General features: G+C 68.2%; 52 protein-coding genes. 28 read left to right on the forward strand and 24 right to left on the reverse strand.

Features of this window, described 5'->3' with window-relative positions; translation table 11 throughout:
• Positions 1-755: thiamine pyrophosphate-dependent enzyme (locus AADI75_RS07910; protein ID WP_341208492.1), on the reverse strand; the 755-nt coding region annotated here is incomplete at its 3' end.
• 196 nt (positions 756-951) lie between these two features.
• Between AADI75_RS07910 and AADI75_RS07915 the strand changes: the two genes are divergently transcribed.
• The 5 genes from AADI75_RS07915 to AADI75_RS07935 all read left to right on the forward strand — a co-directional run bounded on the left by AADI75_RS07915 (position 952) and on the right by AADI75_RS07935 (position 8,838).
• Positions 952-1,710: a protein ImuA gene (locus AADI75_RS07915; protein ID WP_341208493.1), complete on the forward strand. Its 759-nt coding sequence runs from the start codon at positions 952-954 to the stop codon at positions 1,708-1,710.
• Positions 1,711-1,958: 248 nt separating this feature from the next.
• Positions 1,959-2,666, forward strand: coding sequence for a protein ImuA (locus tag AADI75_RS07920; protein WP_341208494.1), 708 nt, complete (start codon positions 1,959-1,961; stop codon positions 2,664-2,666).
• Positions 2,581-4,884 carry a DNA polymerase Y family protein gene (locus AADI75_RS07925; protein ID WP_341208495.1) on the forward strand — a complete coding sequence of 768 codons (2,304 nt, stop codon included), beginning with the start codon at positions 2,581-2,583 and terminating at the stop codon, positions 4,882-4,884. The genes AADI75_RS07920 and AADI75_RS07925 overlap by 86 nt, the downstream gene beginning before the upstream one ends.
• A gap of 100 nt (positions 4,885-4,984) precedes the next feature.
• Positions 4,985-8,290 (forward strand): error-prone DNA polymerase, encoded by a 3,306-nt coding sequence (locus tag AADI75_RS07930; RefSeq protein ID WP_341208496.1) that lies wholly within the window; start codon positions 4,985-4,987, stop codon positions 8,288-8,290.
• A gap of 98 nt (positions 8,291-8,388) precedes the next feature.
• Positions 8,389-8,838: a BLUF domain-containing protein gene (locus AADI75_RS07935; protein ID WP_341208497.1), complete on the forward strand. Its 450-nt coding sequence runs from the start codon at positions 8,389-8,391 to the stop codon at positions 8,836-8,838.
• A gap of 5 nt (positions 8,839-8,843) precedes the next feature.
• Here AADI75_RS07935 and AADI75_RS07940 read toward each other — a convergent pair whose 3' ends face one another.
• Entirely contained in the window at positions 8,844-9,845 is a 1,002-nt protein-coding gene (locus AADI75_RS07940; protein ID WP_341208498.1) for a fumarylacetoacetate hydrolase family protein, read from the reverse strand.
• 51 nt (positions 9,846-9,896) lie between these two features.
• Complete coding sequence (locus AADI75_RS07945; RefSeq protein WP_341208499.1) at positions 9,897-10,514, reverse strand: S24 family peptidase; 618 nt, start codon at positions 10,512-10,514, stop codon at positions 9,897-9,899.
• 84 nt (positions 10,515-10,598) lie between these two features.
• On the opposite strand from AADI75_RS07945, the gene AADI75_RS07950 reads away from it, so the two are divergent.
• Positions 10,599-10,775: a hypothetical protein gene (locus tag AADI75_RS07950; RefSeq protein ID WP_341208500.1), complete on the forward strand. Its 177-nt coding sequence runs from the start codon at positions 10,599-10,601 to the stop codon at positions 10,773-10,775.
• Positions 10,772-11,146, forward strand: coding sequence for a hypothetical protein (locus tag AADI75_RS07955; RefSeq protein ID WP_341208501.1), 375 nt, complete (start codon positions 10,772-10,774; stop codon positions 11,144-11,146). The genes AADI75_RS07950 and AADI75_RS07955 overlap by 4 nt, the downstream gene beginning before the upstream one ends.
• On the opposite strand, the gene AADI75_RS07960 is transcribed toward AADI75_RS07955, so the two are convergent.
• Positions 11,070-11,378: a hypothetical protein gene (locus tag AADI75_RS07960; protein ID WP_341208502.1), complete on the reverse strand. Its 309-nt coding sequence runs from the start codon at positions 11,376-11,378 to the stop codon at positions 11,070-11,072. The genes AADI75_RS07955 and AADI75_RS07960 overlap by 77 nt on opposite strands.
• A gap of 112 nt (positions 11,379-11,490) precedes the next feature.
• On the reverse strand, positions 11,491-12,048 hold the full coding sequence (locus AADI75_RS07965; protein ID WP_341208503.1) for a type 1 glutamine amidotransferase domain-containing protein: 558 nt from the start codon (positions 12,046-12,048) through the stop codon (positions 11,491-11,493).
• A 127-nt stretch (positions 12,049-12,175) separates the two neighbouring features.
• On the opposite strand from AADI75_RS07965, the gene AADI75_RS07970 reads away from it, so the two are divergent.
• From AADI75_RS07970 to AADI75_RS08000, 7 genes are all read left to right on the forward strand, one after another.
• Entirely contained in the window at positions 12,176-13,189 is a 1,014-nt protein-coding gene (locus tag AADI75_RS07970; RefSeq protein WP_341208504.1) for a DNA topoisomerase IB, read from the forward strand.
• Position 13,190: 1 nt separating this feature from the next.
• Positions 13,191-14,357: a mechanosensitive ion channel family protein gene (locus tag AADI75_RS07975; RefSeq protein ID WP_341208505.1), complete on the forward strand. Its 1,167-nt coding sequence runs from the start codon at positions 13,191-13,193 to the stop codon at positions 14,355-14,357.
• 356 nt (positions 14,358-14,713) lie between these two features.
• A complete protein-coding gene (locus tag AADI75_RS07980; RefSeq protein WP_341208506.1) occupies positions 14,714-15,985 on the forward strand; it encodes a dicarboxylate/amino acid:cation symporter in 1,272 nt (423 codons plus the stop codon).
• A gap of 52 nt (positions 15,986-16,037) precedes the next feature.
• Positions 16,038-16,424, forward strand: coding sequence for a glycine zipper 2TM domain-containing protein (locus AADI75_RS07985; protein WP_341208541.1), 387 nt, complete (start codon positions 16,038-16,040; stop codon positions 16,422-16,424).
• Between the two features lie 171 nt (positions 16,425-16,595).
• Positions 16,596-17,045: a MaoC family dehydratase gene (locus AADI75_RS07990; protein WP_341208507.1), complete on the forward strand. Its 450-nt coding sequence runs from the start codon at positions 16,596-16,598 to the stop codon at positions 17,043-17,045.
• A 23-nt stretch (positions 17,046-17,068) separates the two neighbouring features.
• The gene (locus AADI75_RS07995; protein ID WP_341208508.1) at positions 17,069-18,247 is read left to right on the forward strand and encodes an acetyl-CoA C-acyltransferase; all 1,179 of its coding nucleotides are present in this window, start codon (positions 17,069-17,071) and stop codon (positions 18,245-18,247) included.
• A gap of 344 nt (positions 18,248-18,591) precedes the next feature.
• Entirely contained in the window at positions 18,592-19,095 is a 504-nt protein-coding gene (locus AADI75_RS08000) for a pyridoxamine 5'-phosphate oxidase family protein (RefSeq protein ID WP_341208509.1), read from the forward strand.
• Between the two features lie 179 nt (positions 19,096-19,274).
• On the opposite strand, the gene phaZ is transcribed toward AADI75_RS08000, so the two are convergent.
• Positions 19,275-20,522: a polyhydroxyalkanoate depolymerase gene (gene phaZ / locus AADI75_RS08005; protein WP_341208510.1), complete on the reverse strand. Its 1,248-nt coding sequence runs from the start codon at positions 20,520-20,522 to the stop codon at positions 19,275-19,277.
• Between the two features lie 156 nt (positions 20,523-20,678).
• Between phaZ and AADI75_RS08010 the strand changes: the two genes are divergently transcribed.
• Complete coding sequence (locus AADI75_RS08010; RefSeq protein ID WP_341208511.1) at positions 20,679-22,454, forward strand: ABC transporter transmembrane domain-containing protein; 1,776 nt, start codon at positions 20,679-20,681, stop codon at positions 22,452-22,454.
• Positions 22,455-22,523: 69 nt separating this feature from the next.
• Positions 22,524-24,065, forward strand: a complete 1,542-nt coding sequence (locus AADI75_RS08015; protein ID WP_341208512.1) for a hypothetical protein — start codon at positions 22,524-22,526, stop codon at positions 24,063-24,065.
• A 101-nt stretch (positions 24,066-24,166) separates the two neighbouring features.
• On the opposite strand, the gene AADI75_RS08020 is transcribed toward AADI75_RS08015, so the two are convergent.
• The 6 genes from AADI75_RS08020 to AADI75_RS08045 all read right to left on the reverse strand — a co-directional run bounded on the left by AADI75_RS08020 (position 24,167) and on the right by AADI75_RS08045 (position 29,502).
• Complete coding sequence (locus tag AADI75_RS08020) at positions 24,167-24,421, reverse strand: ATP synthase F1 subunit epsilon (protein WP_341208542.1); 255 nt, start codon at positions 24,419-24,421, stop codon at positions 24,167-24,169.
• 146 nt (positions 24,422-24,567) lie between these two features.
• On the reverse strand, positions 24,568-26,046 hold the full coding sequence (gene atpD, locus AADI75_RS08025) for a F0F1 ATP synthase subunit beta (protein ID WP_341208513.1): 1,479 nt from the start codon (positions 26,044-26,046) through the stop codon (positions 24,568-24,570).
• A gap of 90 nt (positions 26,047-26,136) precedes the next feature.
• Positions 26,137-27,018 (reverse strand): F0F1 ATP synthase subunit gamma, encoded by an 882-nt coding sequence (locus AADI75_RS08030; protein ID WP_341208514.1) that lies wholly within the window; start codon positions 27,016-27,018, stop codon positions 26,137-26,139.
• Between the two features lie 3 nt (positions 27,019-27,021).
• A complete protein-coding gene (locus AADI75_RS08035; RefSeq protein ID WP_341208515.1) occupies positions 27,022-27,381 on the reverse strand; it encodes a hypothetical protein in 360 nt (119 codons plus the stop codon).
• On the reverse strand, positions 27,378-28,907 hold the full coding sequence (gene atpA, locus AADI75_RS08040) for a F0F1 ATP synthase subunit alpha (RefSeq protein ID WP_341208516.1): 1,530 nt from the start codon (positions 28,905-28,907) through the stop codon (positions 27,378-27,380). The genes AADI75_RS08035 and atpA overlap by 4 nt, the downstream gene beginning before the upstream one ends.
• A 4-nt stretch (positions 28,908-28,911) precedes the next feature.
• The gene (locus tag AADI75_RS08045; protein WP_341208517.1) at positions 28,912-29,502 is read right to left on the reverse strand and encodes a F0F1 ATP synthase subunit delta; all 591 of its coding nucleotides are present in this window, start codon (positions 29,500-29,502) and stop codon (positions 28,912-28,914) included.
• Positions 29,503-29,683: 181 nt separating this feature from the next.
• On the opposite strand from AADI75_RS08045, the gene AADI75_RS08050 reads away from it, so the two are divergent.
• From AADI75_RS08050 to AADI75_RS08065, 4 genes are all read left to right on the forward strand, one after another.
• Positions 29,684-30,505 (forward strand): Ada metal-binding domain-containing protein, encoded by an 822-nt coding sequence (locus tag AADI75_RS08050; protein WP_341208518.1) that lies wholly within the window; start codon positions 29,684-29,686, stop codon positions 30,503-30,505.
• A 63-nt stretch (positions 30,506-30,568) separates the two neighbouring features.
• Positions 30,569-32,092: a CpaF family protein gene (locus AADI75_RS08055; RefSeq protein ID WP_341208519.1), complete on the forward strand. Its 1,524-nt coding sequence runs from the start codon at positions 30,569-30,571 to the stop codon at positions 32,090-32,092.
• 185 nt (positions 32,093-32,277) lie between these two features.
• A complete protein-coding gene (locus AADI75_RS08060; protein WP_341208520.1) occupies positions 32,278-33,459 on the forward strand; it encodes an aspartyl protease family protein in 1,182 nt (393 codons plus the stop codon).
• Between the two features lie 75 nt (positions 33,460-33,534).
• Positions 33,535-33,774, forward strand: coding sequence for a hypothetical protein (locus AADI75_RS08065; RefSeq protein ID WP_341208521.1), 240 nt, complete (start codon positions 33,535-33,537; stop codon positions 33,772-33,774).
• 14 nt (positions 33,775-33,788) lie between these two features.
• Here AADI75_RS08065 and AADI75_RS08070 read toward each other — a convergent pair whose 3' ends face one another.
• Both AADI75_RS08070 and AADI75_RS08075 read right to left on the reverse strand, forming a co-directional pair.
• Positions 33,789-33,989 (reverse strand): hypothetical protein, encoded by a 201-nt coding sequence (locus tag AADI75_RS08070; RefSeq protein ID WP_341208522.1) that lies wholly within the window; start codon positions 33,987-33,989, stop codon positions 33,789-33,791.
• A gap of 153 nt (positions 33,990-34,142) precedes the next feature.
• Entirely contained in the window at positions 34,143-34,337 is a 195-nt protein-coding gene (locus tag AADI75_RS08075; protein WP_341208523.1) for a hypothetical protein, read from the reverse strand.
• Between the two features lie 47 nt (positions 34,338-34,384).
• On the opposite strand from AADI75_RS08075, the gene AADI75_RS08080 reads away from it, so the two are divergent.
• Complete coding sequence (locus AADI75_RS08080; RefSeq protein ID WP_341208524.1) at positions 34,385-35,173, forward strand: methyltransferase domain-containing protein; 789 nt, start codon at positions 34,385-34,387, stop codon at positions 35,171-35,173.
• A gap of 102 nt (positions 35,174-35,275) precedes the next feature.
• On the opposite strand, the gene phaR is transcribed toward AADI75_RS08080, so the two are convergent.
• Positions 35,276-35,827 carry a polyhydroxyalkanoate synthesis repressor PhaR gene (phaR, locus tag AADI75_RS08085; RefSeq protein ID WP_341208525.1) on the reverse strand — a complete coding sequence of 184 codons (552 nt, stop codon included), beginning with the start codon at positions 35,825-35,827 and terminating at the stop codon, positions 35,276-35,278.
• Between the two features lie 47 nt (positions 35,828-35,874).
• On the opposite strand from phaR, the gene AADI75_RS08090 reads away from it, so the two are divergent.
• Positions 35,875-36,921 (forward strand): alpha/beta hydrolase, encoded by a 1,047-nt coding sequence (locus AADI75_RS08090; protein ID WP_341208526.1) that lies wholly within the window; start codon positions 35,875-35,877, stop codon positions 36,919-36,921.
• Here the strand turns inward: AADI75_RS08090 and alr are convergent, their stop codons facing one another.
• The gene (gene alr / locus AADI75_RS08095; protein WP_341208527.1) at positions 36,922-37,968 is read right to left on the reverse strand and encodes an alanine racemase; all 1,047 of its coding nucleotides are present in this window, start codon (positions 37,966-37,968) and stop codon (positions 36,922-36,924) included. It abuts the gene before it with no gap.
• A 227-nt stretch (positions 37,969-38,195) separates the two neighbouring features.
• Here alr and AADI75_RS08100 point away from each other — a divergent pair, with 227 nt between their 5' ends.
• From AADI75_RS08100 to AADI75_RS08110, 3 genes are read left to right on the forward strand one after another with little or no spacing between them, the layout of a single operon-like run.
• Positions 38,196-39,323 (forward strand): bifunctional 2-C-methyl-D-erythritol 4-phosphate cytidylyltransferase/2-C-methyl-D-erythritol 2,4-cyclodiphosphate synthase, encoded by a 1,128-nt coding sequence (locus AADI75_RS08100; RefSeq protein ID WP_341208528.1) that lies wholly within the window; start codon positions 38,196-38,198, stop codon positions 39,321-39,323.
• The gene (locus AADI75_RS08105) at positions 39,320-39,850 is read left to right on the forward strand and encodes a hypothetical protein (RefSeq protein ID WP_341208529.1); all 531 of its coding nucleotides are present in this window, start codon (positions 39,320-39,322) and stop codon (positions 39,848-39,850) included. Before AADI75_RS08100 ends, AADI75_RS08105 begins: the two co-directional genes overlap by 4 nt.
• The gene (locus tag AADI75_RS08110) at positions 39,847-40,359 is read left to right on the forward strand and encodes a CinA family protein (RefSeq protein ID WP_341208530.1); all 513 of its coding nucleotides are present in this window, start codon (positions 39,847-39,849) and stop codon (positions 40,357-40,359) included. Before AADI75_RS08105 ends, AADI75_RS08110 begins: the two co-directional genes overlap by 4 nt.
• On the opposite strand, the gene AADI75_RS08115 is transcribed toward AADI75_RS08110, so the two are convergent.
• Both AADI75_RS08115 and lipA read right to left on the reverse strand, forming a co-directional pair.
• Positions 40,311-40,781 carry a type II toxin-antitoxin system RatA family toxin gene (locus AADI75_RS08115; RefSeq protein WP_341208531.1) on the reverse strand — a complete coding sequence of 157 codons (471 nt, stop codon included), beginning with the start codon at positions 40,779-40,781 and terminating at the stop codon, positions 40,311-40,313. The genes AADI75_RS08110 and AADI75_RS08115 overlap by 49 nt on opposite strands.
• A gap of 5 nt (positions 40,782-40,786) precedes the next feature.
• The gene (lipA, locus tag AADI75_RS08120; RefSeq protein ID WP_341208532.1) at positions 40,787-41,716 is read right to left on the reverse strand and encodes a lipoyl synthase; all 930 of its coding nucleotides are present in this window, start codon (positions 41,714-41,716) and stop codon (positions 40,787-40,789) included.
• A 53-nt stretch (positions 41,717-41,769) separates the two neighbouring features.
• On the opposite strand from lipA, the gene AADI75_RS08125 reads away from it, so the two are divergent.
• On the forward strand, positions 41,770-42,399 hold the full coding sequence (locus AADI75_RS08125) for a carbonic anhydrase (protein WP_341208533.1): 630 nt from the start codon (positions 41,770-41,772) through the stop codon (positions 42,397-42,399).
• A 250-nt stretch (positions 42,400-42,649) separates the two neighbouring features.
• Here the strand turns inward: AADI75_RS08125 and aspS are convergent, their stop codons facing one another.
• Entirely contained in the window at positions 42,650-44,467 is a 1,818-nt protein-coding gene (aspS, locus tag AADI75_RS08130; RefSeq protein ID WP_341208534.1) for an aspartate--tRNA ligase, read from the reverse strand.
• Positions 44,468-44,588: 121 nt separating this feature from the next.
• Here aspS and rnd point away from each other — a divergent pair, with 121 nt between their 5' ends.
• Together rnd and AADI75_RS08140 are read left to right on the forward strand one after the other, a co-directional pair.
• Positions 44,589-45,764 carry a ribonuclease D gene (rnd, locus tag AADI75_RS08135; protein WP_341208535.1) on the forward strand — a complete coding sequence of 392 codons (1,176 nt, stop codon included), beginning with the start codon at positions 44,589-44,591 and terminating at the stop codon, positions 45,762-45,764.
• Positions 45,761-46,051 carry an I78 family peptidase inhibitor gene (locus AADI75_RS08140; protein WP_341208536.1) on the forward strand — a complete coding sequence of 97 codons (291 nt, stop codon included), beginning with the start codon at positions 45,761-45,763 and terminating at the stop codon, positions 46,049-46,051. Before rnd ends, AADI75_RS08140 begins: the two co-directional genes overlap by 4 nt.
• Before the next feature lie 69 nt (positions 46,052-46,120).
• On the opposite strand, the gene AADI75_RS08145 is transcribed toward AADI75_RS08140, so the two are convergent.
• From AADI75_RS08145 to AADI75_RS08165, 5 genes are all read right to left on the reverse strand, one after another.
• Positions 46,121-47,797, reverse strand: coding sequence for a hypothetical protein (locus AADI75_RS08145; RefSeq protein ID WP_341208537.1), 1,677 nt, complete (start codon positions 47,795-47,797; stop codon positions 46,121-46,123).
• 16 nt (positions 47,798-47,813) lie between these two features.
• Positions 47,814-48,887, reverse strand: coding sequence for a chemotaxis response regulator protein-glutamate methylesterase (locus AADI75_RS08150; protein WP_028967092.1), 1,074 nt, complete (start codon positions 48,885-48,887; stop codon positions 47,814-47,816).
• 5 nt (positions 48,888-48,892) lie between these two features.
• Entirely contained in the window at positions 48,893-49,744 is an 852-nt protein-coding gene (locus tag AADI75_RS08155) for a protein-glutamate O-methyltransferase (protein ID WP_341208538.1), read from the reverse strand.
• Positions 49,745-49,763: 19 nt separating this feature from the next.
• Entirely contained in the window at positions 49,764-50,264 is a 501-nt protein-coding gene (locus AADI75_RS08160) for a chemotaxis protein CheW (protein ID WP_341208539.1), read from the reverse strand.
• The coding region (locus tag AADI75_RS08165; RefSeq protein ID WP_341208540.1) for a methyl-accepting chemotaxis protein at positions 50,261-51,120 on the reverse strand (860 nt) is incomplete at its 5' end. The genes AADI75_RS08160 and AADI75_RS08165, both read right to left, overlap by 4 nt.

Here is a 51,120-nt window from a genome sequence, read left to right on the forward strand (position 1 = left end):
TTGTTGACGACGTTGAAGATCACCGGCGCGCGATAGACGGTCGCGAAGGTCAGCGCGGAGTGGAAGTCGCCCTCGGCGGTTGAGCCCTCCCCGCACCACGTCGCGGCGATCCGCGTGTCGCCCTTCGACGCCGATGCCATCGCCCAGCCGACCGCCTGCGGATATTGCGTCGTCAGATTGCCCGAGATCGAGAAGAAGCCGAAGCGCTTCTCCGAATACATGATCGGCAATTGCTTGCCCTGCAGCTTGTCGCCGGTGTTCGAATAGATCTGGTTCATCATGTCGACCATCGGGCACCCGCGCGCGATCAACAGCCCCTGCTGGCGATAGGAGGGGAAGCACATGTCCTCGGCATCCAGCGCGTGCGCCGCGGCGACCGCCACCGCCTCCTCGCCGAGCGATTTCATGTAGAAGCTGGTCTTGCCCTGCCGCTGCGCGCGGAACATCCGCTCGTCGAAGGCGCGGACGGTCGCCATATGGCGTAGCATCCGCCGCAGCGTGTCGGGCGACAGTCGCGGGTTCCACGCGCCGACCGCCTGGTTATTTTCGTCGAGGACGCGGACCATCGCATAAGCGAGGTCGGTGAAGTCGCGCGCCGCGTCGGCGGTATCGGGTCGGCGTGCCGCGCCGGCGGGCGGGATCGCGACATCGGTGAAATCCACTGCATCGCCGGGCCGGAATTTGGGTTCGGGGACATGCAGCGACAACGGCGGCAGGTTGCCGCGCGGGTGCTTGATGCCGGGTTCTTCGCCCACGTTTCACTCTCCGTCATGCGCTGCTTGGCACGCAGCACGATTTCAGCCGCTTGTAATATTGTTTCAACGCCAGTCAAAGCCCTTTTGGATGCTCAGCGATGCGACCAGCTAGTCTCGCATCGTGACAGACCATTGACTTGCACCCTCGTTATGGAACAAATTGCGAACGACAATCTGCTGCGGAGTCGTCTTTGTCGTGCCCGAGTCGAGCGTCTGTACCTCCCTGCGCGAGACGCTGCGCTCCCTGTCGGGCGACGGGCACAGCCGTCGGCGCGTGATGCCGTTCGGGGTGCCGGACATCGATTCGCAACTGACCGACGGCGGGCTGCGGCTCGATGCGTTGCACGAGGTCGCGGCGACGACTCCATCGCTGCGCGACGATGCCGCGGCGACGCTGTTCGTCGCAGGTGTCGCGGCGCGGGCGTGGGGGCCGATCCTGTGGGTGGTGCGGCGGCGCGACCTGTTCGCGCCCGCGCTGGCGCAATCCGGTTTGCTGTCGAAGCGCGTGATCCATGCCGAGGCGGACAACGATGCCGGCGTGCTCGCGCTCATGGAGGAAGGATTGCGCCATCCGGCTTTGGGCGCGGTGATCGGCGAAGTCCGCCGCGCCTCCCCCGCCGCGACAAAGCGCGTTCAACTGGCGGCGTCGCGCGGACGGACGGTCGCGCTGCTGCTGAAACGTCCGGCGCGCGAAAGCGGCGATCCGTTCGCGGTGTCGTCACTCGCGGTCACGCGCTGGCGGATCGGAACCGTGCCGATGGTCGGCACCGCACGCCCGCGCTGGGAACTGACGCTCGCGCGGCAGACCGAAGGCGCGCCGTTCACGGCGACCGCGATCGCCTGCGACGACACCGGACGCCTCACGCCCGTGGTCACGCGCCGCGAGCACCGGCGCGCGGTGAACGAGATTTTGCGGGTGATGCCGTCGGCAGAGGAACAGGCGGAGGCGGCTTAATCGCCACCGGCTTCTTCCGTCATCCCGGACTAGATCCGGGATCCCGCTTCTTCTTACGTCGCTAGGAAGCAGCGGGGCCTTGGATCAAGTCCCGGGGCGACGATCCGCGGGGCAGCCGGGCGCCCTCACATTCCTAGTCTCCGCAAAGCCTTGACGCCGGAACACTGATAGGAACAAATAGCGAACACATTGATTGCGAGTCGCCCGTGTCGAGTCCCGTTCCCACCATAGCCGCGCTCCGCGAGAGCTTGCAGGCCATCACGGGCGAGGCGCGCGACCGGCCCATTCTACCGTTCGGCATCGCCGCGCTCGACGATCGGCTCGCCGACCACGGGCTGCGCCGCGATGCGCTCCATGAAGTCGCCTCGCGCGGCGCCGGCTGGGGCGACGATGCCGCCGCGGTGCTGTTCGCCGCCGGGATCGCCGCGCGCACGCACGGCGAGGTTTTGTGGGTCGTGCGCTCGCGCGACCTGTTCGCGCCGGGGCTGTTCCAGGCCGGGCTCGCGCCGTCGCGCGTCGTTTATGCCGAGGCGCGCGACGATGCCGAATTGCTCGCGCTGGTCGAGGAAGGGCTGCGCCATCGCGGGCTCGGTGCGGTGGTCGGCGAGGCGAAGCGTGTCCAGATGGCGCAGGCGCGGCGGCTGCAACTCGCCGCCGAGGCAGGCGGCACCCCCGCGTTGCTGCTGCGCCGCCCCAGTCGCGACGGGACCGATCCGATCACCGCGCCGTCCGCGGCGGTAACGCGCTGGCGGGTGGCGCACGCGCCCTCGTCCGCGGTGCCGTGGGGCGGGATGGGCCGCGCGTGCTGGCACGTCGAATGCGTGCGGCAACGCGGCGGCGATCCGTTCGAACTCTTGGTGGAGGGCTCCGATGAAACGGGTCGCCTCGCTCTACCTGCCCAGCTGGTCGATCGACCGGCTGCGGCGGATCGAGCGCCGCGCCGCGCGGTCGGCTGAGGCCGACGGCCGCGCCGCCTTCGACGCACTGGGCGGCGACGCCGCCGCCGAGCGCGCACAGCATTGTTCGGTGCCGCGCGGCGGCGGCTGGCGCCCCGGCGCGCGCTGGGCACGCACCGATCCCGGCAGCGGGCTCGCCGACACGCGCGATCAGGTCGAGCATGCGGTCGCCAGCCTGCCCACACACCGCCGCCCCGCGCAGCGCGAACTCGGCCGCACCAGTGAGGCCGCCGCCACCCCGTTTCGCGAACTGTCGCGCCGCACCGAGGCCGCCGAGCCGCTGTTCCGCCCCGGCACGCGCGGCTGGCAGGGGGAGGATCTGCAGGCGGCGGTCGAGGCGCTCCCAGCGCATCGCCGCCCGTCGTTGCAGCAATTGTCGCGCAAGACCGAGCTGGTCGACCATCCCTTCCGCCCGATGCCGTCCGACGAATCCGGCCCGGTGCGAACGCGTCGTCCTCATGCGCGCGACGGGCATGGCGGCGAGGCCGGGTATGTCGCCCCACCCAATCTTGCCCAGAGTCTCAAACAGCTGGCCGCGATGCCTGCAGTGCAATTCCCCGGCGAAGGCCCGCACCCCGACAATCACGGCAAGAGCGCGCCGACCGCGCCCGGCTACGGCCACGGCCGCTTCTTCCAGACCGGGCGCACGCTGGCGACGATGGTCGCGCGCGTCTGCGACGACGACGAAGCGGTCCCCATGCTCCCGGCCGCCGACGACCCACCGCTGGTGACGGTGCAGCGCAGCGGCCCGCGTGTCGAGATCGCCGCCGCCAACGCCGCGGCGCGCGCGCTCGGCATCGGCCCCGGCACCGCGCTGACTCTGGCGCGCGCGCAGGTGCCCGGGCTCGACGTGCGCGAGGCCGAGCCCGAGCGCGACGCCGCCGATCTCGCCGCGCTCGCCACATTGCTCGCGCGCCGCTGGGCACCGACCATCGCGGTGTCGGACGCCGATGGCTTGTTCGTCGACCTGACAGGGGTCGCGCATCTCCACGGCGGCGAGACGCGCTTCTGCCGCCGCCTGCTGCGGCTGCTCGCCCGCTACAGCATCGCCGCGCGCGTCGCGGTCGCCGATACGCCGGGCGCGGCCTGGGCGCTGGCGCGGTTCGGCGCGCGCGACGCCGTGCAGATCGTGGCGCCGGGCGGACAAGGCGCGGCGCTGGCACAGCTCCCGGTCGCGGCACTACGCCTCGACACGCCCGCGCTGGAATTGCTCGCGCGGCTCGGCATCGAAGCGATCGGACAGCTCACCGCCCTCCCCCGCGCGCCGCTCGTCCGCCGCTTCGGCCGCGCGATCGCCGACCGCATCGACCAGGCGCTCGGCCACCTGCCCGAACCGTTCGAGCCGATCGTCCCCCCGACCCGCGTCGCGGTCGAGCAGCGTTTCGTCGAGCCGATCGCCACGCCCGAGGCAATCGAACACTGGCTGCGCGAGTTGCTGCAGCGGCTCGCGGTCGCGCTGGCGAAAGCCGGTCAGGGTGCGCGCGCGGTCGAGATGATCGCCGCGCGCGTCGATGGCGTGCCGCAAATCCTGCGACTCGGTTTCGCGCGCCCGACCCGCGACGCGGCCCATATGCTGCGGCTCACGCTGCGCCGCATCGAGGAAATCGAGCCCGGCTATGGCATCGATGGCATCGCACTGATCGTGCGCCGCGCCGATCCGCTCGGCGCCGAGACATTGGCCCCCGCGCTCGCCGACGACGCCGCGCCCGATCTCGCCCCGCTGATCGACGCGCTCATCAACCGCATCGGCGCGAACCGGCTGTGGCGCGTCGCCCCGGTCGAGAGCGACGTCCCCGAACGCTCGTGGACACGCACTGCCCCGCTCGACCTGCCCTCGCGCGAGAAGCGCGCACTCCGCGACGACGACGTCCGCCACCTCGACGCGCGCACCCCCGACCACCCGTGGCACCCGCGCTGGCCGCGCCCGGTGTTGCTGCTGGATCGCCCGGAGCGGATCGACCACGTCCTCGCCGAACTCCCCGACCAGCCGCCGAAGCGTTTCACTTGGCGCGGCGCCACGCACCGCATTGTCCACGCCGAGGGACCGGAGCGCGTCGTGGGCGAATGGTGGCGGCGCGCGCCCGAGCGGATGGCGGTCCGCGACTATTATCGCGTCGAGGACGACACCGGGCAACGCTTCTGGCTGTTCCGCCGCGGCGACGGGATGCGCAGCGAAACCGGCGACTTGAGCTGGTTCCTGCATGGACTGGGCAATTGAGCAGCCAATCCGTCATTGCGAGCGCAGCGACGCAATCCAGGGCGTCCTGGTCCGGCTCTGGATTGCTTCGCTCCGCTCGCAATGACGAACGGAAGCGGCCATGACCTATGCCGAACTTCAGGTCGCGACGCACTTCTGCTTCCTGCGCGGCGTGTCGTCGTGCGAGGAACTGTTCACCACAGCCTCGGAAATGCGCCTCCCCGCGCTTGGCATCACCGATCGCAATTCGGTCGCCGGGATCGTCCGCGCGATGGTCGCCGCCGAACAGACCTCGGCGCAGGGCCATCCGGTGCGGATGGTCGCCGGCTGCCGGCTCGATCTCGTCACCGGCGCATCGCTGCTCGTCTGGCCGCAGGACCTCGCCGCCTGGAGTGGCCTCACCCGGCTGCTGACGATCGGCAAGGCGCGCGCCCGCCCGCAACATGGCGAGAAAGGCCGCTGCTTCCTGCACTGGGAAGATGTCGCCGCGCACGCCGCCGGACTGGTCGCCGCGCTCGTCCCCGGCGGGGATGGCGCGGACGAAGGCGAATTGCGCTGGATGGCCGACCTGTTCAGTGCCGCTACCGGCGACCCGCGCGGGCACGTCTGCCTGACGCAGCGCCGCCGCCCCGATGACGCGCGCCGGCTGTACGAGGCCGCCGCCGCCGCGCGCCGCTACGGGCTGGCGCCGCTCGCGACCGGCGACGTACTTTACCACCATCCCGACAAGCGCATGATCCAGGACGTCGTCACCGCGATCCGCGAAAAGACCACGATCGACGCGCTCGGGCTGCGCCGCGAACGCTCCGCCGACCGCTGCCTCCACCCCCCGCACGAAATGGAACGCCGCTTCGCGCGCTTCCCCGACGCGCTCGCCGCGGTCGCGGCGGTAGTTGAGCGCTGCACCTTCTCGCCGCGGGACCTGCGCGACCAATATCTCTACCCCGAAGAGAAAGTGATGGCCGGGCAGACCCCGCAACAGGCGCTGGAAAAGCTCGCCACCCGCGCCCTCGACCGGCGCTTCGACGGCGCGGTGCCGCAGGAATATCGCGTGCTGCTCGCCAAGGAACTCGCGCTGGTCGCGCGGCTCAACTACGCCGCCTATTTCCTCACCGTCCATTCGATCGTCGAGTTCGCGCGCAGCCAGGACATATTGTGTCAGGGGCGCGGGTCGGCGGCCAATTCGGTGATCTGTTTCGTGCTCGGCATCACCTCGATCGACCCGATCGTCCACCAATTATTGTTCGAGCGCTTCCTGTCCGAAAGCCGCGCCGAGCCGCCCGATATCGACATCGATTTCGAACATGAGCGGCGCGAGGAAGTGATCCAGTGGATCTACGAAACCTACGGCCACGACCATGCCGCGCTGACCGCGGTGGTCAGCCGCTTTCGCGCGCGCGGCGCGGTGCGCGAGGTCGGCAAGGTGCTCGGCCTGCCCGAGGACATGACCGCCGCGCTCGCCGGACAGGTGTGGGGCTGGTCGGAAGAAGGCGTCGCCGACCGGCATGTCGATGCGCTCAACCTCGATCGCGGCGACCCGCGGCTCGCGCTCACGCTGGAACTGGCGCGCGAATTGATCGGCACACCGCGGCATCTGTCGCAGCATCCCGGCGGCTTCGTGCTGACCCGCGACCGGCTCGATGCGCTCGTCCCGATCGAGCCCGCCGCGATGGCCGATCGCCGCGTGATCGAATGGGAAAAGGAGGATGTCGAGGAAGCGGGGATGATGAAGGTCGACATCCTCGGGCTCGGGATGCTCGGCTGCATGCGCCGCGCCTTCGACCTGCTCGCGCGCCACAAGAATTTGCACCTGACGCTCGACCATCCCGATTTGCAGACCGACGATCCGGCGACCTTCGCGATGATCCAGAAGGCCGATACGCTCGGCGTCTTCCAGATCGAAAGCCGCGCGCAGATGGCGATGCTGCCGCGGATGCTGCCGGTCAATTTCTACGACATCGCGATCCAGGTCGCGATCGTCCGCCCCGGCCCGATCCAGGGCGACATGGTCCACCCCTATCTCAAGCGCCGCGAACAGAAGCGCCGCAACCCCGCGATCGAGTTCGACTATCCGTCGCCCGAGCTGAAGGCGGTGCTCGGCAAGACGTTCGGCGTGCCGCTGTTTCAGGAACAGGCGATGAAGGTCGCGATTGAGGGTGCGGGCTTCACCCCGGCGCGCGCCGACGAATTGCGCAAGGCGATGGCGACCTTCAAATACACGCAGGGCGTCGGGCAGTTCAAAGCCGAGCTGATCGAGGGCATGGCGAAGAAAGGCATTGGCCCCGACTTCGCCGAACGGCTGGTCAAGCAGATCGAGGGGTTCGGCTCGTACGGCTTTCCCGAAAGCCACGCCGCGTCCTTCGCCAAGATCGCCTATGCGTCGAGCTGGATGAAATGCCACCACCCCGACGTGTTCTGCTGCGCCTTGCTCAACGCACAGCCGATGGGCTTCTACGCGCCGGCGCAGATCGTCCGCGACGCGCGCGAGCATGGCGTCGTGATCCGCCCGGTCTGCGTCGTCGACAGCGACTGGGACACGCGACTGGTCGATGAGGGCGACGCCGCGCGGCTGCCGCTGCGGCTGGGCCTGAAGATCGTCCACGGCGTGTCGATGATCCATGTCGCGCGGATCATCGCCGCGCGCGCCGAAGCGCCGTTCCGCTCGGTCGAGGATCTGTGGCGCCGCTCGGGCGTGCCGCTCGCGACGCTGGAGAAACTCGCCAAGGCCGACGGCTTCCACGCGCTCGGGCTCGACCGGCGACAGGCGTTATGGGCGATCCGCGGGCTGGGCGAGACGCCGCTGCCCTTGCTGGAGGCGGCCGAGCGCCGCGAACCGCCGGTCAGCCTCGTCCCGCTGACCGCCGGGCGCGAAGTGGTCGAGGATTATCGCGCGACGCAGCTCACGCTGCGTGAACATCCGCTGTTCTTCCTGCGCGACCGGCTCGCTGACCAGCGCGTGATCCCGTGCGCGCAGCTCAAGGAAACGCGCGACGGCCGCCGCGTCGAGGTCGCGGGGATCATCCTCGTCCGCCAGAAACCGGGCTCGGCGAAGGGCGTTCTGTTCATCACCATCGAGGATGAAACCGGGGTCGCCAATATCATCCTGTGGCCCGACCGGTTCGAGGCGCAGCGCACCGTCGTCATGTCCTCGGCAATGATCGGCGTCACCGGTGTCGTCCAGCGCGAGGGCGAGGTGATCCACGTCATCGCCGATCGCATCCACGATCGCACCGCGATGCTGCGCGACGTCGGCGACATCGACCTGCCGCGCCTCACCAGTCGCGGCGACGGCGCGACCCACCCCGGCGCGCCCGACCGCGGCGATCCCGGCTGGAAGACGCGCGTGCGCAGCGACTATCACCCGCCGTTTCGAAACGGCTGCGATCCCGAGGACGTCATCCCGATCCGAAGCCATGATTTCCATTAGGTTGGTTCTGACGTGGGGGCGAGGACGCCCGGCTGCGACGGGACGGATTGTAATGAATTGCGCTAACATTTGTGTGGAAGTTCATCCATCCCAGCCACATGCCGACGTCTGTTTATCAACTGGTATACATCAGCCGCGCCACCCGGCCGCTCGACGACGCAGAGCTTGGCCGGCTGGCGACCGACGCGAAGCGCTTCAACGACGGGCATGCCATCACCGGCCTGCTGCTCCACGACGGCGGCCGCTTCATCCAGGCGCTTGAAGGACGCCGCACATCCGTGGAAACGGTGATGGAACGGATCGTCCGCGATCGCCGGCACGATTCGATCGCCTATATCGAACGGCGCCCGGTGCCCGCGCGGCAATTCGGCGGCTGGAGCATGGACGTGCGCCGCATCCACGATCGGCACGGCGCGCAGACGTTCCTGACCGACCTGAAGCAGACGCTGGCGCCCGTCGACGACCATCGGCTGGTCGCCGCGTTCATCGGCTTTGCGATGCTCGGCCACCCCGGGCTGCGCACGCGTCGCGCGCACCCCGGCACCTGAACGGCTCAGCCGACCGTCTGCTCGATCGTCCCGAAGATCGGATGGTGGCGATCGTCCTCCATCCAGATCCGCACCGTGTCGCCGACGCCAAGATACGGCGTCTGCGCCGCCCCGCTCCGGATCGTCTCGACCGTGCGCAATTCGGCGAGACACGAATAACCGACGCCGCCATCGGCGATCGGTCGCCCCGGCCCGCCGTCGGCGTCGCGATTCGAGACGGTGCCCGATCCCACGATCGTCCCCGCGCCCAGCGCACGCGTCTTCGCGGCGTGCGCGATCAGCGTGCCGAAGTCGAAGGTCATGTCCTCGCCCGCCTCGGCGCGACCGAACGGTGCGCCATTCACCTCGACCAGCAAGCGGCGGTGCAGCTTCCCGTCGCGCCACCACGCGCCCAGCGCCTCGGGCGTCACGAACACCGGCGAGAAGGCCGACGCCGGCTTGGACTGCACGAACCCGAATCCCTTGGCGAGTTCGTCCGGGATCAGGTTGCGCAGCGACACGTCGTTGGTCAGCCCGACCAGCCGGATCGCGCCCAGCGCCTGTTCGCGCGTCGCGCCCAGGGGCACGTCGCCGGTGACGACCACCACCTCGCCCTCCAGATCGCAGCCCCAGTCCTCGTCCGCGAGCGGGATCGCGTCGCGCGCGCCCAGGAACGCGTCCGATCCGCCCTGATACATCAGCGGATCGTGCCAGAAGCTGTCGGGCAATTCCGCCCCGCGCGCCTGTCGCACCAGCGCGACATGGTTCACGTACGCCGACCCGTCGAGCCACTGATAAGCGCGCGGCAGCGGCGCGGCCGCGTCATGTTCGTGGAAACGTTCGCGCGGGATCGCCTCGTTGCGCAGGTCGACCGCCAGCAGCTCGAGCGCGGGCGCGACGGTCGCCCAGTCGTCGAGCGCGGCCTGCAGCGTCGCGCAGATATGCCCGGCATCGGCATACCAGGCCAGATCGTCCGACACGACGACCAGGCGACCGTCGCGCCCCTGCTTCAGACTGGCGAGTTTCATGCGCTACCTCTCCTTGTTCGGCCCGAGTGTAACGAGCCCGCGGGCACCCCGCTACAGCCGCCGCAGCAACAATGTCGCACGCCCGATCACCGCGATCTCGTCGGGCAAGACGCGCTCGACCGGCCATAACGGATTGTCGCTGCGGATCTCGATCGCGCCCGCCGCCGGCACCAGCCGCTTGACCACCACCGCCTCCCCGCGCCGCACGACATAGATGCCGCCGCCCGACGCCACCCGCCGCGCCCGCGCATCGACCAGCAACCGGTCGCCGTCCTTCAACGTCGGCGCCATCGAGTCACCCGTCACCGCAATCACCGACGCCGCCTCCGGCGCCACCCCAGCGCCGCGCAATGCCGCGCGCGGTAACCGCTCTCGGCGCAGCACCTGCTCGTCGGGTATCTGCCCCGCTCCCGCCGCCGCCTGCACCGCGAGCCACGGCACCGCCACATCCTCGCTCACCGGCGGTGGCGCACCCAGCAGCGCCTCGTCGATCGCAAGAAAGTCGGCGAGCATCCGCCGCTCGCGCTCGGGCAGCACGCGCGGCGAACCGCGGTTCACGAACTGCCCCAGATACGCCTGATTGCGCCCCAGCATCCGCGACAGTGCCGACAGCGCCACCCCCCGCCCGCGCGCCGCCGCCGCAAGTGCCTGTTGTGGCGTCTCGTTCATCGCACAACCCTAACCTGAGGATTTTTCCTCGACAAGCAGAACAAAACGGAACATATGGCGAACACAGAGTCGGAGTGAGAGTCCATGTGCCTGTTGAACGATATCGACGTCTATTTACGACGGACCGGCGTGGCGGAGACCACGTTCGGGCGGCGCGCCGTCAACGATCCGCGGCTGGTCCGCGACCTGCGCCGTGGGCGCGTGCCGGGGCCGTCGCTGCGCGCGCGCGTCGAGGCGATCCTGTCGGCACGCCCGTCATGAGCGCGGCGCAATTCGAGCGCGCAGTGGCGCGGGCGGCAGCGCGTGGCGGCGTGTCGCTGGCGGTGGAACATCACCGTGAAATCGCATGGCACAGCGCCACCTTCTCGGGTGCGCGCCATCATGTGATCGCGAGTGCGACGGACGACGAGACGCTCGACGCGTGGCTAGCGACCCTCGATCGTGTCGATCTCGGCTTGCCAGGGCAGATGCTCGCCGATCTGCGTGTCGCGGTTCGCGAACCCTATGGCGACCGCGTCATGCTGCGACTGGAGGGCGTGACGGTGGCGTGCGACCTCAGCGCGCCGGAATGCGGTGCAGCGTCCGCTCGAGAAGGAGTGGGTCGACGAACGCCGCCGCCGACACCGGCTTGACCGCGGTGCACCGGCGCAGCGCACCCGGATCGAACGCGCTGAGCGGCAGGCTCAGGTCGCGCGGCAATGGGCGTTCGGGCGGCGGCGCCATCCACGCGCACGGCGCGGCGCCTCCGGCCGCGGTCACGCGCTCGACGCGCCGCCGGCCCAGCCGCGACACCGCGGCACGCATGGTATCGAGCACGCCGGAACTGCGCGCGGACGGCGAGAGGTGCAGGGTGTCGTCGAACATGCCCGCGGTGTAGCGGAGCAATCGTAAGTCTATGGTAAACGCCGCCGTAGGTATATCGCGGCATGAACAAGGGGCACGCCGTCGCAATCTCGCCGGCGTGCCCCTTCTTCCGTCAGTCGGCGTCGGCGAGTTCTTCGGTCAGCGCATCGATGATCGCCTTGTTGAACGCGGGGATATCGTCGGGCTTGCGGCTGGTGATCAGATTGTCGTCGATGACCACCTCCTCGTCTTCCACTTCCGCCCCGGCGTTCGCCAGATCGGTGCGGATCGAGACGAAGCCCGTCACGCGCCGTCCGTCGATCACGTCCGCCTCGGCGAGCAGCCACGGCGCGTGGCAGATCGCGGCGACGATCTTGTCCTCGTCCATGAATTGCTGGACGATCTCGATCGCCAGATCCTCGACGCGCAGCTTGTCGGGATTCGCAACCCCGCCCGGCAGCACCAGTGCGTCGTAATCGTCGACCTCGACCTCCTCCAGCGTCAGGTCGGGCGTGGCGGTTTCCGCCTTGTTGATATCGCCCTTCATTCCCTGGATCGGGTCACGCTTGATCGAGGCGAGCTTCACCGTTGCGCCCGCCGCCTCCAGTGCCTTGCGCGGCTCGAACAGTTCCACGGTTTCGAACCCGTCGGCAGCGATCATCAGCACGCGGGCTTGCGACAAATCGGCCATGTCAGTCTCCTGCTGGAAAGGAAGTGTTCCGGCGCTCCAACCCCTCGCGTGCGCTGCCCGTTCCGGGAACGATGCGCGGGTCTTACGCATTTCAAATTCCGGGTCACAGCACCGCGGAAGGGCACAGGTGGCAGGGAATATCGTTTTCTTTGAGGATGATACGGCGGGTATTACGCGCAAACGCACGCGTCACGATGCCTGGGCCTATTATGATGTGAGCGGCAAACGGATTACCGATCGCGACGAAATCGACCGGCTGAACGCGATCGGCCTCCCTCCGGCCTACACCGATGCATGGTTCTGCCCTGATCCCGAAGGCCATATCCAGGCGTTCGGGTGGGACGAAAAGGGCCGCAAGCAATATCGCTATCACCTCGGGTTCCGCGCGCAGCAGGAGGCCGCCAAATACGATCTCTGCGCGCCGTTCGGCCGTGCGTTGACCAAGTTGCGCGCGCGGGTCGAGGCCGATCTCGAACGCCGCCGCCATACCAAGGAACGCACCGTCGCCGCGGTGGTCAAGCTGCTCGACGTCGCCGCGCTACGTATCGGTAACGAGACCTATGCGAAGACGAACAAGAGCTTCGGGCTGACCACGCTGCGTGACCGCCATGCGCAGATCAGCGGCAGCACGCTGAAGCTGGAATACAAGGCGAAGTCGGGGAAGATCCGCAAGCTGAAGATCACCGACGGCAGTCTCGCGCGCTTCGTCAAGAAGTGTCAGGACTTGCCCGGGCAGAAGCTGTTCCAGTACGTCGGCGACGATGGCGAGCCCCATGCGGTGACCTCGTCCGACGTGAACGCCTATCTTCGCGCGGCGATGGGCGACGGCTTCACCGCCAAACATTTCCGCACCTGGGGCGCGAGCGTCGTCGCGTTCGAAGCGCTGATCGAGGCCGAAGCGCCGATCGGGCTCAAGGCGATGCTCGAACCGGTCGTCGCGCACCTCGGCAACACCCCCGCCATCGCGCGCAAATCCTACGTCCACCCGGCGTTGATCGAACTTGGCAAGGATAAGGCCGCGCAGGCCGCGTTTCGCCAGTCGTTGCGGCTGCCGCGATCGACGCACTATCTGACGCGCACCGAGCGGGGGCTGATCGCCTTCCTCGAAGCCTGCGGTGCCTGCGAGTTGAAAGCCGCCTGACATGAGCAATACCAGTGCCGCCGCCGCCCGAAAGGCGGCGTTCGATACCGAACGCGTCGGGGAGCAGGCCGGCGCGCTGCTCCACTCCAGCGTCATCTGGTTGCAGCAGCATTGGCTGCAAATCCTGATCGCCGTTGGGATCGGCGTCGCGATCGCGTTGCTGCTGTTCTGGGTGCGCGCGTTCGGGCCGCGGCTGGCGCGGCGCAGCGCCTCGGGCAAGGGCTGGGCAGCGGTACTCGGCCGCGCGATCGAGCGGACCAACGCCTTCTTCATCATCATGCTCTCGGCCAAGCTGGTCGATGGCTATGCCGCCACCCCGGCCGACCTCGACAAGACGATCACCTTCCTGTTCACCGTCGCGGCGGTGTTCCAGGCGGCGATCTGGGCGCGCGAGCTGATCCTCGGCGCGATCGAGCACCGCACCCGCGACGAACATTATTCGGGCGAGGCGCTGATGAGCGCGATGGGGCTGATTCGCCTGCTCGTCAGCTTCGCGGTCTTCGCGATCGCGCTGGTCGTCGTGCTCAGCAATCTTGGCGTCAACGTCACTGGGCTGGTCGCCGGACTTGGCGTCGGCGGCATCGCGATCGGCCTGGCGGCGCAGGGCATCTTCGCCGACCTGTTTGCGGCGCTCGCGATCATCTTCGACCGCCCGTTCCGCCGCGGCGACAAGGTCAGCTACGGCACCACCAGCGGCGTGATCGAGGCGATCGGGCTGAAGTCGACGCGCATCCGCGCCTTTACCGGCGAGCTGCGGATCATCTCCAACCGCAACCTGCTCGACAAGGAAATCCAGAACACGTCGCAGCGCGACCATATCCGCGTGTCGTACACGATCGGCGTTGCCTACGAGACACCGCCCGACACGCTGGAGCGCATCCCCGCGATCCTGACCGAACTGGTCGAGGCGGAGGGAGCCACGGTGGCGCGCGCCGGCTTCGAATCGTTCGGCGCGTCGAGCCTCGACTTCGCGCTTCAGGTCGACACGCCGGGCGACGACTGGCCGACTGCACATGCCACCCGCAACCGCCTGCTCGTCGCGATCATCCGCCGCTTCGCGCAGGAGGGGATAGCGATCCCGTATCCGACGCAGACCACCTACACCGCCGCACCCGACGGCACATTGGTGATGCCCTATGCGGAGCCGCCGCACCTCCCAAAAGCTTGACCGTCGCCCCTGCGCAGGCAGGAGCCCATGTCTGCCGAATGCGTAAGGACGGTCTGACACACGGCACGTCGCGCCTGTGTCAGATGATTCGAACGACGACACAGAGATAGGCCCCTGCCTTCGCAGGGGCGACGGCAGGCTTGGTAACGCCATCCCTCATGCCCGTCATTCCCGCGCAGGCGGGAATCCAGAACCTTCGACGTGGCAGCTCTTGCCGAGACCCGCGCGTCGGGAGTCCCGCCGGCGCGAGAATGACGGTATAGGTTACCCTCTGCCCCGCCCCCCAAAAGCCCCACTCCCCACCCGCAAACGCAAAGTTGCTGGCACAAACCCGCGTCCGCTCTCACCTCGGCACGATGAAGAAACCCTCCTTCACGGTGCAGGTGTTCGCCGGCATGGCGATCGGCGTCGCCCTCGGCTTCGTGGCGCGCACCGCCCCCGATGGCGCGCTGGCCGAGACGTTGCGCCTTACCGGCGAGAGCTTCGTCAAATTGCTCAAGGCGCTGGTCGTGCCGCTCGTCTTCACCGCGCTGGTCGCGTCGGTCGCGGCGTTGCGCGATCTCGGCAATGCCGCGCGTCTGGTCGGCCAGACGTTGCTGTGGTTCGCGATCACCGCGCTGATCGCGGTCGCGATCGGGCTGACGCTCGGCACGATCCTCCAGCCGGGCGCACACGCCGGCGTCGCTGCCGCCAGCGCGGTCGCGCCGGGCACCACCGGCTCGTGGCTTGATTTCCTGCGCGGGCTGGTCCCCGGCAATGTCCTCGGGCTGGAGGCGTCCACCAAGCTCAAGGAGGGCGTGGCCACCACCGGCATCTCGTTCAACGTCCTGCAACTGATCGTCGTCGCGATCGCGGTCGGCGCGGCGGCGGTGAAGGTCGGGACGGCGGGCGAGGCGTTCCTGTCGGTCAACGCCTCGTTACTGACGATCTTCCGCCAATTGCTCCGCTGGGTGGTGCGGCTCACGCCGATCGGCACCGCCGGGCTGATCGGCACCGCGATCGTCCGCTACGGCTGGTCCTCGCTCGCCGCGCTCGGCAGTTTCGCGGGCGCGGTCTATCTTGGGCTCGCGTTGGTGCTGTTCGGGGTCTATCCCGCATTGCTCGCCGCCAATCGCCTGTCGCCGCGCCGCTTCTTCGCGACCGCCTGGCCCGCGATCCAGCTCGGCTTCGTTTCGCGCTCGTCGATCGCGACGCTGCCGGTCACCGAGGATGTCGCCGAGAAGGCAGGGGTTCCGCGCGACTATGCCGCCTTCGCGGTCCCCTTCGCCGCGACGACCAAGATGGACGGCTGCGCGGCGATCTACCCGGCGGTATCGGCGCTGTTCGTCGCGCAATATTACGGCATTGCGCTCCATGCGCCGGACTATGTGCTGATCGCGCTCGTCTCGGTGATCGGATCGGCCGCGACTGCCGGGCTGACCGGCGCTTTGGTCATGCTGACGCTCACGCTCACCACGCTCGGCCTCCCGCTTGAGGGCGCGGGACTATTGCTCGCAATTGATCCCATCCTCGACATGGGCCGCACTGCGGTGAACGTGGCGGGGCAGATCGTGGTCCCGTTGATCGTGGCACGGCGTGAAAAGCTGCTCGTTCCCGATCCCGGACGCGCCGTAACGCAACCGGCATGAACCCTTCCGTGCCTGCGACGTTCGTGCAGGCAGCTGAAGGAGTAAGATCGAAATAAAAAAGGCCCTGCTAACGGCGCTGGCGATCGCCACCGTCTCCGCCCCGATGGTCGCCGCCCCGTTGGCGGACGCCCAACGCCGCGACCGTGACCGGGATTATCAATGGCATGGCGATCGCGACGACTGGGATGCCTCGCGCGACTATCGCCGCGGTAATTATCGTGAGCGTCGTCTGAGCCGCGAGGATCAGGTTTATCGCGGTCGTGACGGCCGCTCCTACTGCCGCCGCAACGACGGCACCACCGGTCTGGTGGTCGGCGGTGCCGGCGGTGCGCTGCTCGGCAATCTCGTCGGTGGCGGCCTGCTCGGCACCCTGGCGGGCGGCGGCGCGGGTGCGCTGCTGGGTCGCGAGATCGACCGCGGCAAGGTGCGCTGCCGCTAAGGACCACGGTCCGCGCCGGGGCGTATTGCCGGCGCGGACCGACATTTTAGAAGGTCGGGTCCGCCACCCTCCACCTGACACAAAGCTTATTTCATATTTCCGGTCCGCATCCGCTTGCGGGCCGGGTCCCGAAACGCCTAGACAGCCGTGAAAGGTTGGGAGAGGCGCGACGTGACGCTGGACGAAGTGGAGGCTGCGGTCGGGCGCACCAGCGTCTCGGCATGGCTCACGGTCACGCAGACAATGATCGACGCTTTCGCAGCGGCGACGGACGATCGCCAGTTCATCCATACCGACCCTGTTCGCGCTGCGGCGACGCCCTTCGGCACCACGATCGCGCACGGCTTCCTCACCTTATCGCTACTGCCACGCCTGATGGCGGAGACGCCTGACCTGCCGACCGTCGGCAATGCGACGATGCACGTCAATTACGGCGGCAACCGCGTCCGCTTTCTCGCTCCCGTCCCGTCCGGCGCGCGTATCCGCGCGCGGTCGACGCTATTGTCGTTCGAGCAGAAGCGCCCGGGCCAATATCAATCAACCTCCGAGGTCACGATCGAGATCGAAGGGCAGGAAAAGCCCGCGATGCTCGCCGAGTGGATCACCCAAATCTTCGTCTAGGCTGCACTGAAAGGCTTCGTTCCATGCGCTCCGCCGTCATCGTCTCCACCGCCCGCACCCCGATCGGCCGCGCCTATCGCGGCGCGTTTAACAACCTGCCCTCCCCGACGCTCGCCAGCCACGCGATCAAGGCGGCAGTCGAACGCGCCGGGATCGATGGGGCCGAGATTGACGACGTCGTCATCGGCGCCGCGCTCCAGCAGGGGCATCAGGCGACGAACATCGCACGCACCAGCCTGTTGCGCGCCGGGTTGCCGACCAGCGTGCCGGGCATGTCGCTCGACCGGCAATGCGCGTCCGGGCTGATGGCGATCGCGACGGCCGCCAAGCAGATCGTCAGCGACGGGATGCAGATCGCGATCGGCGGCGGGGTCGAGAGCATCAGCATGGTGCAAACCCCCGAGATGCGCGTCGCTCCCGATCCCGAGCTGCTGGCGATGCACGAGGACATCTACATGCCGATGCTCCAGACCGCCGAGATCGTCGCCAAGCGCTACGGCATCACGCGCGAGGCGCAGGACGAATATGGCTATCGCTCGCAGATGCGCACCGCCGAGGCGCAGGCCGCCGGGCGCTTCGATGCCGAGATCGTCCCGGTTACCGCCACCAAGGCGAACGTGAACAAGGAAACCAAGGACGTCTCGCACGAGCAGGTCACGCTGGCGAAGGACGAGGGTAACCGCGCCGACACCACGCTGGAGGGATTGCGCGGGCTGAAGCCGGTGCTCGGGCCGGACCTCAACATTACCGCCGGCAACGCCTCGCAGCTGTCGGACGGCGCCTCGGCCAGCGTGTTGATGGAGGAGAAGCTCGCCGAGCAGCGCGGGCTGGCCCCGCTCGGGCGGTATATGGGCATGGCAGTGGCGGGCACCGCGCCCGACGAGATGGGTATCGGCCCCGTCTTCGCCGTCCCAAAGCTGCTGGAACGCAACGGCCTGACGATGGACGACATCGGCCTGTGGGAGCTGAACGAGGCCTTCGCGGTGCAGGTGCTGTATTGCCGCGACAAGCTCGGCATCCCCGACGAATTGCTCAACGTCAACGGCGGCGCGATTGCGATCGGCCACCCCTATGGCATGTCGGGCGCCCGCATGGTCGGCCACGCGCTGATCGAGGGCAAGCGCCGCGGCGCGAAGCATGTCGTCGTCACGATGTGCGTCGGCGGCGGCATGGGCGCGGCCGGGTTGTTTGAGGTGCTGTGACGTTGAAAATAGCACGAACCGTGCGATGTGGATTGCGTCGGTAACGTTGTTCCGACTTCTGATGAGCCTCGATCGTGCCAGCGGTCGAGGCTCGTTTGGTTTGGGGCCCGGCTGCCAGACGAGGCTTCTGCCCTGTTACTGCCGCCGGGCCGTCTTGAGCATCTTCAACACAAAGGTGGTGCGAATGTCGTGCCTCAACACACACACGCCGGCATAGCTCGCTTCCGTGCTCCTGATCTGGCAGTGGAAATCGTACCGCCTCGGATCATGACGGTCACGAAACGTTCGCGCAACCAACGCCCCCGCCTCACGTTCTCCCGTCGAACGCGAACAGGAGATGCGACATGGCCGACGCCAACACCGATCCGAAGAAGCTGAAGCAGGACCTGTGGAAGAAGATGGCCGACAGCCCGTTCGTCATGGTTGGCCCGGCGGACGGCCATGCCCACCACGAACCGCTGACCGCGCAGCTCGACGAGGATCAGGTCGACACGCTGTTCTTCTTCATCGGCAAGACCAACCGGCTCGCCGGCGGCGGCCGCGTGATGGCGCAATATGTCTCGAAGGGGCACGACTTCTTCGCTTGCCTCGACGGCACCGCCCGGATCGACAACGATCAGGCCCAGATCGACAAGCTCTGGAATAACCAGGTCGAGGCGTGGTTTCCGGAAGGACGCAACGATCCCAACCTCGCGCTGCTGCGCGTCGACATCGACTCAGCGGAATTGTGGGAGACCGACATGTCGCTCTCGGGCCGCGTGAAGATGTTGTTTGGCGGCACGATCAAGGCCGGCGAGGAAGGCAGCCACGCCAAGGTCGAAACGACAGCCGAAAGCAGCCCCGCCTGACATGTCGGCCCTGCGCAGGCAGGGGCCAATGGCTGTGGAGAGCCGCGAAACGTCTGACACATGACCCGACTTTCATATGTCAGATCGAGCCGACGAACGAAACAGCCATGGATCCCTGCCTGCGCAGGGATGATGTAAAATGAGCCGGTCGCCACCAAAGCGACCGGCCCGTGTCCACATCAACCGTTCGCCGCCATCCATTCCTCGACGACCGGCGCGATCCGGGTGCGCCATTTCGAACCGTTGAAGATCCCGTAATGGCCTACCGCCTCGGCCATGTAATAACGCTTCTTCGCCTCCGGCAGCGCGGTCGCGATCGTCAGCGCCGCCTTGGTCTGCCCTAGCCCGCTGATGTCGTCGCGCTCGCCCTCGATCGCGAGCAGCCCGACGTCAGTGATCGCGCCCGTGTCGACCCGCCGGCCGCGGTGCATCATCTCGCCCTTAGGGAGACTATGCGACTGGAAGACCGTGTCGATCGTCTGGAGATAGAATTCCGCGGTCATATCGCAGACCGAGCGATATTCGTCGTAGAAGCGCTTGGTCGCCTCCGCGCTGTCGTCGTCGCCGGTGACGAGATGTTTGAACAGCTCGTAATGGCTCATCATGTGGTTGCCGAGGTTCATGGTCATGAACCCGGACAGTTGGAGGAAGCCCGGATAGACCTTCCGCCCCGCGCCCGGATACAGCAGCGGCACGGTCGCGATCACATTCTGCTCGAACCACGCGAACGGCCGCTCGGTTGCGAGCGTGTTGACCGCGGTCGGCGCCTGGCGCGTGTCGATCGGGCCGCCCATCATCGTCAGCGTGCGCGGCCGGCACGGGTTGCGATCGGCGCTCATCAGCGCGGTCGCGGCGAGGCATGGTACCGACGGTTGGCACACCGCCAGCATGTGCGCGCCGTGCGGCCCGTCCGCCGCCCCGTCCTGATCCGGCCCGATCGCCTCCAGGAACGCGATCAGATAGTCGATATAATCGTCGAGATCGAACCGCCCTTCGCGCGTCGGCACCAGTTTCGCGTCGCGCCAGTCGGTAATATAGACGTCGGCGACCGGCAGCATCCGTTCGACCGTGCCGCGCAGCAGCGTCGCGAAATGCCCCGACATCGGCGCGGCGATCAACAGCCGCGGCCCGCCCTCGACGCCTTCGCGGCGGAACCGCTTGAGCTGACCGAACGGGCGTTGCAGCACGATCTCCTCGACTACCGCCACCTCGCGCCCGTCGACGGTCGTCGTCTCGAACCCGAACGCCGGCTTGCCGCGCGAGGCGGAAGCATGCGCGAACACCTCCAGCGCCGACGCCATCACCGGACCGCCGCCCAGATAGGCGAACGGGTTTGACGGGTTGTTCAGCCAGTTGGCGCCCACCGTGGCCATCGCGCTGGCCGAGGCCAGCCACGAACGCTGAAATTCATAGGCGTCGTACAACATTCGCATGTTCCTTCCCCGGCCCCGCCGGTGCGACGCCTATAGCAATGTCGCCGGTCGCAGCGCGACTGCAACGATTGCAGTCCGATTTCGGGCCCGCCTGCCGCCTCGCGCCAGCGATACGTTGAGTGACCGCACGTGCGCTGCTAGGCCGCGCGCATGGCCAGCGCTTCCGACGTCGCTCCTTCCCGCCGTCTCGGCAATCTGGCGATGGTCTTCCGTCACGCCCGCACATACCCGCTGCAGATTACCGCGGCGTTTACTGCGCTGGCGGTCACCTCCGGCGCGACGATCGCGATCCCGTACAGCTTCAAACGCGTGATCGACCGCGGCTTCGCGGGCAACGGCGCGTCCGCCGAGTCCGTAGCGTCCTCGTTCCATTATATGCTGATGATCGTGGTCGTGCTCGCGCTCGGCACCGCGGTGCGCTTCTATTTCGTCGCCTGGCTGGGGGAGCGCGTCGTCGCCGATATTCGCACCGAGGTGCAGCGCCACCTGATGACGCTCAGCCCATCCTTCTACGAAACCAACCGCCCGTCCGAAATCGCCTCACGGCTCACCGCCGACACCGGGCAGATCGAAACGGTGGTCGGCAGCACGGTGTCGATCGCCCTGCGCAACTCGTTTACCGCGATTGGCGGGCTGATCTACCTGTTCGCGATCTCGCCCAAGCTCGCGGCGATGCTGCTCGCCGGCATCCCGCTCATCATCGCCCCGATCGCGCTGCTCGGGCGGCGCGTCCGCAACCTGTCGCGCACCTCGCAGGACCGGATCGCCGACGTCGGCTCGATCGTCGTCGAAACCCTGGGCGCGATGAAGATCGTCCAGGCGTTCGGGCAGGAGGCACGCGAAAGCGCGCGCTTCACCGACGCGGTCGAGGCGACGATGGCGGCGGCGCGCAAGCGCGTGGCGTTGCGCGCGATCATGACCGCGATCGTCATCGGGCTGATCTTCGGCGCAATCACGTTGGTATTGTGGGAAGGCGCCGACGACGTCGCCGCCGGGCGGCTGTCGGGCGGCGCGATCGCGGCCTTCGTGCTGACCGGCGGAATCGTCGCGGGGGCGTTCGGTGCGCTGACCGAAGTCTATGGCGATCTGCTGCGCGGCGCGGGCGCGGCGGGACGGCTGAGCGAGTTGCTCGCCGAACGCCCCGAGATCGCGCCGCCCCCGCACCCGGTCGCGCTGCCGCAGCCGCCGCAGGGCCGCGTCGCCTTCCGCAACGTCGAGTTCCGCTATCCCAGCCGCCCCGACGTCGCCGCGCTCCACGATTTCTCGCTGGCGGTCGAACCGGGCGAGACGCTGGCGGTGGTCGGGCCGTCGGGGGCGGGCAAGTCGACGCTGTTCCAGTTGCTGCAGCACTTCTACCAGCCGGCGCGCGGCGAAGTGCTGGTCGACGGCGTCGACTTGACCCTCGCCGACCCGGCTGAGGTCCGGGCGCGGATCGCGATGGTGCCGCAGGATACCGTGATCTTCGGCACCAGCGCGCGCGACAATCTCCGCTACGGCCGCTGGGATGCCGACGATGCGCAGGTGTGGGCTGCGGCGGAGGCGGCCAATGCCGCCGACTTCCTGCGCGCGCTGCCAGAGGGGCTCGACACCTTCCTCGGCGAAGGCGGTGCGCGGCTGTCGGGCGGGCAGCGCCAGCGCGTCGCGATCGCACGCGCGCTGCTGCGCGACGCCCCGATCCTGCTGCTCGACGAGGCGACCAGCGCGCTCGATGCCGAAAGCGAGCGGCTGGTGCAGGATGCACTCGAACGGCTGATGGCGACACGCACCACGATCGTCATCGCGCACCGCCTCGCCACCGTCCGCGCCGCGTCGCGCATCGTCGTGATGGACGGCGGCCGGATCGTCGAGGAGGGCAGCCACGCCGCACTCATCGGCGCGGGCGGACTCTACGCGCGGCTCGCCAGCCTGCAATTCCACGACGCTTGATCGTGGTCGCTTGACGCTCCGCGCGCGCCTCGTACGCTGCGGTCCGGGGTAGACGGACGGGGGCGAAGGATGCGGGGGATATGGGCAGCGGTCGCGCTGGCCCTGGGGGTCGCCACACCGGCGACCGCGACATGGCAGCAGGCGTCGTCACGCCATTTCGTCGTCTATTCGGACGATGCGCCCGACGAGGTGACCGAATTCGCGACGCGGCTCGAACGGTTCGACAAGGCGATGCGCGTGATGCGCGGCATGTCCGATCCGGCGTTCAGCCCGACGCAGCGCGTCAACGTCTTCGTCGTCAAAGATATCTCGGCCTTGCAGAAGCTGCTGGGCGAGCGGAACATGGCCGGGGTGTATATGCCGCGGCTGTCCGGCCCCGTCGCCTTCGTGCCGCGCAAGACCAACGACACCGGCAAGCTCGCGATGACGGCGCAGGCGGTGCTGCTCCACGAATATGCTCACCATTTCATGTTTTCGTCGTGGGGCGACCGGCCGTTCCCGGCGTGGTTCGTCGAAGGATTCGCCGAATTCAATGCGACGATGGTGTTCCAGCCAGACAGTCTGCTGATCGGCGCGCCGCCGCTCTACCGCGCCTATGGGTTGATCGACGACCAGATGCTGCCGATGCGCGATCTGCTGACGATGTCGCCCAGCGACAAACGGCTCGATCCGAACAGGATGCAGGTCTTCTACGGTCGCTCGTGGCTGCTCACCCATTACATGCTGCTCAACCCCGAACGCCGGACGCAGCTCTCCGCTTATCTGAAAGCCTTCGAGAGCGGCGGCGATCCGAAAAGCAAGGCGGCATTGCTCGGCGACCCGCGCAAGCTCGACAACGCGCTCAACAGCTATGCGCGCAAGGCGTTGCCGATGCTGGGACTGAAGATTTCGGCCCTGCCGATCGAGCCGGTGACGACGCGCGCGCTCACCCCGGGTGAGGAGGCGATCATGCCGGTCGTGCTGCGCTCGACGCGCGGCGTAAATGCCAAGACGGCACCCGCCGTTGCGATCGCCGCGCGCAAGATCGCCGCCGACTGGCCGAACGATCCCGCGGTGCAGGTCGCGCTCGCCGAGGCCGAATATGACGCAGGCGCCTATGCGGCCGCCGACGCCGCCGCGGCGCGCGCGCTCGCCGTCGATCCAAAGTCGCGCAAGGCGTTGATCTATCGTGGGATGGCGCAGGCCGGGCTGGCCGAGAAGGAGCATGTTACCGATGCGGCGCGCTGGAAGGCGGTGCGGCAATGGTTCATCATCGCCAACCATCTCGACGCCGAAGATCCGTGGCCGCTCGTCGCGCATTATCAGGCGCTGCGGAGTTCGGGCGGGCCGATGAGTCCGAATGCGGAGAAGGGCCTCGACTACGCCTTCTCGCTCGCGCCGTTCGACACCGGGCTGGCGATGCAGGTCGCCGTGATGCACGTCCGGAAGAAGGAATATGATGCCGCGGTCCCGGCGCTGCGTCGCGTCGCCTATGATCCTCACGGCGGCGCCTTGGGGACGATGGCGGGGGTGGTGCTGGCGGCGATCGACAGCAAGGACCCCACGGCGATCGACACGATCGCGGCATCGATGAACGCGAAACCGGAGGAAAGTGACGACGGAGAAAAGTAGCGTTCGACGCCGTCGGCCGCAGACCCGCCGTCAATTCAACGTCGTCCCGAGCTTGACCCGGGATCCCGCTTTTAAGCCTGCCAAGGACGCGACGAAAACGCTTACCCCGCGTGCTCGGCGAGCACCGTCAGCCCGCGCGCGTTGACCTCGGCGAAGCCGCCGCGGATCGCGATCGTCTCCGGCTGGCCACCGGGCGTCTTCTGCACCAGCACGTCGCCGTCGCGGATCGTCGACATGAAGGGCGCATGGCCCTCCAGCACCGCAAAGTCGCCATCAGTGCCCGGCACGGTCACCATGTGAACATCCTCGGAGATGAGCAGACGGGCCGGCGTGACGAGTTCGAAATGCAACATGATCTTGACCTTAACTCCCTCTCCCCTCCGGGGAGAGGTAGGGGGTGAGGGGCAGCGAGGGACGATTGCCATGCAACACGGCACCGCGTGCGTGACCGCCCCTCACCCAACCCTCTCCCCGGCGGGAAGAGGGTCAAGCGCTGGAAGCCTTATGCCTCCTTGACCATCTTCTCGGCCTTGGCGATCGCTTCGTCGATCCCGCCGACCATGTAGAAGGCCGCTTCCGGCAGGTGATCGTACTCCCCGTTCACCACCGCCTTGAAGCTGCGGATCGTGTCTTCCAGCTGGACGAACTTGCCGGGGATGTTGGTGAACACCTCGGCCACGTGGAACGGCTGGCTGAGGAAGCGCTGGATCTTGCGCGCGCGGCTGACGGTCAGCTTGTCCTCTTCGGACAGCTCATCCATCCCGAGGATCGCGATGATGTCCTGCAGCGACTTGTACTTCTGCAGCGTCGCCTGCACCGCCCGCGCGGTCTCATAGTGATCCTGCCCGACGGTGCGCGGCTCGAGCACGCGGCTGGTCGAATCGAGCGGATCGACCGCCGGATAGATGCCCAGCTCGGAGATCGCACGGTTGAGCACGGTCGTCGCGTCGAGGTGCGCGAACGACGTCGCCGGTGCCGGGTCGGTCAGATCGTCCGCGGGGACGTAGACGGCCTGCACCGAGGTGATCGAGCCCTTGTTGGTCGAGGTGATCCGCTCCTGCAGCGCGCCCATGTCGGTCGACAGCGTCGGCTGATAGCCCACCGCCGACGGGATACGGCCCAACAGCGCCGACACTTCGGCGCCCGCCTGCGTGAAGCGGAAGATGTTGTCGACGAAGAACAGCACGTCCTGCCCTTCCTGGTCGCGGAAATATTCCGCGATCGCCAGGCCTGACAGCGCGACGCGGGCACGCGCGCCCGGCGGCTCGTTCATCTGGCCGTAGACCAACGCGACCTTCGAGCCTTCGCTCACCGCATTGCCCTCGGCATCCTTGGCGATGACGCCGGCGTCGAGGAACTCGTGATACAGGTCGTTGCCCTCGCGGGTCCGCTCGCCGACGCCCGCGAACACAGAGGTGCCCCCGTGGCCCTTCGCGATGTTGTTGATCAGCTCCTGGATCAGCACGGTCTTGCCGACGCCCGCGCCGCCGAACAGGCCGATCTTACCGCCCTTCGCGTAGGGGGCCAGCAGGTCGATGACCTTGATGCCGGTGACAAGGATCGCGTTCTCGGTCGACTGGTCGACGAAGTCCGGCGCCTTGGCGTGGATCGGCGCGCGCAGGTCGGTCGCGATCGGACCGCGCTCGTCGATCGGCTCGCCGATGACGTTCATGATCCGGCCGAGCGTCGCCGGGCCGACCGGCATCAGGATCTGCGCGCCGGTGTCGGTGACGGTCTGGCCGCGGGTCAGCCCCTCGGTCGAATCCATCGCGATCGTGCGGACGGTGTTCTCGCCGAGGTGCTGCGCGACCTCGAGCACCAGCCGCTGGCCGTTGTTCTCGGTTTCCAGCGCCGACAGGATCGCGGGCAGCTGCGACGGGAAATGCACGTCGACCACCGCGCCGATCACCTGGCTGATGCGGCCGGTGTTGTTGGTCTGGCCCGTGAGATGGGTCGGGCGATCCTCTAGGACGGTGGCCATTCTCTTACCTCTTCGTCGCCCCTGCGAAGGCGGGGGTTTCTGTCTGCTTTAACATACGGCGTCCCTCTTGGAGAGAGACGGTGACGGAACTTACAGTGCCTCGGCGCCGGAAATGATCTCGACCAGCTCGGTCGTGATCGCCGCCTGGCGGGCGCGGTTGTACTGGATGCTCAACCGCTTGATCATGTCGCCGGCATTGCGGGTCGCATTGTCCATCGCGGTCATGCGGCTGCCCTGCTCCGACGCGGCATTCTCGAGAAGCGCGCGGAAGATCTGGATCGCAACGTTGCGCGGCAGCAGATCGTCGAGGATCGCTTCCTCGCTCGGCTCATATTCGACCGTCGCGTCGCCGCTCGCGGCCGGCGACTTGCCCGCCTTCAGCTCTGGGATCGCGACCGGGATGATCTGCGCGCCGATCGGCTCCTGCACCAACGCCGACTGGAAGCGCGCGTAGAAAAGATGCGCAACGTCGAACTCACCGGCCTTGAAGCGCGCGATCAGATCGTCGGCGATCTCCTTGGCGGCGTCGAAGCTCGCGGTCTTCATGTCCGACAGGTCATGATCGGCGACGATCCCGGTCGGGTAGAAGCGCTTCATCACGCGCCCCTTCTTGCCCGCGATATAGAAGCGCACGGTCTTGCCCGCGGCCTCCAGCTCCTCGGCCTTGCGGCGCGCGGCCCGGACGATGTTGGTGTTGAACGCGCCCGCCAGACCCCGCTCAGAGGTCGCGACGACCAGCAGATGCACCTGTTCCTTGCCGGTGCCCGCCAGCAGCGGGGACGCACCGACGCCAACCGTCCGTGCCAGGCTGGCGACGACGCCCTCCAGCCGCTCGGCATAGGGACGCCCCGCGACCGCCGCCTCCTGCGCCCGGCGCAGCTTGGCGGCGGCGACCATCTTCATCGCCTTGGTGATCTTCTGCGTCGACTTCACAGAGCCGATGCGGATCTTGAGGGCCTTCAAACTCGCCATGTCTTAACCTTGCTTGGCCCTGACGGCGCTCCAGTTGAACAGGAACGTCCGCGCCTCCGCCCATGTCTGTCCCTGGACGGTATCGCCGACCAGACATGCCGCGGTGTGATAGGGACCGCGATCGTCGTGCGTGCGGAAGCTGACGCAGGTCCGCCCGCGTGCCGTCTTCCACCGCCCGGCGTCGATCGGACTTTGGTAGAACAGCCCGCTGACCGTCCCGTCGTCCGCCAGCACCAGCGTCATCGGTCGGGTATAAGGCTCACCCGGCTTGACCGACAAGTCCACCGTCCAGTCGCCGGCCAACGCCGCGCGACCAGGATCGGCGGCCGGCGTCGCGGCCAGCAGGGCAAGCGCTGCGATCACGCGAACGTCTTCGCGAACTGCCCGAGCGCGTCCTTCAGCTTGGCCTCGGTGTCCTTGCCCAGCTCGCGGCTGTCGCGGATCGCGGTCAGCACGTCGGCGTGGTCGGCGCGCATATAGCTGAGCATCGCCGCTTCGTAGCGGTTGACGTCGGCGACCGGCACCGTGTCGATGAAGCCGTTGGTGCCCGCGTAGATCGAAACCGTCTGCTCCTCGAACGGCATCGGGCTGAACTGCGGCTGCTTGAGCAGCTCGGTCAGCCGCGCGCCGCGGTTCAGCAGCTTCTGCGTCGAGGCATCAAGGTCCGAGCCGAACTGCGCGAAGGCCGCCATCTCGCGATATTGCGCCAGCTCCAGCTTGATCGAGCCCGACACCTTCTTCATCGCCTTGGTCTGCGCGGCGCCGCCGACACGGCTGACCGACAGGCCGACGTTGATCGCCGGGCGGATGCCCGCGAAGAAAAGGTCGGTCTCGAGGAAGATCTGGCCGTCGGTGATCGAGATCACGTTGGTTGGAATGTACGCCGACACGTCGCCCGCCTGCGTCTCGATGATCGGCAGCGCGGTCAGCGAGCCTGAGCCGTTCGCCTCGTTCATCTTCGCCGCACGCTCCAGCAGGCGCGAGTGGAGATAGAAGACGTCGCCCGGATAGGCTTCGCGGCCCGGCGGACGGCGCAGCAGCAGCGACATCTGGCGATAGGCGACCGCCTGCTTCGACAGATCGTCGAACACGATGACCGCGTGCATCCCATTGTCACGGAAATATTCGCCCATCGCGGTGCCGGTGTACGGCGCGAGGAACTGGAGCGGCGCGGGGTCCGACGCGGTCGCGGCGACGACGATGGAATATTCCATCGCGCCATTCTCTTCGAGCGTGCGGACGAGCTGCGCCACGGTCGACCGCTTCTGCCCGACCGCGACATAGACGCAGTAGAGCTTCTTCGATTCGTCGGAGCCGGCGTTCGCCTGCTTCTGGTTGATGAAGGTGTCGATCGCGATCGCCGACTTGCCGGTCTGGCGGTCGCCGATGATCAGCTCGCGTTGGCCACGGCCGACCGGCACCAGCGCGTCGATCGCCTTCAGCCCGGTCTGCACCGGCTCGTGCACCGACTTGCGCGGGATGATGCCCGGCGCCTTGACCTCGACGCGGCTGCGCTGCTCCGACGCGATCGGGCCCTTGCCGTCGATCGGGTTGCCGAGCCCGTCGACCACGCGGCCGAGCAGCCCCTTGCCGACCGGCACGTCAACGATGGTGCCGGTGCGCTTGACGGTATCGCCTTCGCGAATCTCGGCGTCCGAGCCGAAGATCACGACGCCGACATTGTCGGCCTCCAGGTTGAGCGCCATCCCCTGCACGCCATTGGCGAACTCGACCATCTCGCCCGCCTGAACGTTGTCGAGCCCGTAGATGCGCGCGATGCCGTCACCGACGCTGAGCACCTGCCCGGTTTCCGAAACCTGCGCCTCGGTGCCGAAATTGGCGATCTGGTCCTTGATGACGCGGGAGATTTCTGCGGCGCGAATGTCCATCAACTCAGCCTTTCATCGCGCTGGCAAGCGCATTCAAACGGGTGCGGATCGACGAATCGATCATCTGGGAACCGATGCGGACGACCAGGCCGCCCAGGATCTGCGGATCGACCGCCAAGTCGACCGTCACCTCGCGGCCGACGCGACGGCGGAGCTGTTGCTTCAGCTCGTCGATCTGCTCGGGGGTCAACGGGTGCGCACTGATGACCTCGGCGGTGGTCTCGCCGCGATGCTGCGCGGCCATCGCGCGGAACGCGCGAATGATCTTCGGCAGCGCCGACAGGCGGCGGTTCTCCGCCAGCACGCCGAGAAAGCTGCGCGTCGTGGCGTCGAGCCCCAGCTCGTCGGCGGTGGCGAGCACCGCCTTCACCGCCTGCCCGCGCGCGATCACCGGCGATGCCGCCAGTTCCGCGAAATCGCGCGACGCGGCCAGCGCATCGCGCACTGCCGTGAGACTTTCCTCGACGCGATCGACCGCACGGGCCTCCACCGCCAGATCGAACAGCGCACTCGCATACCGACCGCCGAGGCCGGCCTGGATGCTGCTGCCCTGATTACCGCTGGAACTCTCCACGCGATCCACTTTCCTCGTCATGACCCAAGGGTGCCCACCCATGCGAACGGATGGCGCAACGAAGCGCCCCGCATTGGGTACGGCGCGCGTAGCAAAGGGGGAACCGCGATGCAACCGGAGTGAAATCTTGGTGATGTCACGCGCGCGTTTGGGCGCAAGCTGCGGGATGCGACGCGCGCGCCGCTGGCGTAGACCGGCGGGCATGAGCGCGACGATCGACTCCGACACTGCCTGGGATGCCTTCGCCCGCCGCGATCGCGCCTTCGACGGCCGCTTCGTGGTCGCGGTGCACAGTACGCATATCTATTGCAAGCCGAGCTGCGCCGCGCGCCGCCCGCGCCGCGAGAATGTCGCCTTCCTCCCTGACTCCGCCGCGGCGCGTGCGGCCGGCTATCGCCCGTGCCGACGCTGTTTGCCCGATTCGGTCGCCCGCGATCGACAGGCGGTGATCGCCGCCGCAACGCTGCTCGGCGGTGACGCGCCACCCCCGCTGGCCGCGCTGGCGGCGGCGGTCGGGTATGCGCCGCACCATTTCCATCGGCTCTTCCACCGGCTGACCGGCGTCACCCCCGCCGCCTTTGCGCGAACATGCCGTGCCGATCGGGTGCTGACGGCACTGCGCGAGACGGAAAGCGTCACCACCGCCATCTACGCGGCAGGATATGCCGCGCCCAGTCGCTTCTATGCCGATGCCGCGCGGCTTGGGATGACGCCACAGGCGGCGACGGCCGGCGGCGCGGGCGAGACGCTCCGCTGGATTCGCCTCGTCACCCCACCCGGGCAGCTGCTGCTCGCTGCGACCATGCGCGGCTGGTGTCGGTTCGCCTTCGACGAGGACAGGGCCGGGTTACACGCCGCCTTTCCAGTGGCGACGCTGCTGCCCGGCGACCCGGCGTTGCGCTTGGAGGCAGAAGCGCTGGTAGCACGAGCGGCTGCGGTGGCGGTGGACGCCTCGCTGCCCCGGCCGCTGCGCCGCACGGCGTTCCGTACCCTGCTCCACCAGCGCGCAACTTCGATTGGTTAGCCAATTCGAAAGGCTTGCACGGTAGCGATCGTCCTCAAGCCAATTCGAGGACGATAAGGGTCGATGAACGCGTTCGGACGCCGCAACGGCGGCATGGGTGGCAGCGGTAACGGCGGCGGGCTGCGCGGCGGCTTCGGCATCGCACGCCCGATGCACGTCCCGCCCGGCGCTCCCCGCGACGACCAGCCGGTCGAAACCGCCGCGCCCCACGATGCGATGGCGGCGCTCGACCCGCTGACCCCGCCCGGGCAGGCCGACGCGATGCAGCGGCTGTCGGATCGCCAAAATGCGACCGCCGATGCGGGCGCCAGCCGCATGGAAGGCTTCGAGGCGTCGATCCACAAGATCAAGGAGCAGGTGCTCCCGCGCCTGCTGGAGCGGGTCGACCCCGAGGCGGCAGCGACGCTCGGCAAGGAAGATCTGGCCGAGGAATTCCGGCCGATCATCGGCGAGGTGCTCGCCGAGCTGAAGCTGACGCTCAATCGCCGCGAACAATTCGCGCTCGAAAAGGTGCTGGTCGACGAATTGCTCGGGCTCGGCCCGCTCGAGGAACTGCTCGCCGATCCGGAGATCAGCGACATCATGGTCAACGGCCCCGACCAGACCTTCGTCGAGCGCAAGGGCAAGTTGGAGCTGGCGCAGATCCAGTTCCGCGACGAGGAGCATCTGTTCCAGATCGCGCAGCGCATCTGCAACTCGGTCGGCCGCCGTGTCGACCAGACCACGCCGCTCGCCGACGCGCGTCTGAAGGACGGTAGCCGTGTCAACGTGATCGTGCCACCGCTCTCGCTGCGTGGCACCGCAATCTCGATCCGCAAATTCTCCGCCAAGCCGATCACGCTCGACATGATGGCGGGGTTCGGCAGCATGAGCACGAAGATGGCGACTGCGCTCAAGGTCGCGGGCGCATCGCGGTTCAACATCGTGATTTCGGGCGGCACCGGCTCGGGCAAGACGACGATGCTCAACGCTTTGTCGAAGATGATCGACCCGGGCGAACGCGTGCTGACGATCGAGGACGCTGCCGAGTTGCGCCTGCAACAGCCGCACTGGCTGCCGCTCGAAACGCGCCCCGCCAATCTCGAGGGTCAGGGCGAGATCAGCATCCGCGATCTCGTCAAGAACGCACTGCGCATGCGCCCGGACCGTATCATCCTGGGCGAAATCCGTGGTGCGGAGTGTTTCGACATGCTGGCGGCGATGAACACCGGCCACGACGGCTCGATGTGTACGCTCCACTCCAACTCCCCGCGTGAGGCGCTGGCGCGGATGGAGAATATGGTGATGATGTCGGACATCAAGGTACCCAAGGAAGCGATCAGCCGCCAGATCGCGGACAGCGTCGACATGATCATCCAGGTCAAGCGCCTGCGCGACGGCAGCCGCCGCGTCACCAACGTCACCGAGGTGATCGGAATGGAAGGTCCGGTGATCGTCACGCAGGAATTGTTCAAGTTCGAATATCTCGACGAAAGCGCCGACGGAAAGATCATCGGCGAATACCGCTCGATGGGCTTGCGCCCGTACACGATCGACAAGGCCAAGCAGTTCGGCTTCGACCAGGCGTATCTGGAGGCGTGCCTGTAAAGGCGCGCTACGCCGCTTATCGTTGTCCACATCCGTCATTCCCGCGAAGGTGGGGATCCCAAACCTCTGATGTCGCGCGTCTATCGAAGAACCCGCGCGTCTGCATCCCCGCCTCCGCGGGACGACGGGATCGGGCAACGCCACCCGACCCGTGACACGCCCGCACGATCCGCTACACCACCCGCGTGCCGCTCCTGTCGCTCCTCGCCGTCGCGCTCGCCGCCGCACCGCTACCCGAGCCCCGCGCCGCTTGGGTCGGGCGGTCGACGCTCGCCCCCGATGCCGAGGGTCGCTGGATCCCGTTTGACCTGACGCCCGGCAACCAGATCCGCTTCACGATGGCGGTCGACGGACGTCCGGTCACCGCAATCCTCGATACCGGCGTCAGCTATTCGGTGCTCGCCCGCCGCTTCGCCGAGGCGTACCGCCTGCCCGTCCACGCCGAGGGCCGCGCGACCGTGATCGGCGGCAGCGTCGCGATCGGCCGCGTCGAGACCCGCACGATCGCGATCGGCGCGGTGACGCGGCGCGGCGGCAGCCTCGCGGTGGCCGATCTTCCCGCCGCCGCGACCGGCAGCGCGCTGGCGGTCGACCTGCTCGTCGGGCGCGATCTCACCGCGGCCTATGCACTCGACATCGACTATCAGGCGCGCCGCTTCCGGTTGTTGCGCAGCGGCAGCCGTCCGTTCGCGGGCGTCACCGCGCCGCTATCGATTGCGCCCGACCGGATGGTGTATGTCAGCGCGATCGGCGCGGCAGGCGCGACGCTGGCGCCGATGGTGGTCGACACCGGCGACGGATCCGCGATCACGCTCGGCCCGGCGGCGTGGGCGACCGCACGCGTCGCCGCCGGTCCGGTGACCACCACCGTTTCGTTCGGGCTCGCCGGCGCGGTGGTCAGCGACATGGCGATCGTCCCTGCGCTGCGGATCGGCGACGCGGTCGCGCGCGACGTCGAGGTGCGGGTCGAGCCGGCCGGCGGCTTCTCCGACACGATCGGGGTCGCGGGCCGGATCGGCTCGGGGTTCCTCCAGCGTTACCGCGTGCTGCTCGATCCCGCCGCGGGTCAGATGCTGCTTGGCCCCACCCCGCGGTCCGACACGCCGACGCTGCGTTCGACCAGCGGGCTGCTGCTCGCGCTGACGGGCGAGCGGCTGCGCGTCCTGCATGTGATGCGCGGCGGTCCGGCCGCCGCCGCCGGCTGGCAGGAGGGCGACACGATCTGCGCCGTCGATGGCACGCGCGTCGGCCCGTCTTACGCGCGCAGCGCGCTGGCGGCCTGGCCCGCGGGCGCCGTAGGCCGCATGGTCACGCTCGAGGATTGCGATGGCCGGCGGCGCACGCTGACCCTGAAGCATTTCTACTGACCGGAATCGCGCGGTGCACGGTATCGCAGGCCCTGATCGATCGTTAGCACCGTTGGACGATCGAAAAGGGGCCCAATGCCGCAGTTCACCATCATCTTCGCCGGACGTGAGTCCGAACGGGCTACGATCGAGTGCGTCGATCTGCCAGCGGCCCGAAACGAGGCCGTGCAGCGCCTGGGTCGCTATCTCATCGATCATCCCCGTTACGCCGAGGAAGGCCATTGGCGCGTAACGGTCGAGGATGAAATGGGCCGGGCCGCGGCGATCGTGATCGTCGCCACCGTCACGCCGCGCCACGCCGGCCTTCCGGCGTAGCGTTACGCCCGCGTCTAGTGCGGCCGGTCGACGATGCGGGAATCGCTCATCCGCTGCTGCCCCAGAGCACGCGCGGCGCTGCGGACCAGTTTCTCGCTCAGCCGCATCGCTGCCTCAGCGGTCAGGTTATAGCTCGCGCCGCAGCGGGACAGGACGGTCACCACGCCGTCGTCGGCGGTGACGTTCGGCGCCATTGTACATATGTCTGGCTTCATGCTTCCACCTGTAGTCGCCAAGCGTTGTGACGGGTGAAGGCCGCCGAGCGGTACCAAGCGAAATCCCACGGGGAACGGCGCGGCATTCGTCGCGACACCAGCCTTCGACTGCGAGGACAACCCGGCGCGGACGCGGTAGTTCCCGCTTCCGCCTCAAGCCTTTAGTGCGATCCAGCCCGTGATCGCGGCGACGATCAGCGCGATCACCTGCACCAGCGTCCAATCCACCCAGCCGACCGCATCGGGGTTCGCGCGCCGCCGCCGCCGATGCTCGCGCCATCCCGCGAGCACCGCGACGCCGACCGCCGCTGCCGCGATCACGCACAGCAGCCCTTGCGCATCGCTCATCGCCGCGTCAGCTTCCCGGCCATCCAAAAGTGGAGAGGTTCTCGTCCATGCATCGTCTCGCTCCCGTCCTGCTGCTCGCCCTGCCCGCCACCGTGGCCGCCGCCCCGCGCCCGCCCGCGCCGATCGCGGCGGCGGTGGCGGCGCCGACCCGCACCCCCGCCAATATCGCGCGCGACCGCTATCGCCACCCTGCCGAAACGCTCGCCTTCTTCGGGGTAAAGCCGACCGATACCGTCGTCGAGGTCTGGCCGGGCGCGGGCTGGTACACCGAAATCCTTGCGCCACTCACCGCCGCGCGCGGACATTATTATGTCGCGGGGCCGTGGGAGAAGGGGCTGAACGCGGTCCGCACGCTCCAGGCTAAGGATGCTGCGACCTATGGCAAGGTCCAGTTCGCCGCGCTGCCCGCGCAGGCCGGACAGCCGACCGTGCCGGAGGGCAGCGCCGATGTCGTGCTCACCTTCCGCAACGTCCACAACTGGCGGTTCGGCGGCGAGGATCAGGCGCGGCAGATGTTCGCGGCGATGTACCGGATGCTCAAGCCCGGCGGCACGCTCGGTGTCGTCGAACACCGCCTGCCCGAATCACGCGATGCCGCCGCCGAGGAGAAGAGCGGTTACATGAAGCCGAGCAGCGTGATCGGCTTCGCGACCGCGGCCGGGTTCAAGCTGGCGGGCAAGTCGGAGGTGAACGCCAATCCGAAGGACACTGCCGACTGGGCCGGCGGAGTCTGGACGCTGCCGCCCAGCTTTGCGCTCAAGGACGTCGATCGCGCCAAATACGCCGCGATCGGCGAGAGCGACCGGATGACGCTCAAATTCGTCAAGCCCAAGTAAGCACCGGCGCCCCGGACGTGATCCGGGGTCCCGTCCATACTCCGCTTGTGCTGAGCGTGTCAAAGCACAGGGCGCACGGCGAAGACGCGAATCCCCTCGCGCTTACTCCCCGAGCTTGTCGACCTTGTCGCGCAGGTGCGCCAGTTCGGCCTTCAGCGCCGCGATCTCGCTGTCCTTGCCCGCCGTGGTCGCTGCGGGGGCCGGCGCCACCGGGGGCTTGAACGCCTGCGCCGCGGCCTCGAACATTTCCAGATTGCGCTTGGCGATCTCTGCGAACGGCGATCCCGCGAACGCGCCTTCGACCGCGGTCTTGAACTGCGCCTGATTGCGGCGGAAGCTGTCCATCGACGCATCGAGATAATCGGGGACCATCGCCTGCATCGAATCGCCATACAACGCGATCAACTGGCGCAGGAAATTGACCGGCAGCATCGTCTGCCCGCGGCTTTCCGCTTCCATGATGATCTGCGTGAGGACGTTGTGGGTGATGTCCTCGTCGGTCTTGGCGTCGACCACCTTGAACTCGCGACCGTCGCGCGTCATCGCCGCAAGATGTTCGAGCGTGATGTAGGAGGAGCTTTCGGTATTGTAGAGCCGGCGGTTGGCGTACTTCTTGATGACGACCACCCCGTCGGTACCATGCTGCTTCTTCATCGCGCGAGATCCCTGTGACCGAACACGTTCGCCGTATTGCACAAAATGTGGCGCTGCAACACGGTCAATACGGTCCCAGACCGCTGCCGCTGTTCCTCGAGATGCTGCGCCGCGAGACTGCAACATCGCCGCAGCGTGCTGCGGCGGCACTGGCGGGGCTGCGCCGCTATCAGGAGGCACCACGCACGCGCCGGCGATTGCCGCCGATCCGATACCGCAGTGGCGCGGCGCGTCTCCGCGACGGCGCGCGCGGCAGTGACGGCGCACCCGTCGTGCTGGTGCCGTCGCTCATCAACCCGCCCTACGTCCTTGATCTCGCCCCCGGCCGTTCGCTCGTTCGACATCTGGCGGCGGCCGGCTTACATCCGTGGCTGGTCGACTGGGGAACGCCGCGCGCGCAGGACCGGGGGCTCGATCTGGCGGGACACGTGACGCGGCGCTTGCTGCCGCTGCTGTCACGACTCGACCGGCCGCCGCTGCTGGTCGGCTATTGCCTCGGGGGGACGCTGGCCATCGCCGCGGCCGCGGCGCTCGCGCCGGGCAGGATCGCCGGAGTAGCGACGATCGCCGCGCCCTGGCGTTTCGCCGGCTATGGCGAGGACGCCCGCACCGCGCTCGCGTCGTTGTGGGAACAGGTCGCGCCGGGCGCAAAGGCGCTCGGCGTGCTGCCGATGGAGGTGCTGCAGACCGCCTTCTGGCAACTCGACCCGGCACGGACGGTCGCCAAATACGCCGCGTTCGCGACGATGCCCGCCGCCAAGGCCGCCGATTTCGTTTTGCTCGAGGATTGGGCGAACGGTGGCGCGCCGCTCACCTATGCGGCGGGCGCGGACCTGTTCGAAACGCTGCTGGCCGACGACCGGCCGGGGCGCGGCGCGTGGCGGATCGGCGACCGGCCGGTCGATCCGCGCCGCCTGCCGTGCCCGACGATCGAGTTCGTGTCGCTGACTGACCGGATCACCCCTGCCGCCACCGCGATCGGCTTGCCCGCGCGCCACGATCTCGCGCTCGGCCATGTCGGGATGATGGTCGGCAGCCGTGCGAAACCGATGTTGTGGGATCCGCTGACCGAATGGCTCCGCGCGCCGGCCTGATCAGGACCAGACCCGCTCGAAACGATCGCCGAGCCCGGTCAGCAGTTCATACTGGCTGACCCCACTCGCCGCCGCGACATGCACCAGATCGTCGTCGAAACGCACCCAGTCGCCCTCGTGCACCGTCGCGGCACGTGCGTCGAGCGCGACGAGGTCCATCGACACGCGCCCGATCACCGGCAGCGGCGCATCGCCCGCAAACGCACAGCCGCGGCTCGACAGTGCACGGCGATACCCGTCGGCATAACCGAGGTTGACGATCGCGACCGGCAGATCCGCCTCGGCGCGCCATGTCGCATTATAGCCGACCGTCTCGCCCGCGCGCACCGTCCGGCATTGCAGCACCTCCGCGGCGATGGTCGCCACGGGGCAGATCGCCGACGCGAGCCCCGCCACCGGCACCCCGCCATAGAGCGCGAGCCCGGGCCGGGTGACGTCGAAATGATATCCTTCGCCCAACGCGATTCCCGCCGAATTGGCGAGGCTCATCCGCCGTGCTCCGGTTCGCCCGGCCAGCGCCGCGAAACGGGCGCGCTGCACCTCGTTGAGCGCATGGCCGGGCTCATCCGCGCAGGCGAGATGGCTCATCACCGTATCGATCGCCAGATCGTCGAGCAGCCCTGCCGCGACATCCGCCTCCGAAATGCCGAGCCGGTTCATGCCCGTATCGACCATTACGTCGCACAGCTGCCCCGGTGCGACCATCCGCCACCGCACCACCTGCGCCGCAGTGCTCAGCACCGGACGCACGCCCCTCAGGTCGGGCAACGGCAGATCCGCCTTGCGCAGCCCGTGAAGCACGGCGATGGTGGCGTCGCGCCCGACGATCAGGTCGGCGATCGCCCGCGCCTCCGCCCAAGTCGCGACGAACAGGTCGCGGCACCCGGCATCGATCAGCCGCGGCACCACCTCGCGCGCGCCCAGCCCATAGCCATCGGCCTTCACCGCCGCCCCGCATGCCGCCGCGCCGCTCAACCGCGCCAGCGCGCGCCAGTTGGCGACCAACGCGTCGGAGGAAAGATACAGGCGGTGCGGACGATGCGACATGCCACGCGGTTAGCGCCTGCGGGCGCACCGCGCCACCGTTGCCGCACTGTGGATAACTCTGTGGATAGCAGGTTGGCATAGCATGAATAAGGTGAAAACAAGCAGCGCATAAGCCGTGGAGGAGATGTGGATCGTCGCGGCCGGTCTCGCGACACCGCGGCAGCGACAAACCCGATCGCCAACGAAGGCGACGTGACGCGCCCGTTAGGACCGGCTAGGGCGCGACCATGACCACGGTCGCCCTTATCGTCGCCGCCGGCACCGGCTCCCGCAGCGGCAGCACACTCCCCAAGCAATTCGCGCCGGTCGCGGGTCGCGCGATGCTGGCGTGGAGCCATGACGCGCTCGCCGCGCATCCCGCGATCGAGCGCGTGCTGGTCGTCGTCGCACCCGGGCAGGAACCGCTGCTCCGCGCCGCCTTGCCCGACGCGGAGTGGGTGACGGGCGGCGCGGAACGACGCGACAGCGTCGCGGCGGGGCTTGCCGCGCTCGGCGACGCGACGCGCGTGCTCGTCCACGACGCCGCACGGCCGTTCGTGCCCGCGGCAGTCGTCGACCGGCTGCTCGCCGCACTCGACCATGCCGAGGGCGCAATCCCGGTGCTGCCGGTCGCCGATACGCTGGTCGCCACCGATGGCGCGACCGTCGCACGCGACACGCTACGCCGCGTCCAGACACCGCAGGCGTTCCGCATCGGCGCGCTTGCCGCCGCGCATGCCGCGTGGGACGGACCGGTCGCCACCGACGACGCGCAGATGGTGCGCGCGCTGGGCAAAAGCGTCGCGATGGTCGAAGGCGATACGATGCTCGACAAGATCACCTACCCCGCCGATTTCGCGGTCGCCGAGGCGCGCGTGGCCACCGAAACGCGTTCGGCAAGCGGATTCGACGTCCACCGGCTGGAAGACGGCGAGGAACTCTGGCTCGGCGGCGTCCTGATCCCGCATCATCAGGGCCTGTCGGGGCATAGCGACGCCGATGTCGCGCTCCACGCGATCACCGATGCGGTGCTCGGCACGATCGCGGCGGGGGATATCGGCACGCACTTCCCGCCGAGCGACCCGCAATGGCGCGGTGCCGAATCGCGGCAGTTCCTCGCGCATGCCCGCGCGATGGTCGAGGCGCGCGGCGGGCGGATCACCTTCGTCGACCTGACGCTGATGTGCGAGGCGCCCAAGATCGGGCCCCACCGCCCGGCGATGCAGGCGCGGATCGCGGAACTTCTGGGGCTCTCGACCGATCGGGTCAGCGTGAAGGCGACCACTACCGAGCGTCTGGGGTTCACGGGCCGTGGCGAGGGCATCGCGGCGCAGGCGGTCGCGACCATCGAATTGCCGCGCGCGGGGCGAGCATGAGGCGCGCCGCGGGGCTGTTCGCGCTCGTCGCGATGCTGGCGGCACCGGCCGCTTCGGCGCAGGCACCGTGCCTGAGCGCGACCGACGCCGAGTCGATCGCGCTGGTGGCGATGCCTGAGATCATCCGCGATGCCGGGCGGGTCTGCGCTGCGCTGCCCGCGACCAGCCTGCTCAAGCAACAGAGCGGCGAGTTCCTCGCCAAATACGACCGCGAGGCCGACCGCGCCTGGCCCGCCGCGCGCACCGCGATCGCGAAATTGAGCGACCCGGCGGTGGAACTGCTGCTGCTCAGCGACTATGCGCGCCCCATGCTCACCTCGCTTTTTGCACCGCAGATCACCGGGCGCATCCAGGCCGGCGATTGCCCGACGCTCGACCGGCTGGTCACGCTGCTCGAGCCGCTGCCCGCGCGCAACACCGCGGGGATCGTGGTGGCGACACTGCAATATCTGAAGGCCGAGAAGAATAGGGGGAAGCGTAGCGACATCCCCGATCTGCCGGTCTGTCCGGCGGGGGCCGCACGATGAACGACATCACCTTGCCACAGGAACTGGTGGACGCCGCGCGCCGCGTGGTGGAGGCGAACCGCGCCGTGGGGCGCCGCGTCGCGGTCGCCGAAAGCTGCACCGGCGGGCTGGTCGCGGCGGCGCTGACCGAAATCCCCGGCTCCTCCGACGTCGTCGAGGCCGGGTTCGTCACGTACTCGAACTCCGCCAAGCAGAAGCTGCTCAACGTCAGCGGCGACGTGCTCGATACGTTCGGCGCGGTGTCGATCGCGGTGGCGTGGAGCATGGCGCAGGGCGCGCTCGCCAAGTCGGACGCGGATGTCGCGGTCGCGATCACCGGCGTTGCGGGGCCGGGCGGCGGCAGCGAGAAGAAGCCGGTCGGCACCGTCGTGTTCGCGCGCGCCGAGCGTGGTGGCGATCCTGCGGACGTGATCGCCGACAAGCGTTTCTTCGGCGACCTCGGCCGCGGCGGGGTGCGGCTTCAGGCGGCGCTGTGCGCGCTGGAGCTGCTGCTGCCCGACGCGCCGTAAAGCCTGGCGGCGCGCTCCTCGAACGCGCCGATCATCCGGCGCAGCGCGACGCCGAACACCTGCCCGGCCAGCATCTCGAACATCCGGTTCTTGAACGCGAAATCGACCGAGAAGTCGACGAGGCACCCGCCCTCGCCGTCGGGGCGAAAACGCCAGTCGTTGTTGAGGTATTTCAGCGGACCCTCGATATATTCGACGCGGATCGTCTCCGGGTGCTGCTTGGTCACCCTCGAGGTGAAGGTCTCGCGCAGTCCCTTGAAGCCGACGATCATATCGGCGAGCGTTTCTTGCGGCGTGTCCTTGCGGACGCGCATCGCGCTGACCCACGGCAGAAATTCCGGGTAGCGCCGCACGTCCGCGACCAGATCGAACATCTGCTCCGGCGTATAGGGCAGCCGGCGTGTCTCGCTATGCTTGGGCATGGGGCTTAGGCATTGGCCCGCGTGGCCAGCTTCGCGTCGCGCGCCGCCTTCATCTTCGCAAAATCGTCGCCGGCGTGATAGCTCGACCGCGTCAGCGGCGACGAGGCGACCAGCAGGAAGCCCTTGGCGCGCCCGATCGCGGCATACGCGTCGAAGGCCGCGGGGGTGACGAAATCGGCGACCTTGGCGTGGCGCGGCGTCGGCTGGAGATACTGACCCATCGTCAGGAAATCGATGTCGGCGGAGCGCATGTCATCCATCACCTGATGAACTTCCAGCCGTTCCTCGCCCAAACCGAGCATGATGCCGGACTTGGTGAAGATCGATGGGTCAAGTTTCTTGACGCTTTCAAGCAAACGAAGCGATGCATAGTAACGCGCACCGGGCCGAATGGTCGGATACAGCCGCGGCACGGTTTCCAGATTGTGATTATATACGTCCGGACGCGCGGCGACGATTGCCTCGACCGCCGCCTCATGCTTGTTGCGGAAGTCGGGGGTCAGAATTTCGATCGTGGTATTTGGATTGGTGCGACGAATGGCCTCGATGACCCTCACGAACTGCTTCGCACCACCATCGGGCAGATCGTCGCGATCCACCGAGGTCACGACAATATGCGCCAACCCCATCTGCGCCGCCGCATCGGCGACGTTCTGCGGCTCCATCGGATCGACCGCACGCGGCATCCCCGTCTTCACGTTGCAGAACGCGCAGGCGCGCGTGCACGTGTCGCCCAAGATCATGACGGTGGCGTGCTTCTTGGTCCAGCACTCCCCGATGTTCGGGCAGGCGGCCTCTTCGCACACCGTGGTCAGGCTCTTCGAGCGCATCAGCGCACGAGTCGCGGCGAAGCCCTCGCTGGTCGGGGCCTTTACCCGGATCCAGTCGGGCTTGCGTTGCCGCTGGGGAGCCGGGAGCGGGGTCATGTCGTTCATGGGCGTGCAGATAGCGTTTACTTCCACCTGAAACAACGAAGGGCTTTTACGGCATGAGAAAGTTCCACGACCTGATCGAAGGCTATTACCGCTTCCGCGGCAACGAATGGATCGAGGAGCGCGAAAGCTGGAGCAAGCTGGCCGAGGGCCAAGCACCCAAGGTGATGGTAATCGCGTGTTCGGACAGCCGCGTCGATCCCGCGACCATCTTCGGCACCGTGCCGGGCGAGGTGTTCGTGGTGCGCAACGTCGCCAATCTGGTGCCGCCGTTCGACCCGTCGGGTGGCCTGCACGGCGTGTCGGCTGCGGTCGAGTTCGCCGTCACGGTACTGAAGGTCGACGAGATCCTGGTGCTGGGCCACGGCCAGTGCGGCGGCGTTAAGGCGTCGCTGTCGGGCGCGCTGCGCGACGCCAAGCCGGGCGAAGGCGGCTTCGTGGCCGAGTGGATCAAGCTGCTCGACGAGGCGCGCGAAAAGGTGATCGCCGAGCATGGCGACGGCCCCGAGGGCCAGACCGCGCTGGAGCGCGAGGGCGTGAAGGTGTCGATCGCCAACCTCAAGACCTTCCCGTTCGTTCAGCAGCGGCTGGATGACGGCTCGCTGACGCTGCACGGCGCGGTCTTCGCGATCAAGGACGGCAAGCTGAACGTCCTACAGGAAGACGGTCACTACGAAGCCGCGTAAGCGCTCATGATGTTGCGAGAGCGGCCGCGTCGTTCCTTGCGGGGACGGCGCGGCCGTTTTCTTTGTGGGGCTTGGCCTTGCCGCAAAAGCCATCGCCCCTGCCTGCGCAGGGGCGACTATTCTACGTCCTTCCCGCGAAGGCGGGAATCCAGACGCGCAGGTCATCGTGAGAATCGCAGACGTCAGAGGTTCTGGACTCCCGCCTTCGCGGGAATGACGGGGGGGGCATGGAAGCCTTCCCCTCGTCACCTCACCCCGCGTGCGGGCTGACCGTTGCCGCGGCGTCCTTCTTCGGCGCCTCCGCCGTCACGCGCACGCTCAGTTCGCGGAGCTGCTTGGCCGACGCGGGGGACGGTGCGCCCATCAGCAGGTCTTCGGCACGCTGGTTCATCGGGAACAGCGACACCTCGCGCAGATTCTGTGCGTCGCACACCAGCATGACGATCCGGTCCACCCCCGCCGCCATCCCGCCGTGCGGCGGCGCGCCATATTGGAACGCGCGATAGAGGCCGCCGAACCGCTCCTCGACGTCCGCCTTCGACAAGCCGACCAGTTCGAACGCCTTGACCATCAGCTCCGGCGACTGGTTACGGATCGAGCCCGAGGCGATCTCGTAGCCGTTGCAGACCAAGTCGTACTGATACGCCTTGATCGTCAGCGGGTCCTGCCCGTTCAGCGCGTCCATTCCGCCCTGCGGCATCGAGAAGGGGTTGTGCGCGAACTCGACCTTCTTCTCGTCCTCATCATATTCGTAGAAGGGGAAGTCGACGATCCAGCACAGCCGGAACGCGCCCTGCTCGATCAGTCCGAGCTGGTCGGCGACGCGGGTGCGCGCCAACCCGGCGAGCTTGGCGGCCTGCTCCGGCTTGCCCGCCGCGAAGAACAGCCCGTCGTCCGGGCCAAGCCCGAGCGCGGCATAGAGCGCCTCCATCCCCTCGGCGCCGTGATTCTTGGCGATCGGCCCGCCGAACTCGCCGCCCTTGCGGGTGACATAGCCGAGCCCGGCATGCCCCTCACTGCGCGCCCAGTCGTTCATCTCGTCGAAGAACTTGCGGCTCTTCTCGGCGGTGCCCGGCGCGGGAATGGCGCGGACGACGCCGCCCGAGCCGACGATCTTCTCGAACAGCCCAAAACCCGAGGTGGTGAAATGCGCCGACACGTCGGTGATGATGAGCGGGTTGCGCAGGTCGGGCTTGTCGCTGCCGTACTTCAGCATCGCCTCGTCGTAGGGAATACGCGGGAACTGGCCGACCGGCGTGACGGTGCGGCCATCGGCGAACGTCTCGAAGATGCCGCCGATCACCGGCTCCATCGTCTCCCACACCTCCTCCTGCGTGACGAAGCTCATCTCCAGGTCGAGCTGGTAGAATTCGCCCGGCAGCCGGTCGGCGCGCGGGTCCTCGTCGCGGAAGCACGGCGCGATCTGGAAATAACGGTCGAAGCCCGCGACCATCAGCAGTTGCTTGTACTGCTGCGGCGCCTGCGGCAGCGCGTAGAACTTGCCTGGATGGATGCGGCTCGGCACCAGAAAGTCGCGTGCGCCCTCCGGCGACGAGGCGGTGAGGATCGGCGTCGAATATTCGGTGAAGTCCGCATCCTCCATGCGGCGGCGCATGTCGGAAATCACCTTGGTGCGGCGGACGATATTGGCGTGGAGCGTCTCGCGGCGCAGGTCGAGAAAGCGATACCGCAGCCGGATGTCCTCGGGATAATCCTGCTCGCCCGCCACCGGCATCGGCAATTCCTCGGCCGCGGACAGCACGGTCGCGCCGCGCGCATAGACCTCGATCTCGCCGGTCGCGAGATTGCCGTTCACCGTTCCCTCGCTGCGGCGCTTCACGTTGCCGTCGATCGTCACCACCGATTCGACGCGCACCGCGTCGAGGATGGCCAGTGCGGGCGAGTCGCTGTCGGCGACGATCTGCGTGATGCCGTAATGGTCGCGCAGGTCGACGAACAGCACGCCGCCGTGGTCGCGCTTGCGATGCACCCAGCCGGAGAGGCGGACGGTGTCGCCGGCCTGATCGGCGGACAGCGCGGCGCAATGGTGGGTGCGATAGGCGTGCATGATGTCTTTCATCCGTCGGCCCGGCACGGCCGGGGTTCTTGAGGGCAAGGAGGATAGCGCGCCCTCCCCTTTTCATCCCCTCTTTGTCAAGGCGCGTGCACCGGGCTATGGACGAGCGCTTATGCACGTCCATCCGCTCATCACCGACAGCGCAACGCTCGCCAATCTCTGCGCCCGCCTTGCCGATGCCCCGTTCGTCACCGTCGACACCGAGTTCATGCGCGAGAGCACCTATTATCCGGAGCTCTGCCTGATCCAGATCGCCGATACCGAGGAGGCCGCTGCGATCGACCCGATGGCGCCGGGGCTCGACCTCGGCCCGCTGCTCGACCTGCTGGTCGACAATGAGGAGGTGCTGAAGGTCTTCCACGCCGGCGGGCAGGACATCGAGATCATCTACAACCTGACCGGCCGCACCCCGCACCCGCTGTTCGACACGCAGGTCGCGGCGATGGCGCTGGGGCAAGGCGAGCAGATCGGCTATTCGAACCTCGTCGACAGCTGGCTGGGCGTACAGATCGACAAGGGCGCGCGCTTTACCGACTGGGCACGCCGCCCGCTCGACGCGCGGCAGATCGAATATGCGATCGGCGACGTCACGCACCTGTCGAACATCTTCCCCAAGATGCTGGAGCGGCTGCGCAAGACCGGACGCGGCGCGTGGCTGGATCAGGAAATGGAGCGGCTCGCCGATCCCGCCAATTACGCCAACGACCCCGATGTCGCGTGGAAGCGCGTGCGTGTGGCCAGCCGCAAGCCCGAAGTGCTCGGCCGGCTGAAGGCGATCGCGAAGTGGCGCGAGCTGGAGGCGCAGGCCAAGGATTTGCCCCGCGGGCGGATCGTCAAGGACGAGACGATCGCCGATCTCGCCGGGCATCCGCCGCGCAAACAGGCCGATCTCGCCAAGGTGCGCGGCCTGTCGCAGACGTGGGCGGGCAACGACATCGGCGCGCGGTTGATGGCGGCGATCGACGCCGCCCGCCCGCTGCCCGAGGAGGAGATGCCGCCCCGCGAGGATCGCAAGCCGGGGCTCGGCAAGGAAGGCGCGCTGGTCGCCGACTTGCTCAAGCTGCTGCTCAAGATCCGCGCGCGCGACATTGACGTCGCACCGCGGCTGCTGGCGCGCGGCGACGAGCTGGAATTGCTCGCCGCCGGGCAGCGGCAGGGGCTTCAGATCCTGCAGGGCTGGCGCTTCGACCAGTTCGGGCAAGACGCGCTCGATCTGGTCGAGGGGCGGCTGGGCTTCGCGGTGCAGGACGGACGGTTGAAGATGACGCGGACGGAGTCGGTGGCATGAGGCGCGCGCTTGGACTGGTGGCGCTGCTGGCGCTGGGCGCCTGCGCGAAGCCCGCGGCGCCGGTCGCCGAGGCCGCCGCGCCGGGTGTGCAATGCGATGCCAATGCGGCGCAGGCGCTCGTCGGGCGCATGGCCGCCGACGTCACCGCCGCGGCGCAACAGCGCAGCGGCGCGCGCGCCGTGCGCGGCTACCGCACCGGCGACATGCTGACGATGGACTTCCGCCCCGACCGGCTGAACATCGAGCGCGATGCGGCCGGCAAGGTGGTGAAGTTCAGCTGCGGTTGAGCGCGCGGTCGCCCCGGACGTGATCCGGAACGACGAGAGAGGGGCACGATACCCTCGATCGGGCAGCGATCAGAACAACCCGTCGTCGTCATCGTCGAACGCCGCCGGCGGCGGTGCGGCGGTCTGTTCCATGCCGGGCAGCAGGAAGGCGGCGTGGATCTCGCGCTCCGACGCCATCGTATAGAGCCCGGCCGCCCAGGGGAGCAGCCGCCGCAGCACTTCCTCGTCCGCCGCGCTCAGCTCGGTCGCCATCGCCTGACGGTTGAGCACCACCGCGCCGACGTCGAGCTGGTCGGCGAACCCCTGTTCGTGTTGCAACGCGCCGACATCCTCCTGAAGCGTCGCGATGATCCGCCGCGCTTCGTCGCCGCCGTTCGACATCGCATGGTCGGACGTCTCGCAGGCGCTGCGCACCACCGCCAGCGCATCGTCGAGCGCGCCGGTCGACCCGCCCGCGCCGTCGGCACCCTCGGGCCGCAGGTCGAGCATCCCCAGCGACTGGACGACGCGCTCGATATCGCTGCTCAGCCGCGTCAGCCGCGTCGCGCACGGGTTCACCTCGGTCGCGATCACCGCCACCGCGCGCCCGATGATGCCGTGGCGACGGCACAGCAGGCGGGTATTGGTGGAAATGTCCTGCACGTCCATTGCGATGCGCTGGATGCGGCCGAGCCCGCGCGACAGATCGGCGATCGTGTTCGCGACGAACGCGGTCAGCCCCTCGAGCTGGCGGTCGGCCTCGGTCAGCCGGCCGGTGACATGGCCCAGCCCCGCGATCCCGCTCTGCAACTTGCCGAGCGCCTCGCTCTCCTCGCCCTGCGCCTGCGCGGCGACGATCTTCATCAGCCCTTCGGCGAGCGGACCGAGCTGCGCCAGCGAGCCGACCAGCGCGCCCATCTCGCGCCGGAAATCCTCCGCGATCCCCGCCATCTGCGCCGCGACCAGCCGCGACAGGTGCGCGCTCGCGCCCGGCGCGTCGGGCTCCGCCTGCGCGGCACGCAGGATCGCGGCGCAATGCTCGACGCGCTGGCGCACGCTGTCGCCGACCTGGATCGCGCCAAGGATGCGCGCCACCTCGGCCTGCACCTTCTGCATGATCGCGCGCACGTCGCGCGCCATCTTCGCGGTCGATTCGAGATGCCGCTCCAGCACGTCGGCATTGCCCGACAGTTCGCCGGGCACGGTCGCCGGCACCTTGCGGCATTCGTCGGCGAGCAGGTCGTCGGCCTCCTTCACGTCGCGCACCACGGTGCCGAAGCTGGCGAGTTCCTGCTCGAACTGCTTCAGCTCGCGCCGCCCGCTGTCCAGCTTGCCTTCCATGCCGGTCGCGAACTGAACGAACGACATCTCGCCCGACGACGCGATCTTGATGTTCATGCCGTAGATGCTGAGCGTGCGCAGCAGCTCCGCGACGTCGGACAGCAATTCGCGCAGCTCGCGCGTGCGCAGCGTCAGTGCGCCGATCTGTCCCGCGCGCTGGCGGCGCTGTTGCGGCAGCGTGCCGAGCCGATGCGCCGCCTGCCGCAATTTGTCGACCGCTGCGCCCGCCACCTCGGGCGACAAGGCGCGCTGCACCTCGTCCAGCCCGGTCGCCATCCGGTCGACGGTGTTGATCGTCGACGCCAGCGTTTCGCCTACTGCGCGGAATCGCGATTCCAGATCGCCGATCAGCAGGTCCAGATCATCGGCCAGTCCGCCCAGCGGCAGCGCGGTCGCGGTCGCCGGGTCGATAGTGCGCAGCAGCATCTTGTGTCCTTTCCTCTCAGCGCGCCGTGGCAGTCAGCAGCTCGCGTGCGATCCGCCCCAGCGGTACGACCTTGTCCGCGGCGCCCCGCGCGATCGCTTCCTTGGGCATCCCGAAGACGATTGACGTCTCCTCGTCCTGCGCGAAGGTGCGCGCGCCGGCGGTCTTCATCTCCAGCAACCCCCGCGCGCCATCGTCGCCCATTCCGGTCATGATGATGCCGACCGCGTTCGACCCGGCGTTGCGCGCCGCCGAGCGGAACAGCACGTCGACCGACGGGCGATGTCGCGATACCAGTGGCCCTTCCTTGACCGAGACGACATAGCGCGCACCCTGCCGCTCCAGCATCGTATGGCGCAGCCCGCCCGGCGCGATCAGCGCGCGGCCGCGCATCACCGTGTCGCCGTCCTCGGCCTCCTTCACGTCGATCTGGCACAGGCCGTCCAGCCGCCGGGCAAAGGCGCGCGTGAAGCTCTCCGGCATATGCTGCACGATCACGATCCCGGGCGAATTGGCGGGCAGTTCCTCCAGCACCTCGCGCAGCGCCTCGGTGCCGCCGGTCGACGCGCCGATGCACACCACCATCTCGGTGGTCTTGCTCATCGCGCGCCCGGTTGGCGGCGGCAGCACCGCATCGGCGGACAGTTTTTGCTGCGGTGCCTTCGACGGGGTAGCGCGACGCCCGGTCACCCGCGCGCGCGCCGCGCCCTTCACCGTCTCGCGGATCATCAGATGCGCCTCCGCCAGATGATCGGCGACGCCGACGCGCGGCTTCAGGATCACGTCGACCGCGCCCGCTTCCAGCGCCTGGAGCAACGTCTCAGAACCCTCCTCGACCAGCGAGGAGCACATCACCACCGGAACCGGGCATTGCGCCATCAACCGCCGCAGGAACGTGATGCCGTCCATCCGCGGCATCTCCACGTCCAGCGTGATGACGTCCGGCACTTCGGCCTGCAGATGCCGCGCGGCCGCGAACGGATCGGCCGCCGCCGCGATCACCTCGATCTGCGGATCGGCAGAGAGGATCGCGGTCATTGCCTGACGCACGCTGGCGCTGTCGTCGATCACCAGGACACGGATTTTCTTCATGACCGTCAGATCTTCTTGAACACGGTGTTGGCCACCGCGGTGAGGGGAAGCGAGAAGCCCGTGATCGACTCCGAATGACCCAGGAACAGCAGCCCGTCGGGGCGCAGGCACGCCGCCAGCCGCCGCACCACCTGCTCCTGCGTGGCCTTGTCGAAATAGATCAGGACGTTGCGACAGAAGATGATGTCCATCGGTTCGCCGATCGGATAGTGATCGTCCATCAGGTTGAGCTGCGCAAAGCCGATCGCGCTGCGCAGTTCGGGGGCGATCCGCACGTCGTCGCGGTCGCGCGCACGCGGGCGCAGCACGTAGCGCTGGCGTAGGGCCGCCGGCACCGGGTCGACCATCGCCGCGGCGTAGATGCCGCGTCGGGCGGCGGCCAGCACTTCAGTATCGAGATCGGTGGCGAGGATGCCGTAATCCGGCCCGCGCCGGTCGCGCGCAAACGCATCGAGCACCATCGCGATCGTATAGGGCTCCGCCCCGGTCGAGCACGCCGCGCTCCACACCCGCAAACGCCGCCGCCCCTCGGCCTGCATCTGCGGCAGGACGACGCCTTGCAGATAGTCGAAGTGCTTGGGCTCGCGAAAGAAGTCGGTCTTGTTCGTCGTGACCGCATTCAGCAGGTGCTGGCGCTCCTCGTTGAGATTGCCGTCCTGGAACACCCACGCGCAATACTCGCCCAGCGTCTCACGCCCGGTCGCGCGCACGCGCCGCCGCAGCCGCCCTTCGATCATCGTCAGCTTGGCCGGGGGCAGGCGAATGCCCGCCTGCGCATAGATGTAGCGCGCGATCTGGTCGAAATCGCGCTTCGACAGCGCGTCCTCGGCCTGCGCGACCCGAGCCGGTGCGCTCACTTGCCGCCCTCGCCGCGCATCATGCCGCCAGCGCGCCGGGAGGCGTCCCGGTGCTCAGCACCCGCGCATCCTCGTCACCGAAGACACGTGGCAGATCGAGCAGCGCGACGAACCCGTCCTCGCGACGCAGGATCGCCTCGACATAGCCCGAGCGCCACCGCCCCCCCAGATCGGGCGACGGCTCGACCGCATCGGCGCCGAAGCTGCTGACGTCGAGCACGCGGTCGACGACCAGCCCCACCACCAGCGGCGCGGCATCGGCGACCGGCGCCTCCACCACCAGCACGCGCGTCGCCAGCGTCGTCTCCGCCGCTGCCAGGCCCAGCCGCACGCGCAGGTCGATCATCGGCACCGACGTGCCGCGCACGTCGGTCAGGCCCAGCAGCCACGCCGGTGCGTCGGGCATCCGGAAGGCGGGACGGTGATCGAGGATCTCGCGCACCTCGGTCACGGGCAGCGCGAACCGCTCCGCCCCCAGCCCGAAGACGACGACCTGAAGCTCTTGTCCGGGAATGATCATGCTGCACGTCCAAACTCGGCGTCTTCGCCGTCCGGTCCGCCGGTTGTCAGATCAAGCGCGAAGCCGCGGACCCGGGCCTGTTGCTCAGCGACCGAGGCGCCACGCGCCGCGGGCTTGCTCTTTTTCGCACCCGGCGCAGCGCTGCGCGCGGCGGGACGCGGAGTATGACGTGCGGGCTTGCGGCCGTCGTCGACACGGAAGAACGCGATGCTCTCCTGCAGTTCCTCGGCCTGGCTGGCGAGCTCCTCGGAGGTCGAGGAGATCTGCTCGGACGCCGAGGCATTCTGCTGCGTCACCTTGTCGAGCTGCTGGATCGCCTCGTTGATCTGGCTGGCACCGATATCCTGCTCGCGGCACGCCGCGCTGATCTCCGACACCAGCTCGGCGGTCCGGCGGATGTCGGGCACCAGCTTGGTCAGCATCTCGCCGGCCTGCGCCGCCGCGGTCACCGTCTCCGACGACATGCCGCTGATCTCGCCCGCCGCGGTCTGGCTGCGCTCGGCCAGCTTGCGCACCTCGGCGGCCACCACCGCGAACCCGCGGCCGTGTTCGCCGGCCCGCGCCGCCTCGACCGCGGCGTTCAGCGCCAGCAGATCGGTCTGGCGTGCGATCTCCTGGACGATCCCGATCCGCTCGGCGATCGTGCGCATCGCGGTGACCGCCTTCTGCACCGCCTGCCCGCTCTGCTCGGCATCCTGCGACGACTGGCGCGCGATCTTCTCGGTCTGCGCGGCATTGTCGGCGTTCTGTTTGATGTTGGCGGCCATCTGCTCCATCGATGCCGACGCTTCCTCGGCCGCAGCCGCCTGCTCGGTCGCGCCCTGGCTCACCTGCTCCGACGACGACGACAGCTGCT

The organism is uncultured Sphingomonas sp. (assembly GCF_964021865.1).
GTDB lineage: Bacteria > Pseudomonadota > Alphaproteobacteria > Sphingomonadales > Sphingomonadaceae > Sphingomonas.

Bases quoted from the DNA above. Each gene is read 5' to 3' on its own strand.
- AADI75_RS07925 (WP_341208495.1), top strand. From the start codon at position 2,581: ATGAAACGGGTCGCCTCGCTCTACCTGCCCAGCTGGTCGATCGACCGG.
- AADI75_RS07930 (WP_341208496.1), top strand. From the start codon at position 4,985: ATGACCTATGCCGAACTTCAGGTCGCGACGCACTTCTGCTTCCTGCGC.
- AADI75_RS07935 (WP_341208497.1), top strand. From the start codon at position 8,389: ATGCCGACGTCTGTTTATCAACTGGTATACATCAGCCGCGCCACCCGG.
- AADI75_RS07940 (WP_341208498.1), bottom strand. From the start codon at position 9,845: ATGAAACTCGCCAGTCTGAAGCAGGGGCGCGACGGTCGCCTGGTCGTC.
- AADI75_RS07945 (WP_341208499.1), bottom strand. From the start codon at position 10,514: ATGAACGAGACGCCACAACAGGCACTTGCGGCGGCGGCGCGCGGGCGG.
- AADI75_RS07950 (WP_341208500.1), top strand. From the start codon at position 10,599: ATGTGCCTGTTGAACGATATCGACGTCTATTTACGACGGACCGGCGTG.
- AADI75_RS07955 (WP_341208501.1), top strand. From the start codon at position 10,772: ATGAGCGCGGCGCAATTCGAGCGCGCAGTGGCGCGGGCGGCAGCGCGT.
- AADI75_RS07960 (WP_341208502.1), bottom strand. From the start codon at position 11,378: ATGTTCGACGACACCCTGCACCTCTCGCCGTCCGCGCGCAGTTCCGGC.
- AADI75_RS07965 (WP_341208503.1), bottom strand. From the start codon at position 12,048: ATGGCCGATTTGTCGCAAGCCCGCGTGCTGATGATCGCTGCCGACGGG.
- AADI75_RS07975 (WP_341208505.1), top strand. From the start codon at position 13,191: ATGAGCAATACCAGTGCCGCCGCCGCCCGAAAGGCGGCGTTCGATACC.
- AADI75_RS07980 (WP_341208506.1), top strand. From the start codon at position 14,714: ATGAAGAAACCCTCCTTCACGGTGCAGGTGTTCGCCGGCATGGCGATC.
- AADI75_RS07995 (WP_341208508.1), top strand. From the start codon at position 17,069: ATGCGCTCCGCCGTCATCGTCTCCACCGCCCGCACCCCGATCGGCCGC.
- AADI75_RS08000 (WP_341208509.1), top strand. From the start codon at position 18,592: ATGGCCGACGCCAACACCGATCCGAAGAAGCTGAAGCAGGACCTGTGG.
- phaZ (WP_341208510.1), bottom strand. From the start codon at position 20,522: ATGTTGTACGACGCCTATGAATTTCAGCGTTCGTGGCTGGCCTCGGCC.
- AADI75_RS08010 (WP_341208511.1), top strand. From the start codon at position 20,679: ATGGCCAGCGCTTCCGACGTCGCTCCTTCCCGCCGTCTCGGCAATCTG.
- AADI75_RS08015 (WP_341208512.1), top strand. From the start codon at position 22,524: ATGCGGGGGATATGGGCAGCGGTCGCGCTGGCCCTGGGGGTCGCCACA.
- atpD (WP_341208513.1), bottom strand. From the start codon at position 26,046: ATGGCCACCGTCCTAGAGGATCGCCCGACCCATCTCACGGGCCAGACC.
- AADI75_RS08030 (WP_341208514.1), bottom strand. From the start codon at position 27,018: ATGGCGAGTTTGAAGGCCCTCAAGATCCGCATCGGCTCTGTGAAGTCG.
- atpA (WP_341208516.1), bottom strand. From the start codon at position 28,907: ATGGACATTCGCGCCGCAGAAATCTCCCGCGTCATCAAGGACCAGATC.
- AADI75_RS08045 (WP_341208517.1), bottom strand. From the start codon at position 29,502: ATGACGAGGAAAGTGGATCGCGTGGAGAGTTCCAGCGGTAATCAGGGC.
- AADI75_RS08050 (WP_341208518.1), top strand. From the start codon at position 29,684: ATGAGCGCGACGATCGACTCCGACACTGCCTGGGATGCCTTCGCCCGC.
- AADI75_RS08055 (WP_341208519.1), top strand. From the start codon at position 30,569: ATGAACGCGTTCGGACGCCGCAACGGCGGCATGGGTGGCAGCGGTAAC.
- AADI75_RS08065 (WP_341208521.1), top strand. From the start codon at position 33,535: ATGCCGCAGTTCACCATCATCTTCGCCGGACGTGAGTCCGAACGGGCT.
- AADI75_RS08070 (WP_341208522.1), bottom strand. From the start codon at position 33,989: ATGAAGCCAGACATATGTACAATGGCGCCGAACGTCACCGCCGACGAC.
- AADI75_RS08075 (WP_341208523.1), bottom strand. From the start codon at position 34,337: ATGAGCGATGCGCAAGGGCTGCTGTGCGTGATCGCGGCAGCGGCGGTC.
- AADI75_RS08080 (WP_341208524.1), top strand. From the start codon at position 34,385: ATGCATCGTCTCGCTCCCGTCCTGCTGCTCGCCCTGCCCGCCACCGTG.
- phaR (WP_341208525.1), bottom strand. From the start codon at position 35,827: ATGAAGAAGCAGCATGGTACCGACGGGGTGGTCGTCATCAAGAAGTAC.
- alr (WP_341208527.1), bottom strand. From the start codon at position 37,968: ATGTCGCATCGTCCGCACCGCCTGTATCTTTCCTCCGACGCGTTGGTC.
- AADI75_RS08100 (WP_341208528.1), top strand. From the start codon at position 38,196: ATGACCACGGTCGCCCTTATCGTCGCCGCCGGCACCGGCTCCCGCAGC.
- AADI75_RS08105 (WP_341208529.1), top strand. From the start codon at position 39,320: ATGAGGCGCGCCGCGGGGCTGTTCGCGCTCGTCGCGATGCTGGCGGCA.
- AADI75_RS08110 (WP_341208530.1), top strand. From the start codon at position 39,847: ATGAACGACATCACCTTGCCACAGGAACTGGTGGACGCCGCGCGCCGC.
- AADI75_RS08115 (WP_341208531.1), bottom strand. From the start codon at position 40,781: ATGCCCAAGCATAGCGAGACACGCCGGCTGCCCTATACGCCGGAGCAG.
- lipA (WP_341208532.1), bottom strand. From the start codon at position 41,716: ATGAACGACATGACCCCGCTCCCGGCTCCCCAGCGGCAACGCAAGCCC.
- AADI75_RS08125 (WP_341208533.1), top strand. From the start codon at position 41,770: ATGAGAAAGTTCCACGACCTGATCGAAGGCTATTACCGCTTCCGCGGC.
- aspS (WP_341208534.1), bottom strand. From the start codon at position 44,467: ATGCACGCCTATCGCACCCACCATTGCGCCGCGCTGTCCGCCGATCAG.
- rnd (WP_341208535.1), top strand. From the start codon at position 44,589: ATGCACGTCCATCCGCTCATCACCGACAGCGCAACGCTCGCCAATCTC.
- AADI75_RS08140 (WP_341208536.1), top strand. From the start codon at position 45,761: ATGAGGCGCGCGCTTGGACTGGTGGCGCTGCTGGCGCTGGGCGCCTGC.
- AADI75_RS08145 (WP_341208537.1), bottom strand. From the start codon at position 47,797: ATGCTGCTGCGCACTATCGACCCGGCGACCGCGACCGCGCTGCCGCTG.
- AADI75_RS08150 (WP_028967092.1), bottom strand. From the start codon at position 48,887: ATGAAGAAAATCCGTGTCCTGGTGATCGACGACAGCGCCAGCGTGCGT.
- AADI75_RS08160 (WP_341208539.1), bottom strand. From the start codon at position 50,264: ATGATCATTCCCGGACAAGAGCTTCAGGTCGTCGTCTTCGGGCTGGGG.